Source organism: Knoellia sp. p5-6-4 (assembly GCF_029222705.1).
Taxonomy (GTDB): Bacteria; Actinomycetota; Actinomycetes; order Actinomycetales; family Dermatophilaceae; genus Pedococcus_A.
Map to the genome: position 1 here is coordinate 2,309,387 of NZ_JARGZF010000001.1, position 44,571 is coordinate 2,353,957.

General features: G+C 72.5%; 39 protein-coding genes, 1 pseudogene and 1 riboswitch (1 of these 41 running past the window's edge). Of the genes and pseudogenes, 15 read left to right on the forward strand and 25 right to left on the reverse strand.

The window, feature by feature from the left end; genetic code table 11:
* The 4 genes from P2F65_RS11235 to P2F65_RS11250 form a co-directional block, all read right to left on the reverse strand.
* A protein-coding gene (locus tag P2F65_RS11235; RefSeq protein ID WP_275807053.1) for a lytic murein transglycosylase crosses the window boundary here: on the reverse strand, positions 1-25 show its 5' end (the start). Its footprint begins 1,205 nt before the window's first position; 25 of the gene's 1,230 nt are visible here — the first part of the coding sequence; it begins with the start codon at positions 23-25; the stop codon falls past the left edge of the window.
* A gap of 103 nt (positions 26-128) precedes the next feature.
* Complete coding sequence (gene serC / locus P2F65_RS11240) at positions 129-1,256, reverse strand: phosphoserine transaminase (protein ID WP_275807056.1); 1,128 nt, start codon at positions 1,254-1,256, stop codon at positions 129-131.
* A gap of 259 nt (positions 1,257-1,515) precedes the next feature.
* Positions 1,516-2,508 (reverse strand): type IV toxin-antitoxin system AbiEi family antitoxin domain-containing protein, encoded by a 993-nt coding sequence (locus P2F65_RS11245; protein WP_275807059.1) that lies wholly within the window; start codon positions 2,506-2,508, stop codon positions 1,516-1,518.
* A gap of 173 nt (positions 2,509-2,681) precedes the next feature.
* Positions 2,682-3,779 carry a citrate synthase 2 gene (locus P2F65_RS11250; RefSeq protein WP_275807062.1) on the reverse strand — a complete coding sequence of 366 codons (1,098 nt, stop codon included), beginning with the start codon at positions 3,777-3,779 and terminating at the stop codon, positions 2,682-2,684.
* Between the two features lie 104 nt (positions 3,780-3,883).
* On the opposite strand from P2F65_RS11250, the gene P2F65_RS11255 reads away from it, so the two are divergent.
* Positions 3,884-4,477: a pentapeptide repeat-containing protein gene (locus P2F65_RS11255; RefSeq protein ID WP_275807065.1), complete on the forward strand. Its 594-nt coding sequence runs from the start codon at positions 3,884-3,886 to the stop codon at positions 4,475-4,477.
* Between the two features lie 101 nt (positions 4,478-4,578).
* Here P2F65_RS11255 and P2F65_RS11260 read toward each other — a convergent pair whose 3' ends face one another.
* Both P2F65_RS11260 and P2F65_RS11265 read right to left on the reverse strand, forming a co-directional pair.
* Positions 4,579-4,869 (reverse strand): glyoxalase, encoded by a 291-nt coding sequence (locus P2F65_RS11260; protein WP_345803687.1) that lies wholly within the window; start codon positions 4,867-4,869, stop codon positions 4,579-4,581.
* A 3-nt stretch (positions 4,870-4,872) separates the two neighbouring features.
* Positions 4,873-5,634 carry an NYN domain-containing protein gene (locus tag P2F65_RS11265; RefSeq protein ID WP_275807068.1) on the reverse strand — a complete coding sequence of 254 codons (762 nt, stop codon included), beginning with the start codon at positions 5,632-5,634 and terminating at the stop codon, positions 4,873-4,875.
* A 42-nt stretch (positions 5,635-5,676) separates the two neighbouring features.
* On the opposite strand from P2F65_RS11265, the gene P2F65_RS11270 reads away from it, so the two are divergent.
* On the forward strand, positions 5,677-6,954 hold the full coding sequence (locus P2F65_RS11270) for an MFS transporter (RefSeq protein ID WP_275807071.1): 1,278 nt from the start codon (positions 5,677-5,679) through the stop codon (positions 6,952-6,954).
* A gap of 92 nt (positions 6,955-7,046) precedes the next feature.
* Entirely contained in the window at positions 7,047-8,120 is a 1,074-nt protein-coding gene (locus tag P2F65_RS11275; protein WP_275807074.1) for an NAD-dependent epimerase/dehydratase family protein, read from the forward strand.
* 35 nt (positions 8,121-8,155) lie between these two features.
* Here P2F65_RS11275 and P2F65_RS11280 read toward each other — a convergent pair whose 3' ends face one another.
* The 3 genes from P2F65_RS11280 to P2F65_RS11290 are packed head-to-tail and all read right to left on the reverse strand — an operon-like array spanning position 8,156 to position 10,940.
* Positions 8,156-9,043: an oxygenase MpaB family protein gene (locus tag P2F65_RS11280; RefSeq protein ID WP_275807077.1), complete on the reverse strand. Its 888-nt coding sequence runs from the start codon at positions 9,041-9,043 to the stop codon at positions 8,156-8,158.
* 41 nt (positions 9,044-9,084) lie between these two features.
* Positions 9,085-9,747, reverse strand: coding sequence for a response regulator transcription factor (locus P2F65_RS11285; RefSeq protein WP_275807079.1), 663 nt, complete (start codon positions 9,745-9,747; stop codon positions 9,085-9,087).
* Positions 9,744-10,940 carry a sensor histidine kinase gene (locus P2F65_RS11290; RefSeq protein ID WP_275807082.1) on the reverse strand — a complete coding sequence of 399 codons (1,197 nt, stop codon included), beginning with the start codon at positions 10,938-10,940 and terminating at the stop codon, positions 9,744-9,746. Before P2F65_RS11290 ends, P2F65_RS11285 begins: the two co-directional genes overlap by 4 nt.
* A gap of 209 nt (positions 10,941-11,149) precedes the next feature.
* On the opposite strand from P2F65_RS11290, the gene P2F65_RS11295 reads away from it, so the two are divergent.
* Positions 11,150-11,872: a hypothetical protein gene (locus P2F65_RS11295; protein WP_275807085.1), complete on the forward strand. Its 723-nt coding sequence runs from the start codon at positions 11,150-11,152 to the stop codon at positions 11,870-11,872.
* 98 nt (positions 11,873-11,970) lie between these two features.
* On the opposite strand, the gene P2F65_RS11300 is transcribed toward P2F65_RS11295, so the two are convergent.
* Complete coding sequence (locus P2F65_RS11300; RefSeq protein WP_275807089.1) at positions 11,971-12,375, reverse strand: hypothetical protein; 405 nt, start codon at positions 12,373-12,375, stop codon at positions 11,971-11,973.
* 47 nt (positions 12,376-12,422) lie between these two features.
* Here P2F65_RS11300 and pdxH point away from each other — a divergent pair, with 47 nt between their 5' ends.
* Positions 12,423-13,103, forward strand: a complete 681-nt coding sequence (gene pdxH, locus P2F65_RS11305; protein ID WP_275807092.1) for a pyridoxamine 5'-phosphate oxidase — start codon at positions 12,423-12,425, stop codon at positions 13,101-13,103.
* Between the two features lie 6 nt (positions 13,104-13,109).
* Here pdxH and P2F65_RS11310 read toward each other — a convergent pair whose 3' ends face one another.
* Entirely contained in the window at positions 13,110-13,607 is a 498-nt protein-coding gene (locus P2F65_RS11310) for a phosphate-starvation-inducible PsiE family protein (RefSeq protein WP_275807095.1), read from the reverse strand.
* A 238-nt stretch (positions 13,608-13,845) separates the two neighbouring features.
* On the opposite strand from P2F65_RS11310, the gene edd reads away from it, so the two are divergent.
* Positions 13,846-15,756: a phosphogluconate dehydratase gene (edd, locus tag P2F65_RS11315; RefSeq protein WP_275807098.1), complete on the forward strand. Its 1,911-nt coding sequence runs from the start codon at positions 13,846-13,848 to the stop codon at positions 15,754-15,756.
* The gene (eda, locus tag P2F65_RS11320; RefSeq protein WP_275807101.1) at positions 15,753-16,409 is read left to right on the forward strand and encodes a bifunctional 4-hydroxy-2-oxoglutarate aldolase/2-dehydro-3-deoxy-phosphogluconate aldolase; all 657 of its coding nucleotides are present in this window, start codon (positions 15,753-15,755) and stop codon (positions 16,407-16,409) included. The genes edd and eda overlap by 4 nt, the downstream gene beginning before the upstream one ends.
* A 286-nt stretch (positions 16,410-16,695) precedes the next feature.
* Here eda and P2F65_RS11325 read toward each other — a convergent pair whose 3' ends face one another.
* The 6 genes from P2F65_RS11325 to P2F65_RS11350 all read right to left on the reverse strand — a co-directional run bounded on the left by P2F65_RS11325 (position 16,696) and on the right by P2F65_RS11350 (position 23,946).
* On the reverse strand, positions 16,696-17,340 hold the full coding sequence (locus P2F65_RS11325; RefSeq protein WP_275807104.1) for a malonic semialdehyde reductase: 645 nt from the start codon (positions 17,338-17,340) through the stop codon (positions 16,696-16,698).
* A gap of 73 nt (positions 17,341-17,413) precedes the next feature.
* Positions 17,414-18,478, reverse strand: coding sequence for a LacI family DNA-binding transcriptional regulator (locus tag P2F65_RS11330; RefSeq protein ID WP_275807108.1), 1,065 nt, complete (start codon positions 18,476-18,478; stop codon positions 17,414-17,416).
* An 83-nt stretch (positions 18,479-18,561) separates the two neighbouring features.
* Complete coding sequence (locus P2F65_RS11335; protein ID WP_275807111.1) at positions 18,562-20,436, reverse strand: ABC transporter ATP-binding protein; 1,875 nt, start codon at positions 20,434-20,436, stop codon at positions 18,562-18,564.
* Positions 20,437-20,441: 5 nt separating this feature from the next.
* Entirely contained in the window at positions 20,442-21,359 is a 918-nt protein-coding gene (locus tag P2F65_RS11340) for an ABC transporter permease (protein ID WP_275807114.1), read from the reverse strand.
* A 13-nt stretch (positions 21,360-21,372) separates the two neighbouring features.
* Positions 21,373-22,362: an ABC transporter permease gene (locus tag P2F65_RS11345; protein ID WP_275807117.1), complete on the reverse strand. Its 990-nt coding sequence runs from the start codon at positions 22,360-22,362 to the stop codon at positions 21,373-21,375.
* A gap of 12 nt (positions 22,363-22,374) precedes the next feature.
* A complete protein-coding gene (locus P2F65_RS11350) occupies positions 22,375-23,946 on the reverse strand; it encodes an ABC transporter substrate-binding protein (protein WP_275807121.1) in 1,572 nt (523 codons plus the stop codon).
* Between the two features lie 293 nt (positions 23,947-24,239).
* On the opposite strand from P2F65_RS11350, the gene P2F65_RS11355 reads away from it, so the two are divergent.
* The 3 genes from P2F65_RS11355 to P2F65_RS11365 are packed head-to-tail and all read left to right on the forward strand — an operon-like array spanning position 24,240 to position 32,236.
* The gene (locus P2F65_RS11355; RefSeq protein WP_275807123.1) at positions 24,240-27,647 is read left to right on the forward strand and encodes a cellobiose phosphorylase; all 3,408 of its coding nucleotides are present in this window, start codon (positions 24,240-24,242) and stop codon (positions 27,645-27,647) included.
* Complete coding sequence (locus P2F65_RS11360; RefSeq protein WP_275807126.1) at positions 27,644-29,809, forward strand: glycoside hydrolase family 3 N-terminal domain-containing protein; 2,166 nt, start codon at positions 27,644-27,646, stop codon at positions 29,807-29,809. The genes P2F65_RS11355 and P2F65_RS11360 overlap by 4 nt, the downstream gene beginning before the upstream one ends.
* Positions 29,810-29,821: 12 nt before the next feature.
* A complete protein-coding gene (locus P2F65_RS11365; RefSeq protein ID WP_275807128.1) occupies positions 29,822-32,236 on the forward strand; it encodes a beta-galactosidase in 2,415 nt (804 codons plus the stop codon).
* Between the two features lie 32 nt (positions 32,237-32,268).
* Here P2F65_RS11365 and P2F65_RS11370 read toward each other — a convergent pair whose 3' ends face one another.
* Positions 32,269-33,021 carry an SDR family NAD(P)-dependent oxidoreductase gene (locus P2F65_RS11370; RefSeq protein WP_275807131.1) on the reverse strand — a complete coding sequence of 251 codons (753 nt, stop codon included), beginning with the start codon at positions 33,019-33,021 and terminating at the stop codon, positions 32,269-32,271.
* Complete coding sequence (locus tag P2F65_RS11375; RefSeq protein ID WP_275807134.1) at positions 33,018-33,761, reverse strand: hypothetical protein; 744 nt, start codon at positions 33,759-33,761, stop codon at positions 33,018-33,020. Before P2F65_RS11375 ends, P2F65_RS11370 begins: the two co-directional genes overlap by 4 nt.
* Before the next feature lie 107 nt (positions 33,762-33,868).
* On the opposite strand from P2F65_RS11375, the gene P2F65_RS11380 reads away from it, so the two are divergent.
* Positions 33,869-34,270, forward strand: coding sequence for a PGPGW domain-containing protein (locus P2F65_RS11380; protein ID WP_275807137.1), 402 nt, complete (start codon positions 33,869-33,871; stop codon positions 34,268-34,270).
* Between the two features lie 55 nt (positions 34,271-34,325).
* Positions 34,326-35,528, forward strand: a complete 1,203-nt coding sequence (locus P2F65_RS11385; protein WP_275807140.1) for an MFS transporter — start codon at positions 34,326-34,328, stop codon at positions 35,526-35,528.
* On the opposite strand, the gene P2F65_RS11390 is transcribed toward P2F65_RS11385, so the two are convergent.
* Positions 35,498-36,844, reverse strand: coding sequence for a deoxyribodipyrimidine photo-lyase (locus P2F65_RS11390; RefSeq protein ID WP_275807141.1), 1,347 nt, complete (start codon positions 36,842-36,844; stop codon positions 35,498-35,500). The genes P2F65_RS11385 and P2F65_RS11390 overlap by 31 nt on opposite strands.
* A 19-nt stretch (positions 36,845-36,863) precedes the next feature.
* On the opposite strand from P2F65_RS11390, the gene P2F65_RS11395 reads away from it, so the two are divergent.
* Positions 36,864-37,559 (forward strand): metal-dependent transcriptional regulator, encoded by a 696-nt coding sequence (locus tag P2F65_RS11395; RefSeq protein ID WP_275807144.1) that lies wholly within the window; start codon positions 36,864-36,866, stop codon positions 37,557-37,559.
* A gap of 148 nt (positions 37,560-37,707) precedes the next feature.
* Positions 37,708-37,902, forward strand: a riboswitch (cyclic di-AMP (ydaO/yuaA leader).
* Positions 37,903-37,905: 3 nt separating this feature from the next.
* Positions 37,906-38,637, forward strand: coding sequence for a C40 family peptidase (locus tag P2F65_RS11400; RefSeq protein WP_275807147.1), 732 nt, complete (start codon positions 37,906-37,908; stop codon positions 38,635-38,637).
* 108 nt (positions 38,638-38,745) lie between these two features.
* Here P2F65_RS11400 and P2F65_RS11405 read toward each other — a convergent pair whose 3' ends face one another.
* A complete protein-coding gene (locus P2F65_RS11405; protein WP_275807151.1) occupies positions 38,746-39,462 on the reverse strand; it encodes a DUF305 domain-containing protein in 717 nt (238 codons plus the stop codon).
* Between the two features lie 69 nt (positions 39,463-39,531).
* Between P2F65_RS11405 and P2F65_RS11410 the strand changes: the two genes are divergently transcribed.
* Positions 39,532-40,212, forward strand: coding sequence for a DsbA family oxidoreductase (locus P2F65_RS11410; protein ID WP_275807154.1), 681 nt, complete (start codon positions 39,532-39,534; stop codon positions 40,210-40,212).
* Positions 40,213-40,232: 20 nt separating this feature from the next.
* Here P2F65_RS11410 and P2F65_RS11415 read toward each other — a convergent pair whose 3' ends face one another.
* The 4 genes and pseudogenes from P2F65_RS11415 to P2F65_RS11430 form a co-directional block, all read right to left on the reverse strand.
* Positions 40,233-41,306 carry an ionic transporter y4hA gene (locus tag P2F65_RS11415; protein ID WP_275807157.1) on the reverse strand — a complete coding sequence of 358 codons (1,074 nt, stop codon included), beginning with the start codon at positions 41,304-41,306 and terminating at the stop codon, positions 40,233-40,235.
* Positions 41,307-41,399: 93 nt separating this feature from the next.
* A complete protein-coding gene (locus P2F65_RS11420) occupies positions 41,400-41,750 on the reverse strand; it encodes a DUF3817 domain-containing protein (RefSeq protein ID WP_275807160.1) in 351 nt (116 codons plus the stop codon).
* Positions 41,751-41,843: 93 nt separating this feature from the next.
* On the reverse strand, positions 41,844-42,263 hold the full coding sequence (locus P2F65_RS11425) for a CBS domain-containing protein (protein WP_275807163.1): 420 nt from the start codon (positions 42,261-42,263) through the stop codon (positions 41,844-41,846).
* Positions 42,264-42,374: 111 nt separating this feature from the next.
* Positions 42,375-44,089, reverse strand: a pseudogene (locus P2F65_RS11430) (alpha-glucosidase).
* Positions 44,090-44,571 lie beyond the last annotated feature (482 nt).

A 44,571-nucleotide genomic window follows, 5' to 3' on the forward strand; every position in this document is an offset into this window, starting at 1 on the left:
AGGTCAGTCGCACGTCCCGCGTCATTGCGTGCTTCTCCTCGTGTCCGCGTGCCCCATCCCCGGGGTGGTTCACCCGGACCAACGACGGGCCGGCGCGCAGGTTACGCCCGAAAGGGCGCGTTCGCAGGTCAGAGGCGCTCGACGATGTGCTCCACGCAGGCGATCAGGGCCGACACGTCGTCGGGCTCGACGGCGGGGAACGTCGCCACGCGCAGCTGGTTGCGGCCCAGCTTGCGGTAGGGCTCCACGTCGACGACGCCGTTGGCGCGCAGGGTCTTGGCCACCGCGGCCGCGTCGACGTCGTCGGAGAAGTCGATGGTTGCCACGACCTGCGAGCGCGCGGCCGGGTCGGCCACGTAGGGCGTGGTGTAGGCCGTGCGCTCGGCCCAGTCGTAGAGACGCCCGCTGGAGTCGGCCGTGCGCTTGACCGCCCAGTCGAGACCGCCGTTGCCGTTGATCCACTCGAGCTGGGCCTTGAGCAGGGCCAGCGTGCCGACGGCCGGGGTGTTGTAGGTCTGGTTCTTGCGGGAGTTGTCGATCGCGGTCGGCAGCGAGAAGAAGTCGGGCACCCAGCGGCCCGTCGCGGCGATCTCGTCGACCCGGGCCAGGGCGGCCGGGGAGAAGACGGCCAGCCAGAGGCCGCCATCGGCCGCGAAGCACTTCTGCGGGCCGAAGTAGTAGATGTCGGACTCGCGGACGTCGACGGGCAGACCGCCGGCACCGGAGGTCGCATCGATGAGCACGAGGGAGCCCTCGTCGGCCCCGGCGACCCGCTTGACCGGGGCCATGACGCCGGTGGAGGTCTCGTTGTGCGGCCAGGCGTAGACGTCGACCCCGGCCTCGGCCTGCGGGGCGGCCAGCGTGCCGGGCTCGGCCTTGATGATGGTCGAGTCGCCGAGGAAGGGGGCGTTGTGGGTGACGCTGGCGAACTTGGACGAGAACTCACCGAAGCTCAGGTGCTGGGCGCGCTCGCGGACCAGGCCGAAGGCGGCGATGTCCCAGAACGCCGTCGAGCCGCCGTTGCCCAGGACGACCTCGTAGCCCTCGGGCAGGCCGAACAGCTCGCTGATGCCCTCGCGGACCGCGCCGACGAGGTTCTTCACCGGGGCCTGGCGGTGCGAGGTGCCGAGCACGGTGGTGCCCAGGGAGGCGAGGTAGTCGACCTGCTCGGGCCGGACCTTCGACGGACCGGAGCCGAACCGCCCGTCCTGGGGCAGCAGCTCGGCGGGGAGGGTCAGCGGGGCACTCTCGGTCACGTCAAGTCACCTTCGGGTTCGGTGGCCGCGGTCTGCGGTCGGCTGGCTGGTGGTCTGGCGACGCCGTTGTCGGCCACCAGTCTGGCACCGCTGTCCGCCCTGTGGGACGTGAGGTCCACCACCCGGACGTTCCGCCGGCCTTCCGTGCAGCAACTTCTGCTAGCAGAAGTTGCTGCCGCCGACCCACGTTGCTGCATACCCGTGCGGCAGCATCCTGTGCTGTGTCGTGATGGGTCGAGTCGCAGTGGACCCGTTGAGGTCAGGCTCCGAGGCGGCGGCGTGCCCGCGCGATGGCCGCGTCGAGCCGGGCCCGCACCACGGGGGCGTCATCGGCCTCTGCCCAGACGAAGCGCACCACCTCACGCTCGGTGCCGCGCAGTCGGTCCTCGCGCCTCTTCTCCAGGGCGAGCGCCTTGCGCAGCTGATCTGGCGTCGGGTTCATGAGCCCGCCTGAGTACTTCGCGAGGCCGTCGAACTCCACGACGACCGGGTCGTCGTCGAGCATGAAGTCAACCCGCCAGCGCCGACCCCCGGCGGTCACCTTCACCTGCGGCGTGAACTGGTAGCCCAAGGCGCGCATGGTGTGTGCCAACCTGGTCTCCCCGACCGACTCGTGGCGACCATCCGCATGTGCGAGGAGGGCCCGCACCCCATGTATGCCGGGGAGCCGGCTGTGCGCCTTGACCGCGGCCTCGAGCTCCTCCTTGGTGACCAGACCGTCGTGGAGTGCGCCGTCGGCCGCCACCAGGCTTTCGAAGGGGAATGGCGGGAGGCCGTCTCGTGGAGCGTGGAGGCCGGCCTGAACGACCGCCGTCGCGACCGGCACGGTGCGGAAGCCGTCAGCGGTCTTCACCGGATCGACGCCGCACGCCGGGTGCAGGACGGCCGCCGCTCGCCGACGGGTGTGGTCGTCGTCGGTGCGGCAGACGTGGGCGGTCTCGAGGTCCGACTTCCACAGCCGAACACCGTGGAGCACCAGCGCGGACTGGTGACTCGCGACCACCCGGCCCGCGAACGACCGCAACAGGGCGATGGTCAGGAGGCGGTGTGCGGCCCGGGCTGTCTCCCATTCGTCCTCGCCCTCCCACGGTGGACGATCGGCGTCGGGCGAGCCGACGGCATACCAGCCGCGGATGAGCCGGCGGATCTCGCCCTGCCTGACCATCCGGCGCAGATCGGACGGTCCGAGTCCCAGCGTGGTGGCGTCGCGCGTCGACACCACGTCGTGCCGGGCCAGGTCGTGCAGCTCCATCCCGGCAGGGTGCCGGATGCAGCAAGGTCGGCGCTGCGGGCCTGTGGACAACTCGGGTCGCGCAGGCCGTTGCGGTCGCCCGACTCAGCAGAGACTGCTGCCGCAGGGGTATGCAGCAACAGGGGTCGTCGGCAGCAACCCCTGCTAGCAGAAGTTGCTGCAGGGAAAGGGGGTCAGCCGCGCCAGCCGGCCACGGACTCCACGGGCCGCGGGCCGGGGCCGATGTAGCGCGAGCTCGGGCGGATCAGGCGTCCGGTCTTCTTCTGCTCCAGGATGTGCGCCGACCAGCCGGCCGAACGGGCGCAGGTGAACATCGGGGTGAACATCGAGGCCGGTACCTCGGCGAAGTCGAGCAGCACGGCCGCCCAGAACTCCACGTTGGTCGCCAGCACCCGGTCGGGGCGCCGGGCGTGCAGCTCGTCGAGGGCAGCCTTCTCCAGGGCGGCCGCCACCTCGAAACGGGGCGCACCCAGCCGCTCACAGGTCGCCCGCAGCACCCGGGCCCGGGGGTCCTCGGCGCGGTAGACGCGGTGGCCGAAGCCCATGAGCCGCTCGCCCTTGTCGAGCACGTCCTTGACGTAGGCCGTGGCGTCACCGGTCTGCTCGACGCCCTCGATCATGTGCAGCACGCGCGAGGGGGCTCCGCCGTGCAGCGGGCCGCTCATCGCCCCGACGGCACCGGACAGGCAGGCGGCGACGTCGGCACCGGTGGAGGCGATGACGCGCGCGGTGAAGGTCGAGGCGTTCATGCCGTGCTCGGCAGCCGAGACCCAGTAGGCGTCGACGGCCTCGACGTGACGCGGGTCGGGCTCGCCGCGCCAGCGGATCATGAACCGCTCGACGATCGTCCGGCCCCTGTCGACCTCGCGCTGCGGGATCATCGGCTGGCTGAGGCCACGGGCCGACTGGGCCACGAACGACAGCGCGGTCACCGAGGCGCGCGCGAGGTTGTCGCGGGCGGTCTCGGGGTCGATGTCGAGCAGCGGCCGGAAGCCCCAGAGCGGGGCCAGGGTCGCCAGCGCGGCCTGGACGTCGACCCGCACGTCACCGGAGTGGATCGGCAGCGGGAACGGCTCGGCGGGAGGCAGGCCCGGGTCGAACTCGTTGTCGACGAGCAGGCCCCAGACCTGGCCGAACGAGACCCGCCCGACGAGGTCGTTGATGTCGACGCCGCGGTACCGGAGAGCGCCGCCCTCCTTGTCGGGCTCGGCGATCTCCGACTCGAAGGCGATGACTCCCTCGAGCCCTGGCTTGAAGTCACTGTCGGACATCGGAGGTCCCCATCCCTTGCTCGGCGTCGTTGTCGGCGCTGCCATTCTGCACTGTCGGCGTGATGGGCCAACATGGCGTCCATGCACATGCCTGCGACGCCCTCATGGTGACCCCTCGCCTGACCCCCGACGGCGACTTCGACACCGAGGTCTTCACCGGGGACCTGACCGGGCAGGACGCCGGGAGCGCACGCTTCCTGGAGTGCCGGTTCGAGGAGTGCGACCTCACCGAGCTGCGGGCACCGCGGGCCCGCTTCGCGGACACGACCCTGTATGCCGTGCGCGGAGCCGGCGTCGACCTCGCCGAGAGCGAGTGGCTGGACTGCGTCGTCTCGGGGGCGCGACTGGGGGCGGTGCAGCTCCACGGGTCCGAGCTGCGGCGGGTGCGGGTCGAGGGCGGCAAGATCGACTACCTCAACCTGCGCGGGGCAAACCTGCGGGAGGTGGCGTTCGTCGACTGCGTGCTGACCGAGCCTGACTTCGGTGGCGCGGCCCTGCAACAGGTCACCTTCGAGGGCTGCCGGCTCGTGGGGCCCGACTTCAACCAGGTGCAGATGAAGGCGGTCGACTTCAGCGGGGCACACCTGGCGGCGCCGCGCGGGCTGGCCAGCCTGTCGGGCGCGACGATCTCCCGCCTCCAGCTGCTCGACCTCGCGCCGGCCCTGGCCGACCAGCTCGGCATCACCGTCGCCGACTGACGCTGCCGCTCAGGGCTGCTCGGGCTCCAGGAACTCCAGCCGGTTGCCGAACGGGTCGGAGGCGTAGAACCGTCGGTGCCCGGGGAACTTCCCGTCCCAGGTCACTCGACGCCGGCCTCTTCCAGTGCTGCCGCCAGTGCCGGCAGGTCCTGGACGAGGATGCCCGGGTGGGCCTTGCGGGCAGGGGAGAAGTCCTGCTCGACACCGAGGTGGACCTCCAGTCCGCCGCCGCGGAACCAGCAGCCACCCCGGGCCGCCAGCACGGGGGGCTTCTCCAGCTCCTCCATGCCGAGGACGTCGGCCCAGAACTCCCGGCACGCCGGCTCGCCTCCCGTCGGGATGGCGAGCTGGACGTGGTAGAGCGTGCCGAGGGCAAAGGCTCTCGTCGTCATGGGCTAGCGCCTCGCGCTCCTGGCTCGGCGCTTGTCGCGTACGGCGAGGGTGGGCTTGCCCTCGTCCTTCATGTCGAACAGGTCGGTCGCCTCGAGCAGCTTGCTCAGCTTGGCGTAGCCGTAGTTGCGCGGGTCGAACGACGACTGGTTCGCGATGTGCTGGCCGACGGTGCCCACGAGCGCCCAGCCGTCGTCGTCGGCGGCCCCCTGAACAGCCCGCCGGAGCAGCGTGACGAGCTTGGCGTCCTTCTTGAGCTCGGCGGTGGGCACCCGCAGCCGCGCGGGCCGGGCCTCGGCCTCGGTCGTGTCGGCCGCCGCGTCCTCCTCCTCGACGTCGAGCTGGTCGAGGACGAGGAACCGCGAGCAGGCGCTCTTGAAGGGCTCCGGGGTCTTGCGCTCGCCGAACCCGTAGACGGCTGCGCCCTTCTCGCGCAGGTGCATGACGAGCGGGGTGAAGTCGCCGTCGGAGGAGACGATCGCGTAGGCCTCGGGCTGGTCGGTGTAGAGCAGGGCCATGGCGTCGACGACGAGCGCCATGTCGCTGGCGTTCTTGCCGCTGGTGTAGTCGTACTGCTGCATCGGCCGGATGGCGTTCTCGTGGAGCACCCCCGCCCACCCGCGCAGCTCGGGCTTGGTCCAGTTGCCGTAGGCGCGCCGGATGCTCGTCTCGCCGTAGCCGGACAGCTCGTTGAGGATGAGGTCGATCCGGCGGGCCGACACGTTGTCGGCGTCGATGAGCAGCGCGATCCGCGCCTTGGCTTCCATGCGGCTGCACGCTAGCCGACGCCGCGTCGTAGGGTCCTGCCTGTGCCCCTGCTGCTCGACCTGACGCCGCTGCGCGTCAGCCCCGAGTACCGGCGGCTCTACACCGGCTTCACGTTCAGCAACGTCGGCTCGCAGATGGCGACCGTGACCATCGGCCTGCAGGTCTACGACCTCACGAAGTCCACCGCCGCCGTCGGTCTCGTCGGCCTCTTCGCGCTGGTGCCGCTCGTCGGGCTCGGGCTCTACGGCGGCTCGCTCGCCGACCACCACGACCGCCGGCTGGTCGCGCTCGCGGCCCAGGGAGCCAGCTGGCTCACCAGCATCCTGTGCGCGGTGCAGGCCTTCCTCGGCAACACCAACGTGTGGGTGCTCTACGCCTTGGTCGCCCTGTGGAACGGCTCCTTCGCGGTGGCCTCGCCGTCGCGGACCTCGATCTACCCGCGCATCCTCGAGTCCCGCCTGCTGCCGGCGGCCAACGCGCTCTCGGTGTTCGCCATGAACGCCTCGCTCACCGTGGGCCCGCTCCTCGCGGGCGTTCTGGTCGACTGGGGAGGCTTCCGCACGGCCTACGCGGTCGACGCCGTCGTCACGACGGCCGCGCTCTGGGGGCTCTGGCGCCTGCGCGCCCTGCCGCCCGAGCCGCACGACGACGAGCACGCGGCGACCCGGCCCGGGCTGCGGTCGGTGCTCGACGGCTTCCGGTTCCTCAGCACCCGACCCAACGTGCGCATGACGTTCGTGGCCGACATCGCCGCGATGTTGCTGGCCCAGCCGCGGGTGCTGTTCCCGGCTGCCGGTGCCGTCATCTTCGGCGGCGGCGCCAAGACCGTCGGAGCGCTCAGCGCCGCCGCGGCGGTGGGCGGCATCGTGGCCATGGCGTTCTCGGGGCGCCTCGGCCACGTGCGTCGCCAGGGCGTGGCGATCCTCGTCAGCATCGTCGGGTGGGGCTTCGCCATCGCGGGCTTCGGGGTGGCGATGCTCGCCAGCGGCGGCGCACTCACCCAGCAGCAGGCGCTGTGGGCGGGGCTCGCCTGCATGGCAGTGGCCGGGGCCTCCGACTCGGTGAGCGCCGTCTTCCGCACGACGATCCTGCAGTCAGCTACGCCCGACCACCTGCGCGGGCGCCTCCAGGGCGTCTTCATCGTCGTCGTCGCGGGCGGCCCGCGGCTCGGTGAGCTGGTCGGCGGTCTCGCGACGAAGGTGCTGGGGGAGGGCTGGACCGCCGTGGTCGGTGGCCTGCTGTGTGTCCTGGCCATCGGCGTCCTCGCCCGCCTGCAGCCCGGCTTCGTCCGCTACGACTCCCGCCACCCGACCCCGTAGGCCCCGACTGCCCGCGAAGGCGTGGACAACCGGCGACCGAGCGGCCCCGGTCGCCCCGTGTTTCGATGGGCACCCGGCCTGATGGAGGCAGCGTGCAGGTCGTCGTCACCGGAGCGAGCGGCATCGTGGGCAGCGCGCTGCTGCGCGCCCTGACCGGCCGCGGCCACGACGTCACCGCGGTATGCCGCCGCGTCCCGCAGGCGCCCGGCGCACCCGGGCGCGCCGAGGGCGTGACCTGGGTGTCGCACGACCTCGCCGACCGGGCGGGCGACTCCCGTCTCCCGCAGTTCGTGCGCGACGCGGACGGCGTGGTGCACCTGGCCTGGGGCCTGCAGCCGATGCACAACCGCGGACACCTGCGCCGGGTCGACCTCGGCGGCTCCCTCGCCGTCATCCGCGCGGTGCGGGCCGAGCGTGTGCCGCACCTGGTGTTCGGCTCGTCGGTGGGCACCTATGCCCCGCGGGTCAGCGACGAGGTCGTCGACGAACGCTGGCCGGCGACCGGCATCCCGGGCTCGGTCTACAGCCGGCACAAGGCGTTCGTCGAGCGGGTCCTCGACCGGGTTGAGGAGGCCGGCGACGACCTCGTGGTGGCGAGGACGCGGCCCTCGCTCGTCGGCCAGCGCGCGGCGGGCAGCGCCATGCTGCGCCTGGGCTTCCCGTTCCTGCTGCCGGCCCCGCTGCTGCGCCACGTGGGCGTGCTGCCGCTCGACCGCGGCTTCGCGCTGCAGTTCGTTCATGCCGACGACGTGGCCGACGCGATGGTGCGCATCCTCGAGTCGCGGGCCGGAGGGGCGTTCAACCTTGCCGCCGACGGTGTGCTGCGCCAGCCCGAGATCGCTGACGCCTTTGGTGGCTGGCCGCTGCACCTGCCGCGACCCTGGGCCCTGCGGCTGGTCGGGGCCCTCTGGCGGGCGGGCGTGCAGCCGCTCGACCCGGGCTGGCTGGAGATGGCGTTCAGGGTGCCGTTCATGGACACCGCCCGGGCGCGCGACGTGCTGGGGTGGCAGCCGCAGCACACCGCTCGCGAGGTGCTCGACGAGGTGGTCGCCGGCATGGCCGACCGCGCAGACGGACCCTTCCCGCCCCTGCGGGCACGGACCCCCGGCGACGAGCTCGGGTACCTGCTGCGGCACGGGCCGGTCTGGTGGCGCCCCGAGACCTGACCCGCGGTCGAGCAGCGTCCCGGGCGAGGGTGAGGTCAGCCCGAGCGGCGGTGGCGCACGTCCTCGTCGGTGCGCATCGCCCAGCGGACGACGGAGGTCGCCGCGCCCCCGAGCGGCCGGCCCACCAGGTGCTCGGTGACGGGCAGCCACGGCAGCCGCAGCGGCCGGCGGGCCCACCGGGGCAGCATCGCCACGGCACCGGCCGCCAGCGCGGCATACCCGGGGCGTGCGGCGAGCGGCAGCGGCGGGTGCACGAGCAGGAAGCGGGCGGCGTCGCGGGCCTCCGGCGTGCTGGCCAGCTCGGATCGGTAGGACTCGATGCCCTCGCGCAGCTGCGCCACGGTGGTCGGCGGGTCCAGCACCCCCAGCCGGCTGGCGACCACGGCGGTCTGCTCGACGTAGGTGTCGGCCTCCTCGGGGGTGAGCGGCTGCTCGGCGTACCGCTGGTAGGAGGTCAGGAAGCTGTCGGCCTCGGTGAGGTGCACCCATCGCAGCAGGTGTGGGTCGTCGGCGGCGTAGGCCCGACCGTCCGGGGCGACCCCGCGCACCCGGCGGTGGATGCCGCGCACCCGGGCGATCTGCCGCTCCGCGTGCTCGATGGTGCCGAACGTCGTCGTGGCGAGGAACTCGCTGGTGCGCTGCAGGCGGCCCCACGGGTCGCCCTTGTAGCCGGAGTGGCCCGCGACGCCGGCCATGGCCAGCGGGTGCAGCGACTGCAGCAGCAGGGCGCGGATGCCGGCCGGGAACATCGAGGCGTCGGCGTGCACCCGCCAGATGGGGTCGTCGGGGGTGAACCACCGTGGGCCCTCGGTGAGCCAGATCGCGGCGGCCTTCTCCCGGGCGTCCTCGCCGGCCACCCGCGACCGCAGGGCGCTCGCGAGCTGGGTGCGCGCCAGGCTGAGGGCGGGGTCGAGTGGGCTCACGTGACGTCGAACGGCACAGCGGCGGTCGAGGTTCCGCCGGTTCAGGCCTCGCCGGGGCGCACCAGACCGGTCTCGTAGGCGGCGACCACTGCCTGCACCCGGTCGCGCAGGCCCAGCTTCATCAGCACGCTCGAGACGTGGGTCTTCACCGTCGCCTCGCCGAGGTAGAGGTCGGCCGCGATCTCGGCGTTGGACATCCCGCGGGCCAGCAGGGCGAGCACGTCGCGCTCGCGGGCGGTCAGCGTGTCGAGCACCGCCGAGCGCTGGGTCCGCCCCGGGGTTGCGGCGGCGAACGACTCGATCACCCGCAGCGTGACCGAGGGGTCGAGCAGCCCACCGCCGCCGGCCACCGCGCGCACGGCGTCGATGAGCTGCTCAGGCGGCGAGACCTTGAGCAGGAAGCCGCTCACCCCGGCCCGCAGCGCGCCCTCGAGGTACTCGTCCTCGCCGAAGGTCGTGAGGATGACGACCCTCGTCTGGGGGCTGGCGGCCAGCACCCGCCGCGACCCCTCGATGCCGTCGACGTGGGGCATCCGCACGTCCATCAGCACGACGTCCGGGCTGGTCTGCGCCACGACGTCGACGGCAGCCGCGCCGTCCGCGGCCTCGCCGACCACCTCGATGTCGGGCTCGGCCGACAGCACCATGCGCAGCCCGACCCGCACCATGGCCTCGTCGTCGACCAGCGCCACCCTGATGGTCATGACCACCTCCGGTCGAGGGGGAAGCGGGCGTCGACCTCGAAGCCGCCGCCCGGCAGCGGCCCGGCGTCGAACGACCCGCCGAACATCGCGGTGCGCTCGCGCAGTCCCACCAGGCCGTGCCCCCCGATGGCACCGTTGGCGGGTTCGACCCCGTCGCGGTCGGTCACGCCGGAGCGCCCGGTGCCGCGGCCGTCGTCGGCGACGACAACGCGGATGTCGTTGTCCTGCCGGTGGATCCGCACCTGCGCGTGCGCCTGTGGGGCGTGCCGCAGCACGTTGGTGAGCCCCTCCTGCACGACCCGGTATGCCGCGACGTCCAGGGCGCGGGGCAGCTCGCCGAGGTCGCGGCTCACCTCCAGGCTCACGTCGAGCCCCGCGGCGCGCACGTCGGCCACCAGCTCGTCGGCCCGGGCGAGCGAGGCCGGGGCCACGGGCGCCTGCGTCTCGGAGTCGTCGCGCAGGATGCCCACGGTCGCCCGCAGCTCCTCCACCGACTGGCGCCCGAGCCGCTCGAGGCCGAGCATGACCTCGCGCTCCGCCGGGCGGTCGCGGAGCACGTCGTCGAGCTGGCGGCGCAGGCCCCCGATCTGCAGGGTCATCACGCTCACCGAGTGCGCCACCGAGTCGTGCACCTCGCGGGCGATGCGGGCGCGCTCCTCCACCACGGCGGCGTGGGCGCCGGCCTCGCGCTGGGCGTCGATCTCGGCAGCCATCGCGGCGAGCTGCCGGCTGCGCTGCTGCTCCCGCCGGACGAGGGTGCCTGTCCACCAGGCGGGCACGAAGATCGCGGGGAAGAAGATGGTGTCCCAGGTGAGGCCGTGCTGCACGGCGTCGGTGGCGACGAAGACGGCGATGCTGGCCAGCACGGCCGCTCGCGACCGGGTGCGGGTGTCGGCGAAGCCGGCCCACGCCACGGCGATGAGCATGGAGATGAGTCCGGTGCCGCCCGGGCCGGGTGCGCCGAGCAGGGTGCTGAACGGGTAGAAGCAGGCCACCGCGACGGCCCCCACAGCGGGCCAGCGAGCGGCGACGAGGAAGCCCGCACTGATCCAGGCGGAGGCGAGTGCGAGCTCGGCGAAGTGGACGTGGAACTCGGGGTCGAACCACGCCTCGTTGAGGCCGAGCAGGCCCATCGCCACGGCCGCGGCATACGGGACGAGCCGCGGGTCGCGCAGGCGGGCGGTGGTCGACATGGCCGAAACCCTAGGGCGGCAGGGGCGCCGGCGTATCCCCCTTGGGAGGGAGAGGTCGGCGAGGAGCTCCGTCTCGTGGGGGAGGCCAGCTCGGTGCGCCGCGGGGGAGCCGCGCTGAGGGCGGGCCGGCGGAGGGTTGTCCTGTCGCCGAGCACCGGCGGACGCCCGGAGGGTCCGGGCCACGAGAACGACCTCGAGAAGGAATCGCCATGACCGCCAACAGCTCCACCCTCGGCGCCACCAACCGCGCCGCCGCACCGTCCGCCTCCGGGGCAGCCGAGGATGCCCGGCGCGCCTCGTCCCGGATCCTGCCAGTGGCCGCCGCCATCGCCCTCGTCGCCGGACCCGTCCTCTGGTCGCTGGGGATGTTCACCTCCCCGCCGTCCGACTCCATGGCCGACGCCGACTACATCGCCTCCCTGGCACGGGACACGACGATGACCCAGGTCTCGGCGCTCTTCCTGCACTACGGCAACCTCGCGATCGCCCTCGGTGTGCTGGCCGCGCCGTCGCTGGTGCGCCGGGCCCGTGGCGCGTGGCTGACGGTGGTCGGGGCCCTGCTCACGACCATCGGCTTCGCCAACGTGTCGGGCATGGTGCTCAGCGACTGGTGGAACGCCTCGGCCGGCCGGGCTCTCTCCAGCGAGCAGGCGGTCGAGGTCTTCCGCGGCGTCAAGGAGGCCTCGCTGCTGTGGATGTGGGACGGCACCGAGCTGTTCAGCCTGGTCGGGCCGATCCTGCTGCTGGTCGGGCTGGCCCGTGCCGGGGTGCTGGGCTGGTGGACCATCGCCTTGTTCCTCGGTGGCGTCGCCGGGCTGATGGCCTTCGGGGCCGGCTTGCCCGTCGTGGTCGCGGTGATGGTGCTCATCGGGTTCTCGCCCTTCGCCCTCATCGGCCTCCGGCTCCTGCAGCGCAGCCGCCTGCAGTCGTAGGCGCACACAGCACGGCACCCGTCACGGCGGCGCCCGCCCTCCGCGTTGACGGAGGGCGGGCGCCCTGGTGCTCAGGGGGCCTTCGAGCGGGAGACCCCCTACCGCGGCCGGCGCTTGGGCAGCTGGCGGGGGAGCTGCCGCACCCGCTCGGACGTGGACGGCATCTCGTGCGGTCGCTTGCGCATGGTCAGGTCACTGCGGGCGACCAGCTCGGCGAGCGGCGTGGTGGTGGTGGGGTGGGCCGCGATCGGCTCCTCACCGGAGAACACGACCCAGACCGGCTCGTCCGACTCCTGCCGCGGGTCGAAGGTCTTCAGCACACTGCCCTCGCGCACGGTGGCGGCGTGCTCCACAGCGCGACGGCGGGCCTTCTGGCGCTCCATCGCCTTCTTGGCTGCCGCCATCGCCGGGTCCTTGGCCTGTTGCGCAAGCACGACGACGTGGGGGCCGTACTTCACGCCCCACTTGACGATGTTGCCGACTGCCTTGCCCCGATCTGGCATTCGCGCCTCCCTGTGTCGTGGCTGGGCTCTCACCCTAATCTCGTGCCATGACCGATGCGCACCGTGTGGACTACACCGGCGAGGGGCTCTCCGAGGTCGACATCGCCCCGACGCCCTGGCAGCAGGCGCATCAGTGGGTGGCCGAGGCCCAGGCGCGCTCGCGCGAGCTCGGCGACGTGCCCGAGCCGCTCGCGCTGTCCGTGGCCACTGTCGACCCCGACGGCCGGCCCAACGTGCGCACCGTGCTCATGCGCTTCTTCGACGAGCGGGGGCCGGGTTTCGTCACCAACACCGAGTCGACCAAGGGCCTGGAGATCGCCGCGACCGGGGGGATCGCCGCCTCGCTCACCTGGCCGGCGATGTTCCGCGCCATCCGGTTCCGCGGGGCCTCCGAGCCGCTGACCCGCGAGGAGGTCGCGGGCTACTTCGGTTCGCGGCCCTGGGCCTCGCGCATCAGCGCCTGGGCCTCGCAGCAGTCGCGGCCGATCGAGGGCAGGGCTGGCCTCGAGGAGGCCTACGAGCGGTATGCCGCGCAGTGGCCGGATCGCGGCAATGTCGACGACGTGCCCGTCCCCGACTTCTGGGGCGGCTACCGGGTGGTCTGCGACGAGGTCGAGTTCTGGGGCGGCCGGCGCAACCGGCTGCACGACCGCCTCGTGTTCACGCGCGTGGGGGAGGGCTCCCTCGACGAGCCGAGCGCGTGGCGGCTGCACCGCCGGCAGCCCTAGCTGTCCTCAGCCGGTTGCCGGGGAGGGCTCGGTCAGGTCGGGCCTGCCGTCGCTGTCGCGGTCACCCTCGGTCGGCTCGCGCTCCTTGCGGCGCAGCAGGAAGCCGGCCACCGAGAGCACGACGATCGTGACGGTGAGGATGCCGATGAGCCAGATCATGTCCTGGAACTCCGGCTTGCCGAGCAGCTCGGGCGCCTTCACCGACAGGACGACGATCTCCTTCAGGGACGCGATGATGCCGACGAGGATGAACGGCTCGGCGACGAGCTCGCGCCGCGAGAGCGTGGTGCGCACGGCGAAGAGCAGCTCGACGACGATGAAGACCAGCAGGAGCAGGTCGAGCACCTTCGCGGCGACGTCGGTGACATCGTTCGTGCCCAGCTTGAGGAACTCGAGGACGGCACGGACGAGGACGACGGCGGCGATGACGAACAGGATCATCGCGACCACGAGGTAGACGACGTTCTCGGCCCGCTCGATGGCCTTCTCGGTCCAGTCCTTCATGGGGGCATCCTCGCGCCGAGCCGGGGCTCAGCACCACGACACGCCGAGTGGTCGTGTGACGGAACCCCATCTCGCGACGTGGTCTACCCGTCCGTATGACGGGATGGGATGGCAGGGTTCTGGAGTCGGGGACGTCGCTGGCCCTAGTGTGACCGGTGCCACACCAGACGCGAGCGCCACCGTCGCCGTTCGCCCGTGGCCCCTTTCCGGGCCGCCTGCGAACCGCGAGGAGAACACCGTGCCCCGTCCTGTCCTGCCCGTCCATCCTGTCGTCGCCGACGTCACCGCGAAGGTGGCCGAGCGCAGCCGTGCCAGCCGCGCGGCATACCTCTCGCGCACCTCGGCGGCCGCGGCCGAGCGTGGCCTGCGGCCGGCCCGGGCTGACCTCGGGTGCAGCAACCTCGCCCACGCCGTCGCCGCGTGCGGCGGCTCCGACCGGGTCGCGATGACCGGGGTGAGCGCGGTCAGCCTCGGCATCGTCACGTCCTACAACGACATGCTGTCGGCCCACGCGCCCTACGAGCACTACCCGCAGGCCATCAAGGACACCGCCCGGGAGGTCGGTGCGGTGGCACGGGTGGCCGGCGGCGTGCCGGCCATGTGCGACGGCATCACGCAGGGCCGGGCCGGCATGGAGCTGAGCCTCTTCAGCCGCGACGTCATCGCCATGTCGACCGCGATCGCGCTCTCGCACGACGTCTTCGACGGTGCGCTGATGCTCGGCGTCTGCGACAAGATCGTCCCCGGCCTGGTGGAGGGGGCCCTGACCTTCGGGCACCTGCCGACCGCGTTCGTGCCCGCCGGTCCGATGGCCTCGGGGCGGTCGAACGCCGAGAAGGCCGAGGTGCGCAGGGCGTTTGCCGACGGGAAGGCCGGGCGCGAGGAGCTGCTCGAGTCCGAGATCGCCAGCTACCACTCGCCGGGCACCTGCACCTTCTACGGCACCGCCAACTCCAACCAGCTGCTCATGGACGTCATGGGGCTGCACCTGCCGGGCGCCGCGTTCGTGCACCCCGACGACCCGGTGCGCGCGGCCCTGACCGACGCGGCCACCCGGCGGGTCGCCGAGATCGCCTCGGGCGAGCAGGTCTACGGCATCGGCCAGGTCGTCGACGAGAAGGCGGTCGTCAACGGGGTCGTGGCCCTGCTCTCGACTGGCGGCTCGACGAACCACACCATGCACCTGGTCGCCATGGCCGCCGCGGCGGGCATCCACCTGACCTGGGACGACTTCGACGAGCTGTCGGCGGTCGTGCCGCTGCTCGCCCGGATCTACCCCAACGGCCCCGCCGACGTGAACCACTTCCACGCCGCCGGCGGCACCTCCTTCCTGGTGCGCAGCCTGCTCGACGCGGGCCTGCTGCACGAGGACGTGCAGACCCTTGCCGGGCCGGGCCTGTCCCGCTACACCCAGCGTCCCGTCCTCGACGCCGAGGGCGCCCTGTTGTGGGAGGACGTGCCGCTGGAGTCGGGCGACCGCGCCGTGCTGCGCCCGGCGACCGACCCCTTCGCGCCCGACGGCGGCCTGCGGATGCTGCGGGGCTCGCTCGGCAACGCCGTCATCAAGGTCTCGGCGGTCGCGGAGGAGCACCGCGTCGTCGAGGCCCCGGCGCGGGTGTTCACCGACCAGGTCGGTTTCCTCACCGCCTTCTCGCGGCGCGAGCTCGACCGCGACGTCGTGGTCGTCATCCGCGAGCAGGGCCCGTCGGCCAACGGCATGCCCGAGCTGCACGCCCTGACGCCCTCGCTGGGCGTGCTGCAGAAGCGGGGGTATGCCGTGGCGCTGGTGACCGACGGCCGCATGAGCGGGGCGTCGGGCGCGATCCCCGCGGCCATCCACGTGACGCCGGAGTCGGTGCACGCGGGGCCGATCAGCCGAGTGCGCGACGGCGACGTGGTCCGCCTCGACGCCAATGCCGGCACCCTCGACGTGCTGGTCGACCCCGGCGAGCTCGCCTCCCGCCCGCCGGCGATGCGTGCGGCCCCGGAGGAGTACGGCACCGGGCGTGAGCTCTTCCACCCGCTGCGCACCGCCGTCGGCCGAGCCGACGAGGGTGCCCACGTCTTTGCCACACTGGCTCGCACCGCCGAGCTCGGTGACCACACCCTGACCCCCACCATCACGCCACAGCAGGAGCAGACCCGGTGAGCCCCACCTTGCAGCACCACGAGATCCGCAGCGGCGCCGACGTGCTCGACATCTCGCCCGTCATCCCCGTGGTGGTCGTGGAGTCCGCCGAGCAGGCGGTGCCGCTCGCGCAGGCGCTGCTGCGCGGCGGCATACCGATCATCGAGATCACACTGCGCTCGGAGGCCGGGCTGGCCGCGATCGAGGCGGTGGCCAACGAGGTCGAGGGCATGGTGGTCGGCGCCGGCACCGTGCTGACGCCCGAGCAGGTGGCCCAGGTGCGCGACGCCGGGGCGCAGTTCCTCGTGACGCCCGGCTCGCCGCCGCGGCTGCTCGAGGCGGCCGTGCGCTCCGGCCTCCCGCTGCTGGCGGGTGCCGGCACCCTCACCGAGATGCTCACCCTGGCCGAGGCCGGGCTGACCGCGATGAAGTTCTTCCCGGCCGAGGCCAGCGGCGGCCGGCCCTACCTCTCGGCCGTGGCCGGCCCGTGCCCGCACCTGCGGTTCTGCCCGACCGGCGGGGTGACGCCCGAGAACGCCCGCGACTACCTGGCCCTGCCCAACGTCGGCTGCGTGGGGGGCTCGTGGCTGACGCCGAAGGACGCGCTGACCCGGGGCGACTGGGCGCGGGTGGAGACCCTGGCCGCCCAGGCCGCCGCGCTTCGTCGCGCCTGAACAACCCTCGGTGGGAGGGGCATGGAACAGCCCGCGGGCCTGCCTGCCGAGACGAGCGGCTGGCACTGTGCAGGGGACGACCTGCACGACCCGCGGGCTGCGGTGATGCTGGTGGGATTGCGCGTCAGCGCAGTTGCCGTGCGCCTAGCGCCCAGTCACCTCACGCGTCCAATGAGAAATCACTTCCTGGACCACCTCCCTTCCGTGTGCCACGACGGTAAGCCGGGGTTCGGCGTCGAGGCAACACATTTCGGGCACCGAGATGGTTGGCGGTCCGAGGCCGGACTCAGACCGAGGCCACGACCTCGTCGTAGTCGAGACGGGGCAGGCGCTGGAGCCAGGCGTCCTCGCCAGGCTTGCCGATGTTCATGACCACGAGGGTGCGGTGGCGGCCGTCGGGGAAGAACTCGCGGTCGACCGCCTGGGCGTCGAGGCCGGTCATCGGGCCGGCGGCCAGGCCGGCAGCGCGCACACCCATGGTGAAGTAGCCGATCTGCAGGGCGGCGTTGAGCTTGGCCGCCTCCTCCCGGGCGCTCTCGTTGCCGGCGAAGAGGTCGCGGGCGCCGGGGAAGTGCGGGAACACCCTCGGCAGCTCGTCGTGGAAGTCGACGTCGGCGGCCAGGATCGCGACGAGCGGCGCGCCCTCGGTCTTGGCCTTGTTGCCGTCGGCCATGAGACCGACGAGCCGGGCGCGGGCCTCGTCGCTGCGGACCAGCACGATGCGCAGCGGCTGGTTGTTCATCGAGGTCGGCGCCCACTTCACCAGGTGGTAGATCGCCCTGACCTGCTCATCGGTGACGGGCTCGTCGGCGAAGGTGTTGGCGGTGCGGGCCTCGCGGAACAGCAGGTCCTGGGCGTCGGGGTCGAGCGCGAGGGGGGCGTCGAACTCGGCCTCGTAGTCGGTCAGGGTGTCGGGGGAGATCTGCGTCATGTCTCGTTGAACATTCAACGAGAGTTGGCTATTCCGCGCTGGGGTAGGAGATTCTGCCGGGGTTTCCTTGCCGTCACTCGCCCAGAGATGTCCGTTCCGTCCCCACCGTAGCGGCAGGGAGGGCCGGGCCGTCCCAGGGGCACCCGCACGAGCCGCGCACCACGACCCGGGTGGGCAGGATCTGCGGCTCGACGTCGCGGGTGCGCCCCTGGATCCGCTCGTGCAGCCGGATCGCACCCCAGCGGCCGAGCTCGGCGGTCGGCTGCTGCGCCGTGGTCAGGCCGGGCGCGACGTAGCGCGAGGCCATCAGGTCGTCGAAGCCCACCAGTGCGACGTCGTCGGGCACCCGCACCCCGCGGCGAGCCAGGTGGGCCATCGTCGCGAGGGCCAGCTCGTCGTTGGCGCAGACCAGGCCGTCGACGCGCCCCGGGTTGGCCATCAGCACGTCGACGGTCTGCGGCGCGGACTCCTCGTCGAACCACGCCGGCACGGGCGGGAGCGCCTCCGCCATCCCGGCGGCCGACAGCGCGCCGGTGAACCCGGCATACCGCTCGTGGATGTCGTAGGACGCCTCGGGGTCGCCGGCGAAGAGCAGGCGGGTGCGCCCGTGGCCGAGCAGGTGCTCGGTCAGCGCGGCGGCACTCTCACGGTTCTCCGTGACGACGCTGTCGCACCCCTCCAGCGGTGCCCGGCCGAGCAGCACGGTCGGGGTGCTGCGGGCGAGGGAGCGGACCAGCGCGTCGCTGGCGGTGCCGTGGGTGAGCACCAGGCCGTCGACTCGCGCGGTGAGCGAGCGCAGGGTCGTCTCGAGGTCGGCGGCCGACCCGGACAACACCACGACGACCGACTGGCCGTACTGCGCCGCCGTCGACTCGAAGCCCGCCAGCAGCTCGGCGAAGTAGGGCCCGGTCAGGCCCGGCAGCACCAGCCCGTGGGCCTCGTGCCGCGGGGTCTCGACTGCCCGAGAGGCGCGCAGCGGCACGTAGTCGAGCTCCTCGACCGCGCGCAGCACCTTCTGCCGGGTGACCGGGGACGTGCGCGCCGAGCCCTGGAGCACGCGGGAGACCGTCGCGATCGAGACCCCGGCACGCTCCGCCACGCTGTAGATCGTGACCGGGCGGTCGTCGCCCGGAGTCACGCCGGTGCCTCCATGGGAGGTCACCCTGCCGGGGAGACCGACAAAGCACAAGGGCACCGCCGGACCCGGCCGGGGGTACACCCTCAGGACACCTGCTCGAAGGGGTTGGGGATGGCCTCCAGCAGGGTGCGGGTGTAGGCGTCGGTGGGGTTGCGGATGACGTCGAGGGCCGGGCCCTGCTCGACCACCCGGCCGCCGTTGAGCACGATGATCTCGTCGGCCAGCAGCCGTGCGCTCAGCAGGTCGTGGGTGATGTAGAGGACACCCAGGTCGCGGCTGCGCACCAGCTCGTGGAGGAGCTCGAGGATCTCGGCGCGGATCGAGACGTCGAGGCTCGAGATCGGCTCGTCCGCCACGACCAGCTCGGGGTCGGCGGCCAGGGCGCGGGCGATGACCACGCGCTGGCGCTGCCCGCCGGACAGCTCGTAGGGGTAGCGGTCGAGGAACCGTGCGCTCGGCGTCAGCGCCACCGTCTCGAGGAGCTCGGCAGCGGCCTCGTCGGCCTCCTTGGCGCTGAGCCCCCGGTGGTTCCGCAGCGGGCGGGTCAGCGCGTAGCGCAGGGTGAGCGCCGGGTTGAGGGAGGAGTACGGGTCCTGGAAGACCATCTGCACGTTGCGCCGGTAGTCGCGCAGCGACCGGGTCCCCAGCTGCTCGACCGCGGTCTGGGTGCCGTCGCTGCCGGTGAAGCGGATGACGCCAGCGGTCGGCCGCTCCACCCCGGTGATCATCCGGGCCAGCGTGGTCTTGCCGCTGCCGCTCTGGCCGACGAGCGCCGTGACCTCGCCCCGGCGGAGCGAGAAGCTGACGTCGGTGACCGCCTCGGTGCGCTCGACCCGCAGCCCGCGGCGGCGCTCGAACACCTTGGAGACGCCGTCGACGGTGAGGAAGACCGGCGCCTGCAGGGCCCGCTCGGAGTCCGCGCTCGTCTTGACGAACTCCGGCCCGGCGAAGCGGCGGGTCGGAGCGGGAAGGTCGGCGACGGTGTCGGCGCCGGGGGTGCGCTGCAGCCGCGCCACGTGGCAGGCCGCGCTGCCCCGGCCGAGCGGGGCGAACTCCGGCTCGACGCTGGTGCAGCGCTCGATCGCCTCGGGGCAGCGTGGCGCGAACCGGCAGCCTTCGAGCGGCCGGCTCAGGTCCGGCGGGCGGCCCGGGATGTAGGTGACCCGCACGGTGTCGGCCCGGGGGTTGCTGTAGGAGCCGAGCAGCCCCTTGGAGTAGGGGTGCAGAGGGTCGGCCACCAGTCCGGCGGCCGGCTGCTCCTCGGCCAGCCGGCCGGCATACATCACCAGGATCCGGTCGGAGAGCTCCATCACCGTGCCGATGTCGTGGCTGATGAACAGCACCGCGAAGCCGAGCTCCTTCTGGAGCCGGCGCACCGCATCGAGGATGGATCGCTGCACGACGACGTCGAGCCCGGTGGTGGGCTCGTCAAGTAGCACGAACCGCGGCCGGTTGACCAGGGCGAGGGCGAGGTTGACCCGCTGCTTCATGCCGCCGGAGAGCTCGTGCGGGTAGGCGCTCATGAACTTCGGGTCGATCATGACCATCTCGAACAGCTCTCGGACCCGCTCGCGCACCGCGTCTGCGCGCAGGTCGCTGTGCTGCTCGATGGCGTCGCGGAACTGCGCCTCGACCCGCATGACGGGGTTGAGCGAGTTCATGCTGCTCTGGAACACGGTGGCGATGTCGCGCCAGCGCCGCACCCGCAGGTCGTCCTCGGGGGCGGTGGTGATGTCGTCGCCGTCGAAGGTGATGGAGCCGCCGCTGATCCGGCCGGGCCGCTCGAGCAGCCGCAGCAGCGCCATGGCCAGGGTGCTCTTGCCGCTGCCCGACTCGCCGATGAGGCCGACGAACTCGCCGTCGGCGATGTCGAGGCTCACCCGGTCGACCGCGGTCAGCGACGGCTGGCTCCTGGGCTCGTAGCGCACGCTGAGGTCGCGCACCTGGAGAAGGGTCATGACGGTCAGTCCTCTCGCAGGTGCGGGTTGCTCAGCAGGTCGACGCCGAAGTTGATGAAGGTCAGGCTGGTGATGAGGAGCGCCAGGGTCAGGCCGGGCACCAGCACCCACAGCCAGAGGCCCTGTGCCACAGCGCCCTGCGCGTCCGCCTGGTAGAGCATCGTCCCCCAGGAGATCGAGCTGGGGTCGCCGAGGCCGAGGAACGACAGGCCGGCCTCGGCACCGATCGCGCCGGTCGCCGCCCCGACGAAGCCGGCCGCGACCAGCGACGTCATGCTCGGCATGATCTCGCGGAAGATGATGCGCCAGGTGCCCTCGCCGGCGAACTTGGCGGCGGTGACGAAGTCGCGGTTGCGCAGCGTGATGATCTGGGCGCGCTTGGCCCGCGCGTGCCCGGCCCACGACGTGATGCCGATGACGAAGACGATGAGCGGCACGCCGCGCACCTCGGAGTAGGCGACCAGCACGATCATCAGCGGCAGCACGGGCACGACCAGGGCGACGTTCGTGAAGAACGACAGGACGTCGTCGGTGAGCGTGCCCTCCTTGTAGCCCGAGATCATCCCGATGACGAGGGCGATCACCGTGGCGAAGAGGCCACCGAACAGCCCGACCAGCAACGAGACCCGGGTGCCGTAGACGAGCTGCGAGAAGATGTCGCCGCCCTGGCTCGTGGTGCCCAGCAGGTGCTCGCCGCTCGGGGGCAGGAGGGGCCCGAAGTCGGTGCGGGTGCCCTCGTAGGGGGCGATGAGCGGCGCGAACACCGCGACGAGCACGAACCCGAGCAGCAGGAGGATGCCCACCCGCGCCTTGGTGCTGCTCCAGATGAGCTGCCACCAGCGCGTCTCCGGCGGGGCGACGACCTCGGGGGCCTCGCTGCCGACGGGCAGCTCGGTGCCTGTCTGGACGACTCCGGCGGTCATGACTGTGCCTTTCTCACGACTCGGCCCTTCTCGCGCGCGGGTCCAGCACGCCGTAGAGCATGTCGGCGACGAGGTTGGCCAGGAGGACGCCGACGATGATGAACAGCAGCAGGGTCTGCAGCAGGGGGAAGTCGCGGTTGCCGATGGCCTCGCCCATGAGGCGGCCCATGCCCGGGTAGTCGAAGATGGTCTCGACGAGGATGGACCCGCCGAGCACGCCACCGAGGGCGATCGCGAACCCGGTGACGCTGGGCAGCAGAGCGTTTCGCGCGGCATACCGCAGGGCCACGACGCGGTCCGGCAGGCCCTTGGCCTTGGCGAGGCGGATGTAGTCCTCGCCCAGGTTCATGACCATGGTGTTGCGCATTCCCAGGATCCAGCCGATCGGGGCCGTCACCAGCAGCGCCATGGCCGGGAGGATGGAGTGGTATGCCGCGTCGGCCACGAAGCCGGCGTTCCACCCCGGCTGCGACGTGCCGTAGCCGCCGGCGGTGGGGAACCAGCCGAGCGTGTAGCCGAACCCGAAGAGCAGCAGCAGCGCGATCCAGAACGACGGCAGCGTGCCGACGAACGTCGAGCCGAGCGTCACCACGCTGTCGAACCGGCTGTTGCGCCGCCAGGCGGCGTAGGCGCCGAGGGTCACCCCGATGACGAAGGCCAGGGTCTGGGTCACGCCCACGAGGACCAGCGTCCACGGGACCGCCTGGCCGATGACCTCCGTCACCGGGTAGGGGTAGTAGGTGTAGGAGAGCCCGAAGTCACCGCGCACCAACGCCTTCAGGTAGGCGACGTACTGCTCGAGCAGGCTCCCGTCAGGGGCGCCGAGCATGGCCCGCATGGCCTCGACCGCCGCCGGGTTCAGCTGGGTGTCCCGGCCGGCGAGCTTCTGCACCATGACCTCGGCCGGGTCGCCCGGCTGCATCCTGGGGATGATGAAGTTCAAGGTGATGGCGGCCCAGAGCGTGGCGAGGAAGAACCCGATCCGGCGGGCGAAGTACCTCATGCGGGCCGCCCGTCAGCTGTCCGAGCCCGGCGCGCGCAACCGCGTCAGGATCAGCAGGCGGTCATCGGCGGGCTGTGCGTAGGGGTCCTCCTCACTGGGCCAGCCGACTGCCTTGTCGCTGCGGTAGATGATGCGCGCGGGGGCGTAGACCAGCGAGGTCACGGGGTACTTCGTCATCATCGTCTCGACGAGGTCACCCACCAGGCGCTTCTGCTCCTCGGGGTCGATCGCCGCGCTGAGCTCCTTCACCGTGGCGTCGGTCTGCGGGTCCTTCCAGCGCTGCACGTTGGGCAGGATCTCGGTCTTGGTCGGGATCTGGTTCGAAGCGAGCTTGGCGCCGAGGTTCTTGGCGACCTCGCAGCCACCGTGGAGGTACTCGAGCATCATCTGGTAGTCGCCCGACTTCTTCTGGGCATCGACGGACTCCGGCGCGGTGGCGACGACCTTCGACGTGACGCCGACCTCGTTGAGGTTGCGCACGATGACGTCGGCAGTGGCCTGGTAGTCGATCCAGCCGGCCTGCACGGTGAAGGTGAGGTTGAGCGGCTGGCCGTCAGGGGTCGTCCGCTTGCCGTTCGCGCCCTTCTTGTAGCCGGCGGCGTCGAGCATCTGGTTGGCCTTGGCCGCGTCGAACGCCGTGACGGTCTCCTGCTTGGCCAGCTGCTCGGGCAGCAGCTTGGCGGCCAGGGGCAGCTTCAGACCGGTCTGGCTGGCCGGCTTCATGATGCCGTAGGTCGCCTTGTCGGAGATCTCCTGACGGTTGATGGCGGGGGCGATGGCCTCGCGGAACTTCGCGTCGTCGAACGGCTTCTTCTCGACGTTGGGGCTCAGGACCGTCGTGCCGTTGGGCGCGTAGTAGAAGTGGTTGTTCTTGGGGTCGGCGTCGACGAACGAGCGCTTCGGGTTGGGGATCTCGCCCCAGTAGGCGTCGAGCTGGCCGGAGCGCAGCTTGAGCGAGGCCTGCGCGGCGTCGTACTGGCCCTCGAGCACGAGCTGCTGCACCTTGACCTTGTCGGCCTGCCAGTAGTCGGCGTTGCGCTGGAGCACCAGGCGGCGGCCGTTGTAGCTGCCGACGGTGAAGGGACCGGTGCCGACCGGCTTCTTGTCGATGTACTTCGATGGGTCGCCCACCGACCCGTAGACGTGCTCGGGGAGCATCTGCAGCTTGACGAGCTCGTCGAACTTGGGAGCGGCGTTGCCGCCGAACGCGATCACGACCTTGTTGCCCTCGGCGGTCACCGAGGTCGCCGCGGCGCCGAACGTGTCGGTCCACAGGCCCGCCCGGTCGATGCCCGGGTACTGCTTGCCGAGGTTGAGGGTGAAGGCGACGTCCTTGGCGGTGAACGGCTTGCCGTCGCTCCACTTCACGCCGTCACGGATGGTGAAGGTCAGGCCCTTGGCGCCGTCGGTCCACTCGAAGTCGCTGGCCAGCCAGGGCGTGATCTCGCAGGAGAGGCCGTTGCGGATCATGAGGGGCTCGTAGAGCCACGTCTTCGTCAGCGCGTTGGGGGAGTAGGGGTTGTAGTCGACGAGACCCCCGATCGTGTTCGGCGCGTCCGAGGGGAAGGTCAGCTGCTTGATCATGCCGCCGCCTCCACCGGATCCTGCCTGCTGGGCGTTGGAACCGCCCTGACAGGCCGCGAGTCCGAACGATGCGCACACCGCGACCGCGACAACCGAAAAGCGCTTAGTCACCATTGACTTGACCTCCGTGGTGGGAATTTCCCGCCACCCTAGGAGCGCCGATGAAAGCGCTGTCAATGGTCTTGACCATGAAAGTACTTTCATGAGCACGATTCGTGCTTGGGACTGAGTTTCATTTATTTACAGTGGTTTCCGGCATGGGCAGGCGCCGAGGCCGCTGCTATACAACTCGGGTGGTCACTCCCCAGACAGCATCCCTGACGGGTTCGCGACACGCAGTCTCCAACGACGCCGGCCTGCGCGCCGTCTTCACCGACACCGCCGGTCTCGCCCGGTTCGACGCCGGCGACGTGAGCCTGCTGATGTACCCCTCGGGCGAGCTCGAGTCCGGCCCGGCCAACCTGTTCCTGCGCCGGCTCGACGCCGGTCGCGCGCGGTTCGTGCCCCTCCTCGGGCCCGAGAGCCCGAGCCGGGTCGACTGGTCCGCCGAGGGCCCGGTCGTCCGCGGCGTGTGGGGCGGGCTGCGGTATGCCGCCGCATTCCGGTTGGACCAGAGCTCGCCGCGGTGGTCGTGGTGCGTCGAGGTCGAGAACTCCACGGGTGTGGAGACGACCGTCGACGTGGTGCACACCTTCGACCCGGCGCTGGCGCCGTGGCGCGCCGTGCGCACCAACGAGTTCTACGTGAGCCAGTACCTCGACCTCACCCCCGTCGTGACGCGGCACGGGACCGCGCTGGCCGTGCGCCAGAACATGCCTGGACCCGTCGTGCCGTGGATGGTGCTGTGCTCCCTGCGCGAGGGCTCGTCGTGGGCCACCGACACGCTCCAGCTGGTCGGCGACCGCGCGAGCGGAGGGCACTTCCGCGCGCTCGAGGAGGCACTGCTGCCGGGCATGAGGCTGCAGCACGAGCACGCCCTGGTCGCCCTGCAGGACGCACCGGTCACCCTGGCGCCGGGGGCGCGGCACACCACCGGCTTCGCCGGGTCGTTCGTCGCCGACCACCCTTCTGCCACGGGGCCGGACGACGCGGCGGTGGCCGAGCAGGCCGTGTCGGCGGCGCTGGCCTCGCGCACTGCATCGGGGGAGGGCGGCGACCACCAGGACGGCGAGCCGCGCGGTTCCCTGTTCTCGCAGTCGCCGGTGCTGCCGCCGCGTGAGCTCGACGACGACCGCCTCGACGCCTTCGCCGGCGCGAGCGAACGGCTCCACGTGGAGCGAGACGACGACGGTGCGCCGCTGGCGTGGTTCACGGCCGAGGGCACCCACGTCGTCACCGTCGCGAAGGAGCGCCGGGTGCTGCGGCCCCACGGGCACATCCTGCGCACCGGCGACACCCTGGTGCCCGACACCGCGACGCTGACCTCCACCGCCTGGATGGGTGGCACGTTCCACTCGCAGGTGACCCGCGGGCACGTGGGCCGCGACCGGGTCCTGTCGACCCGTCGCGGCTACCTCGGACTGCACCGCGCCCACGGCCTGCGCGTCTTCGTGGAGGACCCCGACTCGCCGACCGGCTGGGGCCTGCTGGCCACGCCGAGCGCCTGGGCGGTCTCGCCCCAGGAGTGCCGGTGGCTGTACGCCGCGCCGTGGGGGACCCTCGAGGTCACCGCCGCGGCGCGCACCGGCACCGACGAGCTGCGGCTCGGGGCCCGGTTCGTCGAGGGACAGCCGCGTCGCCTGCTCGTCGTGCTCAACATTGCGGCGGACGACGACGGGCACGACCCGGCCCCCGTCGACGTCTCGACGACCGGGGACGGGGTGCGGGTGCGCAGCGAGGACGGGCGGGCGCTGGACCTCGAGGTCCGCCGGGGCTCGCTCGAGGCGGTGGACCGCGACGGTCCGCTGTTCACCGACGGCCACTCGCGCGGCCTGCCGTGGGTCAGCCTCTCGACGGCGGCCACGGCCGAGCTCGACCTGGCCCTCACGGTGCCCGTGGCCGCCCCCGAGCGGGAGGACCGGGCAGCAGACCAGCGCCACCTGGGGGACGCGTGGGACGACGCCGTGCCCCACGGCATACGGCTCACCGCGCCGGAGGCGTCGGAGCTGGCCGGCGAGGTTGCGCGGCTGGACGCGGTGCTGCCGTGGTTCGCGCAGAACGCCCTGGTGCACTACCTGTCGCCGCGTGGCCTCGAGCAGTACTCCGGTGGGGCGTGGGGCACCCGCGACGTCTGCCAGGGGCCGGTCGGCATCCTCACCGCGCTGGCGCGCACCACGGAGCTGCGCGAGGTGCTGCTGCGCGTGCTGCGGGCCCAGAACGCCCGTGGTGACTGGCCGCAGGCCTTCGAGTTCCTCCCGCCCCTGCCGAGCGCAGGCCAGCACGACTCGCACGGCGACGTGGTGTTCTGGCCGTTGCTCGCCGTCGGTGACTACCTCCAGGGCACGGCCGACGCCTCGCTGCTGGGGGAGCGGCTGCCCTTCGTCGGTGACGATGGCGTGACCCCGGCCGCGCCGGTGCTCGACCACCTGCGCCAGGCGCTCTCGCGGATCCGGGACATGCGGGTGCCCGGCACACCCCTGCCGGCGTACGGCCACGGCGACTGGAACGACTCGCTCCAGCCGGCCGACGCGTGGCTGGCGGCCCGCATGGTCTCGACGTGGACGACCGTGCTGCTCGTGCAGTCGCTGCGCTCCCTCGCCGCCGGGCTGCGCTCGTGCACCGGTGCCCACGCCGCCCACCACCCTGGAGAGGTCGCTGCCCTCGCCGACGAGGCGGCAGGCATGGCCGACGCGGCGCACGAGGCCCTCACCTCCGAGCTCCTCGTCGACGGCGTGCTGCCCGGCTACGTGGTGCTCCACGGCGCCGACCGCGAACCGCTCGTGCACCCGCGCGACACGCGCACCGGGCTCACCTACGGCGTCCTGCCGTGGATCCACGCGATCAGCAGCGACCTGCTCGCACCCGACGACGCTCGCCACCACCTCGCCCTGCTGCGTGAGCACCTGCTGGGGCCTGACGGCGCGCGCCTGTTCGACCGTCCGGTCGCCTACTCCGGCGGGCCGATGCACGTCTTCCAACGCGCGGAGTCGAGCACCTTCTGGGGCCGGGAGATCGGCCTGATGTACATGCACGCGCACCTGCGCTACGCCGAGGCGTTGGCCCGCGTCGGCGAGGCCGAGCAACTGTTCGAGGCCTTCATGCTGGCCAACCCCGTGGGGGTGACCGGGCGGGTGGCGCAGGCGCGACCGCGGCAGAGCACGACCTACTACTCCTCCTCCGACGGCGTCTTCGCCGACCGCCACGACGCCTCCGAGCGCTACGACGACCTGATGCGTGGCGACGTGCCCCTCGAGGGCGGTTGGCGGGTCTACTCCTCCGGCCCGGGGCTCTTCCTGCGCCTGCTCACCGAGACGGTGCTCGGGGTGCGCGTGCGCGGCGACCGCGTCGAGGTCGACCCCGTGCTCGACCCCCGCCTGGACGGCCTCACCGTGCGTATGCCGTTGGGGGACAAACGCGTCGAGATCACCTTCGGGGTGGGGCGGCAGGGCCACGGGGTGGCCCGCCTCGCCGTCGACGGCCGCGAGCCGGACTCGACTCCGCTGGCAAACCCCTACCGCCGGGGCGGTGTCTCCGTGGCCTTCGCCGACCTGGCGGAGTCCTCGCCTGACGGCACCATCACCCTCACCGTGGAGACCGCATGACCGCGCAGGACCGTCCCTGGCTCGATGCCACCCTCCCCGTTTCCGAACGGGTCGACGCGCTCCTGGCCCGGATGACGCTGGAGGAGAAGGTCGGCCAGACCCACCAGGTGGCCAACATCCACCCCGACGACGACGCAGCGCTGCTGCGCCGGGGCAGCATCGGCTCCAGCCTCTTCGCCAGCGGCGCCACCGGTGGCAACGAGCGCGACGAGGGAGTGCTGGCCTACAACATCGACGCCGCCCAGCGGCACGCCGTCGAGGACAGCCGCCTCGGCATCCCCGTGCTCTTCGGCCGCGACGTGATCCACGGCCACCGCACAGTGTTCCCGATCCCGCTGGGGCTGGCCTCGGCGTGGGACGAGGAGCTGGCCGAGCAGGTGGGGCAGATCGCGGCCCACGAGGCGGTCGTCGACGGGGTGGCGTGGACCTTCGCCCCCATGGTGGACATCTCCGAGGAGCCCCGGTGGGGGCGCGTCGCCGAGTCGCTCGGTGAGACGCCGGTGCTCAGCGGGCGGCTCGCCGCCGCGCTGGTGCGCGGGTTCCAGGGCGACGATCCCGGCCATCCCGACCGGATCGCCGCCTGCGCCAAGCACTTCGCGGGCTACGGACTCGCCGCTGGTGGCCGCGACTACGACACCGTCTCGGTCGGCGAGAACACCCTGCGCAACCTGCACCTGCGCCCGTTCAAGGCCGCGGTCGACGCGGGCGTCGAGACCGTCATGGCGGCGTTCAACGACGTCGACGGCATCCCGATGCACGCGCACCAGCACCTGCTGCGCGACGTGCTCAAGGGCGAGTGGGGGTTCGAGGGCCTCGTCGTGGCCGACTGGAACGGCGTCGGGCAGCTCGTGAACCAGGGCGTCGCGGCCGACCTGCGCGACGCGACGCGCCAGGCGATCGAGGCCGGGGTCGACCTCGACATGTGCTCCGGCGGCTACTCCGCCCACCTGGCCGACCTGGTGCGGGACGGCGAGGTCGCCGAGGAGCTGGTCGACGACGCGGTGCGCCGCATCCTGACCGTGAAGTTCCGGCTCGGCCTGTTCGTGCGGCCCTACGCCGGCGAGCCGACCCGCAGCAACGCCCCCACGGCACAGACGCGCGCGGTGGCGCGGCGGGCGGCGCACGCCGCGCACGTGCTGGTCTCCAACAACGGCGTCCTGCCGCTTCGCCCCGACTGCGGCGCCGTCCACCTCAGCGGGCCGTTCGCCGAGGAGGGGGAGGCCCTGCTCGGCACCTGGACCCTTGACGGCCGCGGAGAGGACGTCGTGAGCCCTGCCGCCGCCTTCCGGGAACGACTCGGCGCTGACCGGCTTCTCGTCAGCGACGGCCGGTTCAGCGACCGCTCCGTGCAACAGGTGCGGGGCGCCGACGTCACGGTGGCGGTCATCGGCGAGCACTCCTGGCGCTCGGGGGAGGCGAACTCGGTGAGCGACATCGGCCTGCCTGCGGGACAGCTCGACGCCCTGCGGCAGCTCTCGCGGCTCGGCAAGCCTCTGGTCGCCGTCGTCTACACCGGCCGGCCACTCGAGCTGGGCGACGTGATGGACGTCGCCGACGCCGTGCTCGTCGTCTGGCACCCCGGCGTCGAGGCCGGAAACGCGTTGGCGGACATCGTCTTCGGTGACGTCACCCCGCATGGCCGCCTGCCGATGAGCTTCCCGCTGACGACGGGCCACATCCCCACGAGCACGCACCAGCGACCCACCGGGCGGCTCATCGAGCAGCACGAGGACGCGCGGCACGGCCGCTACCTCGACGACCTGGTCTTCCCCCGGCTGCCCTTCGGGCACGGGCTGTCCTACACGACCTTCGACCACGGCGAGCCCCGGCTGTCGGCGCAGCGGCTGGCGCGCTCCGGTGGCGGCGTGCAGCTCCAGGTCGACGTCACCAACACGGGCGACCGCCCGGGTCGCGAGGTGGTCCAGCTCTACTTCCGCGACCCGGTCGCCGAGGTCACCCGCCCCCTGGTCGAGCTCACCGACTGGGCTGTGCTCGACCTCGCTCCGGGCGAGAAGGGGACAGCCGAGTTCACCATCACCGCAGACCAGTTCGCCTACTTCGGGCGGGACAACACGGCCCGCGTCGACGCCGGCGAGGTCGTCCTCCAGGTGGGGCCCAATGCCCTCACCGGCGCCCGGGCCACCCTGACCCTCACCGACTGAGAGAAGAGCCCCATGATCGAGTACCGCGCCAAGCAGCTCCTCATCGACGGCGAGCCCCGGGTGGTGATGGCCGGCGAGGTCCACTACTTCCGGGTCGCCCGCGAGGAGTGGGAGCAGCGCATCCTGCTGCTCAAGGAGGCGGGCTGCACCGCCGTCGCCTCCTACATCCCCTGGCTGTTCCACCAGCTGCCCGACGGCAGCATCGACGTCGGCGGCACCACGCGGCCCGAGCGCGACGTGGCCGCCTTCATCGACCTCTGCCGCGAGCACGGCCTCTGGTTCATCGCCCGGCCGGGCCCGTTCGTCATGGCCGAGCTGAAGAACGAGGGCCTGCCCTACCGGCTCTACACCGAGCACCCGGAGATCGTCCCCACCGGCTGGGACGGCGCGCCGGCACCTTCGCGCACCGTCGACTACCTCGCGCCCGCCTACCTCACCGAGTGCGAGCGCTGGTATGCCGCGATCATGCCGCTGCTCGCGGAGCGCCTCCAGCCGCGGGGCGGCAACGTCATCGCGGTCCAGCTCGACAACGAGATCGGCATGCTGGCGTGGGTCACCAACACGCCCGACCTCACCGAGCACCTCGTCGCCGACTTCGGCCAGTGGGTGCGCGCCCGGGGTGAGGCCGAGGCCGACAGCGGCCGCACGGCATACCCGGTCGAGCCCGGCAGCCCGGCGTGGGCCGAGGCGGTGCGGTCGCCGCAGGAGGCGTGGGCTGGTGCGCTGCGGGTCGACCTCGCGCGGTTCATGCGCGACCGGTTCCGCCGCTACGTCGAGACGCTGCGCGCCATGGCCGAGCGCGGTGGCGTCGAGGGGGTGCCCTTCCTCGTCAACATCCATGGCACCGAGGGCGGCAGCGGTGAGTCGTTCCCCATCGGCATCAGCCAGCTGGTCGAGACGTATGCCGGCGTGCCCGGCGTGCTCTCCGGGTCCGACCACTACATGGGCGACATGACCATGGCGACGACGACCGACCTCTACGTCATCAACGCCTTCATGGACGCCGTGCACGACCTCGACCAGCCCACCACGTCGCTGGAGTTCGAGGCGGGGTCGGGTGACTACGGCGGCGGGCTCGACCAGCAGTACGACCCGGCGTCGGTGGACCTCAAGACGAGACGCTCCGTGGCGCAGGGGAACCGGCTCATCAACTACTACCTCTTCGCCGGCGGGATCAACCCGCACCTCGACGAGCCGGTCGGCGACGGCAACGACCGGATCAGCTTCACGGGGGAGCGGCACGGCACCGCGGCGCCCGTCGGCCCGGAGGGGCAGCGCGGGATGACCTACGCCAGCACCTCGGCCGCGGTGCACGCGGTCAACGTCCACGAGCGCTGGCTGGCCCGCATGCGCGAGGACCACGACCCCGTGCAGCTCGGCTTCGTGCTCGACCACTACGCCACGGAGTACCACCACACCGGCAGCCCGCTCATGGAGGAGGTCGTCGCCGACCTGCGCGCCCACCGTGGCGCGGGCCAGCGGCGGGCGCTGGTGCGGTCACTGCTGCTCGACGGCTACCGCTTCCCGGCCGTGCACCTGCAGCGCGACGAGCCCGCCGGTGTCGTGCTGCTCGCCACCGGACGGCACCTCGGTGAGGACGTGCAGCAGCGGCTGGTGCGCCACGTGCAGGGCGGCGGTGGGCTGCTGCTGCTCGGCCGGCTGCCAGACCGCGACCTGCAGGCCCGGCCGTGCACCGTGCTGGCCGACGCGCTGGGGCTCAAGGCCGGTGAGGTCGTCCGCGACACTGGGCACTTCTTCCCCTCGGCAGTCGCCCGGGGATGGGCCGCCCCGTGGCCCGAGACCCGGGTCGGCTGGCGCCAGGAGCTGGTGCCGTCGAGCGGTGACGTCGTGCTCACCGACGTCACCGGCGCCGTGTGCGGGGTCGACGTGCCCCTAGGCGAGGGCCGAGCTGTCGTGCTGACCGCCGAGCTGCCCTCCAGCCCAGTCCTGTTCGGCAGGGCGATGGGGCGGCTCGGCGTGCAGCCGGGCCTGGCCGTGCGGGCCGACGTGCCGGGTGTCTTCGCCACGACGACCTCGACCGACGACGGCCAGCGGCTGCTGCACGTCACCAACACCACGGGTCACCGGCCGGCCGTCGACCTGACGCTGGACGGCGAGCCGGTCAACCACGGCGTGCCGCTGCGGGTGCCGCCGCGCAGCGGCCACATGCTCGCCCTCGGTCTCGAGACCGGCCTCGGCCGCGTCGAGTGGGCGAGCGCGGAGCTCGCCGAGGTGGGCACCGACCGGCTGGTCTTCCACCCGGGGCTCGGCCACGAGGAGGACGAGGCCGGCACCGTGGTCGTCCTCTCCGGCTGCGCCCCCGTCCGACCCGACGCGGCCCACGTCGTCGAGCAGGACGGAGACCGCCAGGTGGTGCGCACCGTGCCCGGCGCGGCCCCCGAGCGCCTGTTCATCCGCTTCGCCTGAGCGCCGGCGGAACTTGCCGCCGGGGGAGTGGGTCAGGGCTCGCGGTGCACCTTGTGGGGCGCTGCCTGCACCCGCGGCTTGATCACCAGCAGGTCGACGTTGACGTGGGCCGGGCGCGTCGCCATCCAGACGATCGCGTCGGCGACGTCGTCGGCGACGAGCGGCTGGGGCACACCGGCATACACGGCCTCAGCGCGCTCCCGGTCGCCGCGGAACCGGGTCACCGAGAAGCCCTCGGTGCGCACCATGCCGGGCGCGATCTCGGTGACCCGCACCCGCTGGTCGACCAGCTCGAGGCGCAGGGTCTCGGTCATCACGGCCAGGGCGTGCTTGGCGGCGGTGTAGCCACCGCCTCCCTCGTATGCCGTGCGGCCGGCGATCGAGCCGACGTTGACGATGACCCCCTCACCGCTGGCCTTGAGGGCCGGCAGCAGGGCCTGGGTGACCTGCAGGGTGCCGATGACGTTGACCTCGTACATCGCCCGCCAGTCCTCGACCCGGGCCTCCTCGACCGACTCGAGGCCGAAGGCGCCGCCGGCGTTGTTGACGAGCACGTCGAGCCGGTCGCCCACAGCGTCGGCGAGGCGCTGCACGTCGGCGGGGTCGGTCACGTCGCACACGACGGCCACGCCACCGATCTCGTCGGCCAGGGGTTCGATGCGCTGCGGCCGGCGGGCGGCGCAGACCACCTCGAAGCCGGCGGCGGCCAGCTGGCGGGCGGTGGCCTCGCCGATACCGCTGCTGGCGCCGGTGACGACGGCGGTCTTCCTGGGGGCGGCGCTCACGGGGTGCTCCTCGGGTTGTCCCGGACGGGCCGGACGGCGGCGGGGTCGATGGCGATCCAGGTGGCGTCGGCGTGCGCGAGCAGCGCGCCGTTGGCGGCATACAGGGCGGTGCCGCACCAGTGCTTGCGGCCCTCGCTGCCGCGCGCCCAGGCCATCACCACGTGCTCCTCGCCGACCACGGGGAGGCGGTCGACCTCGGCGGTCATGGTGCCGAGCACCATCGGGCGCCCGCCGACGCCGAGGGCCCACGCGCCGGGGCAGTCGAGCGCCGCCCACACGATCTCGGTGGTCGCCTCGGTGGGCACCCAGGCGGCGGCGTGCACGCCCTCGCGGCCGGGCAGGGGGCCGGGACGCAGGCAGAGGGCGTCGCCGGGGTCGCGCTCGGTGCCGCACGAGAAGCAGGTGGGGAACGGGTGGTCGTGCAGCCCGGCATACGACTGCGCGACCGACGCCGCCTCGGCAAAGGGGACGGGGGTCGGCAGCCCGGAGCGGGTCCGGGCGGGGGCCGGCTGGCCCGAGGCCACCGGCACGGCGCCGTCGGCGACCTCGACCACGCCGGCCTCGCCTCGAAGCACCTCCATCGGGTGGTCGAGCGGCGGAGGGGTGCGCAGTCGCACGGAGACCGCGGGGAGCTCCTCGCTCGTTCGCACCAGCGTGGCCAGGTGCCCGCTGGTCCACCCCCCGTTGCCGGACTCGGGCGGGCCGCAGAACCGCGCGGGAACGGTGAAGGTCTCGGTCACGCCGCCGACGCTAGCCAACGCCGCGGGGCCGCGCTCAGGTGGCTCACAGGAACACCCCCCACCATGGGGGGTCGGCCACTGCCTCCACCCACCCCTTCGGGAGCCACATGCACCACCCCTCACTGCCGCCGCGCGCCCAGCGCCTGCTCAGCCGCGTCGACGCCTGGTCGAGCCGTGGGCGGGTGCGCGCGATGACGGTGCGCGTCGGCGTGACGGTGCTCGGCCCGCTCGTGGTGCTGGCCGGGCTGGCGATGCTCGTACTCCCGGGGCCCGGGCTGGTCGTCATCGCGCTCGGCCTCGCCCTGCTCGCGCTCGAGCACGACTGGGCCCGCCGGGTGCTGCATGTCGGCGGTCGCGGCCTCTCCCGTGCCCGCCGGGCGGCCCTCCCTGCGGGCAGTTCGCGCGGGCGCCGGGCGCTGGGCGTCCTGGCCACCGGCGGCGTGCTCGTCCTGACCACCGCCCTGACCGCTGCTGCCACGACCTACCTCGGCTCGATGACGCTGCTCTGACCCCGGCCGGCAGGTCGGCGGACCCCGGTGCGCCGCCGAGGGCGACAATGGCGCGGTGCCCGTCGCCGAGGAGTCCTTCCGCCTGAGCCGGATCGCCGTCCCGGCCTTCGGGCCGACGGTGCTGGCCTCGCTCGGCCACGGCGCCGTCCTGCCCGTCCTCGCCCTGACGGCCCGCGACCTCGGCGCGTCGGTGGGGATGGCGGCGCTGACGGTCGCGCTGCTCGGGGTGGGGCAGCTCGCCGCGGCCCTCCCGTCGGGGGCGCTCGCGGCGCGCATCGGCGAGCGGCGGGCGCTGATGGTGGCGGCCGTTGTCGAGGGCGCCGCAATGACGGCGGCGCTGTTCGCCGGAACGGTCTGGGTCCTGGCCGCGGCGGTGCTGGCCCTGGGCATGGCCGGGGCCCTGTTCAACCTCGCCCGGCAGGCCTACCTGACCGAGGTGGTGCCGGTGTCGATGCGGGCTCGGGCGCTCTCCACGCTCGGCGGCGTGCACCGCATCGGCCTTTTCGTGGGTCCCTTCGTGGGCGCCGCGGTGGTGTCGTGGTGGGACCTCAGGGCTGCGTATGCCGTGGCCGTCGCGGCGAGCGCCGCCGCCTTCCTCCTCGTGCTGGTGCTGCCCGACCTGACGGCGGGCCACGAGCGCGCGGCGGCGGCCGGCCCGCGCCGCTCGGTGCGCTCGGTGCTCGTCGAGCACCGGCGCACCCTCGTGACGCTGGGGTCGGGTGTCCTCACCATCGCCGCCGCCCGCGGCGCCCGCACGTCGCTGCTGCCGCTGTGGGCCGAGCACATCGGGCTGAGCGCCACCGACACCGCACTGGTCTTCGGCATCGCGGGCGGGCTCGACATGCTGCTCTTCTACCCGGCCGGCGCGGTGATGGACCGCTTCGGCCGGGTCTGGATCGCTGTGCCCACGGTCGTCGTGCTCGGCGTCGGCATGGCGGCCCTCCCGCTCACGTCGTCGATGCCGTCCCTCACGGTCGTGGCGCTCCTCATGGCGCTGGGCAACGGCATCGGGTCGGGCATCGTCATGACGCTCGGCGCCGACGCGGCGCCACCGGACGCTCGTCCGCAGTTCCTGGGCGGCTGGCGACTCTTCGTCGACTCCGGCATCGCCGGGGGACCGCTGCTGGTCAGCGCGATCACGGTCGTCGCACCGCTGGCCGCGGCCTGCGTGGTGCTGGGCGGCGTCGCCCTCGCCGGCGGCGCCTGGCTCGCCCGCTGGGTGCCGCACTACGACCCGGTGCGGCGGGCCTCCTCGTAGCGGCGCAGGGCCTCCTCGCGCTCGGCCCGGTGGTCGACGATCCGCTCCGGGTAGCCCTGCGCGTAACCGTCGTCGTGCTCCCACGGTTCGTGGGCGGCCTTGCCCTTCAGGTGGCGCAGTTCGGGCACCCACCGCCGCACGTAGTCACCGGCCGGGTCGAACTTCAGGCCCTGGCTGACCGGGTTGAACACGCGGAAGTACGGCGCCGCGTCGGTGCCCGTGCCGGCCACCCACTGCCAGCCGTGGTTGTTGCTGGCGATGTCGCCGTCGCGCAGGTGGGCGAGGAAGTGCCGGGCGCCCTCCGGCCACCAGATGTGCAGGTCCTTGACGAGGAAGCTGGCGGTGATCATCCGCACCCGGTTGTGCATCCACCCCTCGGCGAGCAGCTGCCGCATGCCGGCGTCGACCATCGGGTAGCCGGTCTCGCCGCGCTGCCACGCCTCGAGGGGCTTGCGCGCCCGTGAGTACCTCATCGACGACAGGGCCGGCTTGAGGTCGTGCCAGGCCGACTCCGGGTGGTGCCACAGCACGTCCGCGTAGAACTCCCGCCAGCACAGCTCGTTGGTGTAGGTACGCGCCGCCGTCGAGCGCGCCCCCTCGTGCGCGGCGATGTCGGCCAGCAGGGTGCGCGGGTGCAGCTCGCCGTACTTCAGCGGCACCGACATCCGGCTGGTGCTGTCGAGGTCGGGCCGGTCGCGCTCGCCGTCGTAGTCGCCGAGGTGCTGGTCGAGCCACCGCCTCCAGCGGCGCCGGGCGGCCTCCTCGCCCGCGCCGTCGAGGGCCGGCCCCTCCGGGAGGCCCTCGGAGTCGGCGCGCGCCCAGCGCAGCCCGCGCGGCATGGGGGCGGGGGCCGGCCAGCCGTGCGCCCGCCACGCCTTCGAGAACGGCGTGAAGACCTGGTATGCCGTGCCGTCCGCCTTCGTCAGCGTGCCCGGCCCCACGGCATACGGCGTGCCGGTGGCCACCAGCGAGCGGCCGTCGCGCTCGAGGCGGCGGCGGACCCGCTCGTCGCGGCGGCGGCCGTAGGGCGTCGACTCCGCGGTGACGTGCACCGTCTCTGCGCCCACCTCGTCGGCGACGGCCGCGACGACCTGCTCGGGCCGGCCCCGCCGCACCACGAGGTGGCCGTCCATCGCGTCGTCGAGGGCGCGCAGCGAGGCGAGCAGGTGGTCGCGCCGCGGGGTGGCCCGGTCGACGAGCCGCGGGTCGAGCACGAACAGCGGCAGCACCGAGTCGCCGGCGTCGGCTGCTGCCGTCAGGGCGGGGTGGTCGCGCATGCGAAGATCACGTCTCACCCACACGACGGTGACGGTCATGAATGAGAGGCTAGGGGCTGTGACGGACCTGATCGACACGACCGAGATGTACCTGCGGACGATCTACGAGCTCGTCGAGGAGGGCATCGTCCCCCTCCGTGCCCGGATCGCCGAGCGTCTCGGCCACTCGGGTCCGACCGTGTCGCAGACCGTGGCCCGCATGCAGCGCGACGGCCTGCTGACCCTCTCGGGCGACCGCCACCTCGAGCTCACCGACGAGGGCCGGCTCATCGCCACCAGGGTCATGCGCAAGCACCGCCTGGCCGAGCGCCTCCTGGTCGACGTCATCGGCCTGGAGTGGGAGTACGTCCACGAGGAGGCGTGCCGCTGGGAGCACGTCATGTCCGAGCGGGTCGAGCGCAAGATCCTGGCCATGATCGGCGACCACCGCGAGTCGCCCTACGGCAACCCCATCCCCGGTCTCGACGAGCTCGGCGAGGAGCCCAACGAGGAGTTCCGGGTGGGGGTCAAGAGCCTGGCCGAGCTGGCCCTGCCCGACACCGCGACGGTCCTGGTGCGGCGCATCGGCGAGCCGGTGCAGGTCGACCACGAGGCGCTCAGCCTGCTCACCTCGGCGGGCCTGCTCCCCGGGCAGCGCGTCGACGTCCGCCGCGAGGACGGGCGCGTCATCGCCGTCCGGGAGGGCGCTGCGGAGTCGACCGGCGTCTCGCTGCCCCACGACGTCGCCCAGCACGTCTTCGCCGCGGTCGTCTGAGCTTTTCCGGCCCCGGTGGGGGTCCTTGGGTGCGTTCTCCTGCTGTTGCATGAACTCGCCGTGACCGCAGTGTGACTTTCGGTTTGCCCGTTGTGTACCGTGTCGGGGTCCTCCACCCCCGGGAGGACGGCTCGAAGCGGATCGCCTAGTCCTGTCACCGCCGAGGGTCTCAGCACACCGCTTGGCAGGAGCGGGGGACCCACTTCTGGGCGGCCCTGGTGCCGTCCTCGGGGTGAAGCCCTCACCGCGAGCGCCCGCTAGGACGGGTGGCAGACGGCAAGGGCCGGGTGAAACCAACCTCCACCCGAACCCGACAGCTCACCTCGTAGGCGCTGGAGGTTCAACCGTGTCACATCACGCTGGGCGCCACCGTGCGCAAGGCCGTTTCAACCCCCTGTCCGAGCTGACCGACATCGTCGCGAAGTCCGCCGAGCCGGCCGTCAAGACCTCGGCCGTCCTCGCCGCCTCCGGTGGCCTCGTCGCCGCGTTCGCGATCCCCTCGCAGGCCGCGCCGGCCGAGAAGCCCAAGACCGGCTCGGTCGCCGCACCGGTGGCGGTCAAGGCACCCGAGGCCGCTGCGCCGGTCGCCCAGGACGCCTTCGGCGTCATCGGCTTCACGGCCACCGCGAAGCCCGAGCCGAAGCCGGCGCCCCGCCCGGAGCCCGCGCCCGAGCCGCAGCCGCAGTCGGAGCGCACCGAGCAGGCCGCCAGCCGCTCGGTCGAGCGGGCGCCGCTCAAGCCCGCAGCGGGCGGCATCCTCGGGATCGCCGCGCAGTACCAGGGCATCATGTACCGCTACGGCGGCACGTCGCCCGAGACCGGCTTCGACTGCTCGGGATACACGCAGTACGTCTTCCGCCAGATCGGGATCGACCTGCCCCGCACCGCCGAGGAGCAGCGCCAGGCGGTGACGCCGGTCTCCGACCCGCAGCCGGGCGACCTCGTGTTCTTCGGCGCCCCCGCCCACCACATGGGCATCTACGCCGGGGACGGCAAGATGTGGGACTCCCCGCGCACGGGCAAGGCTGTCGACCTGCGCGACATCTGGTCCTCCGACGTCACCTACGGGCGTCCCTGACGGCCGACCTCCACGACGCCTCGCGAAACCGCCGACGGCCCCCGACCACGTGGTCGGGGGCCGTCGCGTCCGCCCGGACGGAGACGCCGCGCAGGTCCTCGTTCGCTCCTAGTTCGCGCGCTTGTCCTTCATGGCCTTCATCTGGGCGATCTCGGCGGTCTGGGACTCGATGATGGACTGCGCCAGCTTCTTCGCCTCGGCGTTGGCGCCCCTGTCGAGCTCGGTGCGGGACATGGCGATCGCTCCCTCGTGGTGCTCGATCATCATGACCAGCCACATGCCCTCGAACCCGATGCCCTCGATCGCGTCGAGGTCGTCGAGCTCCTGCTGGCTCATCATCCCCATGCCGGAGTGGCCCATGTGGCCGCCGCCCTCGGGCACCGGCTGGCCCCATCCGGCCAGCCACCCCGACATCTGGTCGATCTCCGGCTTCTGGGCGGCCTTGATCGCCCTGGCGAGCGCGACGAAGTCGTCGGTCCCACCGTGGGCGAGCGCCATGTCGGCCATGACCAGGGCCTGCTGGTGGTGCGGGACCATGCCCGCGGCGAAGTCGATGTCGGCCTGGTTGTGGGGTCCGGCGGCGGGGGTGCCGGCGGTGGCCGAGCCGGTCGCGCCGGGAGCGCGCGTCGTCGCCTGGCCGCTGGGGGAGCGGCCGGCCGTCCGCGTGGTCGACGACATCATCGCGCCGTGGTCGCCCATGGGCGTCGTGTCGCCGTCCCCGCAGGCGGCCAGGACGGTGGCGGCGGCGATCACGACGACCACCGAGGCGGCAGACCGCCGTGCGTGCCGCGGCTGGGGCAGGTGGGTCCGGAGCGGTGGCTTCATGCCGTCATCGTAGGCAGGAGCGTCCTTTGGCCCCGGGCCCGACCCGCGCGTCCGTGTGAGGATGGGCCCATGAGCGAGGTGGAGATCGAGGTGTGGGTGGACGTCGTCTGCCCGTGGTCCTACATCGGCAAGCGGCGGCTCGAGCAGGCCATCGCGGAGAGCGCCCAGCCGTCCGAGGTGACGGTGACCTACCACGCGTTCGAGCTGGACCCTGGCAAGCCGGCCGGTGAGGGCGTCCTGGTCGTCGAGCGGCTGGCTCACCGGCACAGCACCAACCTCGACGAGGCCCGGCGCATGGTCGAGCGGGCCGCGATCATCGGCCGGCCCGACGGCATCGACATGGACATCGACGCCCAGGTCGACGCCAACTCCTTCGACGCCCACCGCCTGGTGGCACTGGGCCTGGTGCAGGGCGGCCCCGCTTTGCAGGCGGCGGTGCTCGAGCGCCTGTTCAGCGCCCACTTCAGCGAGGGCAAGTCGATCGACGACCACGAGGCCTTGCAGCGGCTCGCGGGCGAGGCCGGTCTCGACGGGCGCCGGGTCGCAGCCGTGTTGGCCGGGCGCGACTACGCCGACAAGGTGCGCGCCGACGAGCAGGAGGCTGCCGAGCTGGGCGTCACCGCGGTCCCGTTCTTCGTCGCAAACCGCCAGGTCGCCCTGACCGGTGCACACTCGGTCGAGGTGCTCGGCAAGCTCATCACCGCTGCCCTCGAGGGCGAGCACGAGCCGGCCGGCCAGTCCTCGATCTGACCGCGCGACCCGGCTCCGGCTCAGGGGGCGATGGCGAGGAACACGAAGGCGGCCAGCAGCACGAGGTGCACGCCGCCCTGCAGCCGCGTCGCCCGTCCGGGCACGACGGTCAGCACGCTGACCACCACGGTGAGGGCGAGCAGCACCATCTGGGTCGGGCCGAGGCCCAGCAGCAGGGGTCCGTCGAGCCAGATCGTGGCGACGGCGATGGCGGGGATGGTCAGGCCGATGCTGGCCATGGCCGAGCCGAGCCCGAGGTTGAGGCTGGTCTGGAGGCGGTTGCGGCTCGCGGCGCGCACCGCTGCCAGCGTCTCGGGTGCCAGCACCAGGAGCGCGATCACGACACCGACGAAGGACTGCGGCAGCCCGGCCGCGGCAACCGCCGACTCGATCGCCGGCGACTCGACCTTGGCCAGGCCGACCACCGCCACCAGCGAGAGCAGCAGCAGGCCGAGGCTGGTGTACGCCTCACGGTTCGTGGGCGGCTCTGCGTGCTCGTCGTCGAGCGGCTGGCCTTCGGCGGAGACCGGGAGGAAGAAGTCGCGGTGGCGCACCGTCTGCGTCGAGACGAACATGCCGTAGAGGGCGAGCGAGGCCACCGCGGCGAACGTCAGCTGGGCGCCCGAGAACTCCGGGCCGGCTTCGCTAGTGGTGAAGGTCGGCACCACCATGGTCAGGACGGCGAGCGTCGTCACCGTGGCCAGTGCGGCGCCGGCGCCCTCGGCGTTGAAGGTGACCAGCCCGTGGCGACGCGCCCCGACGAAGAGGCTGAGGCCCACGATGCCGTTGCAGGTGATCATCACGGCGGCGAAGACGGTGTCACGCGCCAGCGAGGAGGTGTCCTTGCCGCCCGAGATCATCAGGGTGACGATGAGCGCCACCTCGATCACGGTCACCGCCACCGCGAGGACGAGCGACCCGAACGGCTCCCCGACCCGGTGCGCCACCACCTCCGCGTGGTGCACCGACGCCAGCACCGCGGCGGCGAGCAGGGCCGCCACGACCACCACGATGGGGGTGTTGAGACCGCGTCCCCAGGTCAGCGCCAGGGCGACGAGGGCACCGAAGGGCGCCAGGGTCGTCCAGGTGAGCATTGGGCTGGTCGTTCGCGCGGCCATGCCTCAGCATTTCAGACGAGGCCGGTATGCCGGGTGGCCGGCCGGCTGGGGTCGGGGTGCTACCGCGTGTTACAGCGCTCGCGAGTACCCCGAACCGCGGAGGGGGTGGCGGGTGCTCGGCCCGAGCCTGCCGGTCCGCGCGGCCCAGACCTCGAAGGCAGCGGTCGCGAACGGCGGCACGGCGGCGACCAGCCCGAGCAGGAGCGTGCCCCACGACCAGCGGCGGGCCCGGGCGACCGCCAGGGTGAGCAGGCCGTAGAGCACGAAGATCCCGCCGTGGATCGGGCCGAACACCTTCACGCCCAGCTCGCCGGCGTCCGTCAGGTACTTGGCGTACATGCCCGCCAGCAGCCCCGCCCAGGAGACCGCCTCGGCGAAGGCGACGACACGGAACAGGGTGATGAGGCGGGAGGAACGCATGGACACAGAGGGTAGGCCGGGTGGCGGCGGACACGGAAAACCGGCCCGGGCGCACGGTGGCGGCGAGCCGGCATACCGGGCAGTGCGTGGCGGTCAGGGTCGGGCGAAGACGTGCTCCACGAACTTGCTCAGGTGGGCGTCGTCGAGGTGCTGCGCGAGGTCGGCCTCGCTGATCATGCCCACGAGCCGGTGGTCCTGGATCACGGGCATGCGCTTGACCTGCTCGCGGCCCATGAGGTCGACGATGGCCTCCATGTCGGTGTCGGCCTCGACGTAGGTGACGTGGCCCTGCGCGAGCTCCGCGGCGGTGCACGAGCCGAGGTCCTTGCCCTCCGCCACCGCCTTGATGACGATGTCGCGGTCGGTGATGATCCCGTGCAGCTTCTGGTCGTTCCCGCAGATCGGCAGGGCGCCGACGCCCAGGTCGCGCATCATCTGCGCGGCCTCCAGCAGGGTCTGGTCCTCACCGATGCAGGTCGCACCGGTGTGCATGATGTCTCGAGCCGTCGTCATGAGGCCTCCTCGGTTGTGGTGAGGGGCGCGCCGGCCGGTGGTCGTGGCGCCAGCCGGTACGGCGGTCGCCCACCTTCCACTGAACACCCGGGCCGGGGCACCGGCAACCCGTCACCGGGTGCGGCGCAGCACCCGCGCCTCCCACGGCCGCAGCACGAGCGGCCCGGGCGCCGGGGTGGAGGGCTCCGGGTGGGTGCCGAGCACGAGCTCGGCCGCCGCCCACCGCTCGGCCTCGGGCAGGCCCTCGACGGGGTGCTGGTGGCTGCTGAAGTTGGCCACCACCAGCAGGGTCGTCTCGCCGAGGGAGCGGGTGAACGCGTAGAGCACCGGGTCGTCCGGCAGCAGCATGGTGAAGGTGCCCTCGGCCACCACGGGGTCGGTGTGGCGCAGCTCGATGAGCCGTCGGTAGTGGTGGAACACCGAGTCGGGGTCGGCCAGCGCCTGCCCGGCGTTGACCTCCCGGTGGTTGGGGTGCACCGGGAACCAGGGCGTGCCGGTGGTGAAGCCCGCGTGCCGGGAGGTGTCCCACTGCACGGGGGAGCGGGCGTTGTCGCGGCTGCCGAGCCGCAGGGCGTCGAGCACCTCCTCGACGAGCAGGCCCTGACCGGTCGCCGCCGCGTAGTAGTTGAGCGACTCGATGTCCTTGAACGAGCTGGCGTCGGCGAAGGGCACGTTGGTCATGCCGAGCTCCTCGCCCTGGTAGACGTAAGGCGTCCCTCGGTGCAGGTGCAGCACGGTGCCGAGCAGCTTGGCGGACTCGACGCGGTGCTGGCCGTCGTCACCGAAGCGCGAGACGGCGCGCGGCTGGTCGTGGTTGTTCCAGTAGAGGCTGTTCCAGCCGACCTCGGCGAGGCCCTCCTGCCAGCGGCCCAGCGAGGCCTTGAGGTCGACGAGGCTGAGCGGCCGCCGGTCCCACTTGTGGTCGCCGTGGTCGAGGCCGACGTGCTCGAACTGGAAGACCATGTCGACCTCGCGACGGGCCGGGTCGGTGAAGAGGACGGCCTCCTCGACGGTGACGGCCGGCATCTCGCCGACGGTGAGCAGCGAGTCCTTGCGGCCCTCGAAGACCTCGCGGTGCATCTCCTGGAGGAACTCGTGGATCCGCGGCCCGCAGATGTAGAAGGGCGAGCCGTCACCCCAGGGGCCGGGGCCGATGAGCGGGCCGTCGCGCAGTGGCAGGTCCTTGGAGATCATGTTGATGACGTCCATCCGGAAGCCGTCGACGCCGCGGTCGAGCCACCATCGCATCATCGCGTAGACCGCCTGGCGCACCTGCGGGTTCTCCCAGTTCAGGTCGGGCTGCTTGCGCGAGAACAGGTGCAGGTAGTACTCGCCGCTCTCCTCGTCGAGCTCCCACGTGGAGCCGCTGAAGAAGGAGTGCCAGTTGGTGGGCTCGGCCCCCGGGACGCCGGCCTTCATCCCCTCCCGCGGCGGGCGCCACCAGTACCAGTCGCGCTTGGGCGAGTCCTTCGACGAGCGCGACTCGACGAACCAGGGGTGCTCGTCGGAGGTGTGGTTGACCACGAGGTCCATGACGATCCGTATGCCGCGGGCGTGCGCCTGCTCGACCAGCTCGTCGAAGTCCTCCAGTGTGCCGAACGTCGGGTCGATGTCCTGGTAGTCGCTGATGTCGTAGCCGTTGTCGTCCTGCGGCGAGGCGTAGATGGGCGACAGCCAGGCACGTCGATGCCGAGGGTCGCGAGGTAGTCGAGACGCCGGATGACGCCGCGCAGGTCGCCGATCCCGTCGCCGTCACTGTCCTGGAAGCTGCGCGGGTAGACCTGGTAGACGACGGCGGAGTGGAACCATGGGCGCTCGGCTGGCATGCAGAGCAGTCTCCCGAAGGAGCGCGGCGGGCGCGAGCCGCGTCTCAGGCGCGGGGCCAGGTCTCACCGGCTGCCCTCGTGTCAGCCGTGCGCCAGGAACCCTCCGTTTACTGGATCTGCCGATGAGCGCGCGTGGCGTCCTCCTAGCCGTGGTGGTTGGCTGTCTGGGGTGGTCGGTGGCGTACGACCGAGCCCACCCACCGCACGACCTGTTGACCATCCCGCCAGACCCTGCAGTCCCCCCGTGGGTGATCGGAGTTGCCGCGTTCGTGCTGGGGATGGCGGGCGTGTGGTGGGCAGCACGACGGCTCGGAACGCCCCGCTGACTCCAGCCTTGGGCGCTCCGTTTCGTCCCCTCATGGCACCCCTTTAGGTCAAGACACCGCGGGGACGAGGGTTCTAGGCTTGCTGGTGGCGGGTCCGGGAAGTGGCTTGTCCGAAGAGCCGGTGTTGGGCTGTGAGCCGGTCGCGCTGGAGTCAGA

What these genes read in the sequence shown, in the direction of transcription:
- P2F65_RS11290 (WP_275807082.1), bottom strand. Translation starts at nt 10,940, where the DNA reads ATGTCGACCACCGCCCGCCTGCGCGACCCGCGGCTCGTCCCGTATGCC.
- P2F65_RS11265 (WP_275807068.1), bottom strand. Translation starts at nt 5,634, where the DNA reads ATGGAAGCCAAGGCGCGGATCGCGCTGCTCATCGACGCCGACAACGTG.
- P2F65_RS11335 (WP_275807111.1), bottom strand. Translation starts at nt 20,436, where the DNA reads ATGACCCTTCTCCAGGTGCGCGACCTCAGCGTGCGCTACGAGCCCAGG.
- P2F65_RS11310 (WP_275807095.1), bottom strand. Translation starts at nt 13,607, where the DNA reads ATGAAGGACTGGACCGAGAAGGCCATCGAGCGGGCCGAGAACGTCGTC.
- P2F65_RS11250 (WP_275807062.1), bottom strand. Translation starts at nt 3,779, where the DNA reads ATGTCCGACAGTGACTTCAAGCCAGGGCTCGAGGGAGTCATCGCCTTC.
- pdxH (WP_275807092.1), top strand. Translation starts at nt 12,423, where the DNA reads ATGACCGATGCGCACCGTGTGGACTACACCGGCGAGGGGCTCTCCGAG.
- P2F65_RS11425 (WP_275807163.1), bottom strand. Translation starts at nt 42,263, where the DNA reads ATGACGACGGCTCGAGACATCATGCACACCGGTGCGACCTGCATCGGT.
- P2F65_RS11245 (WP_275807059.1), bottom strand. Translation starts at nt 2,508, where the DNA reads ATGGAGCTGCACGACCTGGCCCGGCACGACGTGGTGTCGACGCGCGAC.
- P2F65_RS11420 (WP_275807160.1), bottom strand. Translation starts at nt 41,750, where the DNA reads ATGCGTTCCTCCCGCCTCATCACCCTGTTCCGTGTCGTCGCCTTCGCC.
- P2F65_RS11405 (WP_275807151.1), bottom strand. Translation starts at nt 39,462, where the DNA reads ATGAAGCCACCGCTCCGGACCCACCTGCCCCAGCCGCGGCACGCACGG.
- P2F65_RS11380 (WP_275807137.1), top strand. Translation starts at nt 33,869, where the DNA reads ATGCACCACCCCTCACTGCCGCCGCGCGCCCAGCGCCTGCTCAGCCGC.
- P2F65_RS11340 (WP_275807114.1), bottom strand. Translation starts at nt 21,359, where the DNA reads ATGACCGCCGGAGTCGTCCAGACAGGCACCGAGCTGCCCGTCGGCAGC.
- P2F65_RS11260 (WP_345803687.1), bottom strand. Translation starts at nt 4,869, where the DNA reads ATGACGACGAGAGCCTTTGCCCTCGGCACGCTCTACCACGTCCAGCTC.
- P2F65_RS11285 (WP_275807079.1), bottom strand. Translation starts at nt 9,747, where the DNA reads ATGACCATCAGGGTGGCGCTGGTCGACGACGAGGCCATGGTGCGGGTC.
- P2F65_RS11360 (WP_275807126.1), top strand. Translation starts at nt 27,644, where the DNA reads ATGACCGCGCAGGACCGTCCCTGGCTCGATGCCACCCTCCCCGTTTCC.
- P2F65_RS11300 (WP_275807089.1), bottom strand. Translation starts at nt 12,375, where the DNA reads ATGCCAGATCGGGGCAAGGCAGTCGGCAACATCGTCAAGTGGGGCGTG.
- P2F65_RS11345 (WP_275807117.1), bottom strand. Translation starts at nt 22,362, where the DNA reads ATGAGGTACTTCGCCCGCCGGATCGGGTTCTTCCTCGCCACGCTCTGG.
- P2F65_RS11415 (WP_275807157.1), bottom strand. Translation starts at nt 41,306, where the DNA reads ATGCTCACCTGGACGACCCTGGCGCCCTTCGGTGCCCTCGTCGCCCTG.
- P2F65_RS11350 (WP_275807121.1), bottom strand. Translation starts at nt 23,946, where the DNA reads ATGATCAAGCAGCTGACCTTCCCCTCGGACGCGCCGAACACGATCGGG.
- P2F65_RS11390 (WP_275807141.1), bottom strand. Translation starts at nt 36,844, where the DNA reads ATGACCGTCACCGTCGTGTGGGTGAGACGTGATCTTCGCATGCGCGAC.
- P2F65_RS11325 (WP_275807104.1), bottom strand. Translation starts at nt 17,340, where the DNA reads ATGACGCAGATCTCCCCCGACACCCTGACCGACTACGAGGCCGAGTTC.
- P2F65_RS11365 (WP_275807128.1), top strand. Translation starts at nt 29,822, where the DNA reads ATGATCGAGTACCGCGCCAAGCAGCTCCTCATCGACGGCGAGCCCCGG.
- P2F65_RS11295 (WP_275807085.1), top strand. Translation starts at nt 11,150, where the DNA reads ATGACCGCCAACAGCTCCACCCTCGGCGCCACCAACCGCGCCGCCGCA.
- P2F65_RS11410 (WP_275807154.1), top strand. Translation starts at nt 39,532, where the DNA reads ATGAGCGAGGTGGAGATCGAGGTGTGGGTGGACGTCGTCTGCCCGTGG.
- P2F65_RS11255 (WP_275807065.1), top strand. Translation starts at nt 3,884, where the DNA reads ATGGTGACCCCTCGCCTGACCCCCGACGGCGACTTCGACACCGAGGTC.